Origin of the sequence: Burkholderia sp. Nafp2/4-1b, from assembly GCF_003635165.1 — a bacterium.
Lineage (GTDB): Bacteria > Pseudomonadota > Gammaproteobacteria > Burkholderiales > Burkholderiaceae > Burkholderia.
On record NZ_ML058608.1, the window covers coordinates 226981 to 283203 of the forward strand.

Here is a 56223-nt window from a genome sequence, read left to right on the forward strand (position 1 = left end):
TCGAAACGGCCGGTCACGCGTTCATGATGAACAACGCGAACCCCGACCTGATCGCGCAGCTGCCGCACATCCCGCGGATCGGCAACAACTTCGACGCGGGCGTCGCCCGCCACCTGCGCACGCTGTTCGCACTCGAGGACACCCTCGACGGCGTCGCCGCTTCCTGAGCGGACTCCCGAGCCGACTCTCCAGCCGACTCCTGCCCCGCCAATGAAAAACGGGCGCCAGTGGCGCCCGTCCAAATTACCTGCCTCGATGTTGTTCGACAGCGTGAGGCTCGCTGCTCTGCTCGCGTGACCCCGTAACGTTTTTATTCGATGGTGCGAGCGGATGCGGGCACCAGGCCGACGGCATCGTCGCGCCCGGCGATCAACGGGTAGACGATCCCCGCGATGGCCGCACCGATGATCGGCGCGACCCAGAACAGCCACAGCTGGCCGATCGCTTCGCCGCCCACGAACAGCGCGGGGCCGGTCGAGCGGGCCGGGTTCACCGACGTGTTGGTGACGGGGATCGAGATCAGGTGAATCAACGTCAGGCACAGGCCGATCGCGATCGGCGCGAAGCCGGCCGGCGCGCGCTTGTCGGTGGCGCCGAGAATCACGAACAGGAAGAATCCCGTCATCACGACTTCGCAGATGAACGCCGCGCCGAGCGAGTAATGGCCGGGCGAGCGCTCGCCGAAGCCGTTCGTCGCAAAGCCGCTGCCGACGACGTCGAAGCCCGGCTTGCCCGTGGCGATCAGGTACAGCACGAACGCGCCCAGCGTCGCACCAACGACCTGCGCGACGATGTACGGCGCGAGATCGCGCGCCGGAAAGCGGCCGGCGACCGTGAGGCCCACGCTCACTGCGGGATTCAAATGGCAACCCGAAATATGTCCGATCGCGAATGCCATCGTCAGCACGGTCAGGCCGAAGGCGAGCGCAACACCGGCAAAGCCGATGCCGAGGCCCGGAAAGGCGGCGGCCAGCACGGCGCTTCCGCACCCGCCGAGCACCAGCCAGAACGTGCCGAATGCCTCTGCAGCAAGACGCTGAGAAAGATTCATCTAAGGACCTCGTTCAAGTGGATTGAAGACAGCCGGGTGACCGACCGATTTATTCCGACGTCCGGAATTGGTCTGGATTATAGGAAATGAATCGGGTTGGAGAGGGTCAACGATTGTTAAATTTGAATGGCCGGCAATGGCCTTTATTAGAATAAGTCCGCATTCTCGATATAGCCGAATCGGTTAAAGATGACTGCATTAATTTCGAAGAGCAGGGCGGCAGTGCGGATGACGTAACGGGTGTTGGCGTTCCGGCGGGACTCGCCGGAACCGCATCATGGAAAAAGGGAGCCGAAAAATGTCTCAATACGCGAAACTCAAGGCGCAGATCGCCGATCTGCAGGCTCAGGCGGACGACGTGCGCCGCCAGGAAGTGGCGGCGGTGATTGCCGACGTGCAGCGAATGATTGCCGAATATGGGCTGACGGCCCAGGACCTGGGCTTCGCGGAGCGAGCGCGACGCGGCCGCCCGCCGAAAAAGGCGCCGCTGCCGCCGAAATACCGCGATCCGAAGTCGGGTGCAACCTGGAGCGGGCGCGGCAAACCGCCGAACTGGATCGTCGGGAAAAACCGCGATCGTTTCCTGATCGAATGACGGCCCCAAAAGAAAGAGCCGCATCGACGATGCGGCTCTTTGGTGTCTCGGTTTTATGCGCCGATTTCGGCGCGAATTTCACGGCATATTTCCTGACGAATTTCGCCGTCAGGCGCCGGCGACGCGACGCAAGGTCGGCTGTTTGGCGGCCGCGCAAAGCGATTCGTAAGTTTCGACATAACGCCGCGCCATTGCCTTCGAACTGAAACGCGTATCGAAGCGCGCGCGTATCGTGTCGCGCGACAGGCTGTCGATCCGGTGCAGCGCGCCGACGGCGCCCTGCACATCCTCGACGATGAAGCCGGTCACGCCGTCCTCGATCACTTCCGGCACCGAGCCGCGGTTGAACGCGACGACCGGCGTGCCGCAGGCCATTGCCTCGATCATCACCAGGCCGAACGGCTCCGGCCAGTCGATCGGGAACAGCAGCGCCTTCGCGCCGGACAGGAATGCCGGCTTCTGCGCCTCGTTGATCTCGCCGATGAATTCGACGTGCGCTTCGCCGAGCAGCGGCTCGATCACTTCCTTGAAGTAGTCGGCGTCGGCCTTGTCGACCTTCGCGGCGATCTTCAGCGGCAGCCCGCTTTGCGCGGCGATCCGGATCGCGGTGTCGACCCGCTTTTCGGGACAGATCCGGCCGAGGAACGCGAGGTATTCGGGCTTCACCTCCGGGCGCGGCGTCAGCAGCGTGTCGGGCAGCCCGTGATACACGGTGCCGGCCCACGCGGCTTGCGGCAGCGGCTTGCGCTGGTTGTTCGAGATCGACACGACGGGCGCGTTCGGGAATGCGTCGAACACCGGCTGCAGCTCCGGCAGGTCGAGGCGGCCGTGCAGCGTCGTCACGTAAGGCGTGTCGAGGCGCGACATCAGCGGGAACGGCAGGTAGTCCAGATGGAAGTGCAGTACGTCGAATTCGTGCGCGACCCGCGCGACCTGTTCGATCAGGCGCATATGGGGCGCCATCGAGTCCCGGATCGACGGGTCGAGCCGCAGCGCGCGCGGCCATGCCGCCTCGAGGCGGGCGGACGTGACGGAGTCGCCGCTCGCGAACAGCGTCACATCATGGCCAAGCTCGACGAGCGCCTCGGTGAGGTAGGACACGACACGCTCGGTGCCGCCGTAGAGTTTCGGCGGGACAGCTTCGTAAAGCGGCGCGATCTGGGCAATGCGCATGGGCGTTCTCCAGTGTCGACCAGCGGGGGCGCGAGTGCGTGTGCTGGTCCGATACAAGGTTGCGAAACTTGCCGGCGCCCGCCTTCTGCGGGGCGCGTGGCCGGCCCGGCGGCGCGGTGCGCGGGGCTCGGGCGGCAAGTTGCGGGGCGGGGCGGCGCGGCTCACGCCGCCGCCCATTGGAGTCCATTATCGATATCGCCTTCCGGGGTTCGAGTGTTTTTTCAAACACTTAAGGCTTGTTACACCATGAAATACGCGAAAACCCCGATAAAAAGGGCGGGAAAACGTGAAGCGAGACGGCAACAACTATTGTTGCGCTATCGTGAAAAACCACTATAATTTTTACCGATTCATCCTCCGGCAGCCTTGCCGGACGGCCTCCCGCCGGATTCGTCGCATGCAGGGCCATATCGCAAACGAATTCGCGCCCCTTTTGCCCCCGCCGTTTGGCCCTTTTTGATTCGTCTTGTCGGAAAAATTCCTACACGGTTTACAGACAAATCCTGCATGGCATACGCCACTTCGCTGATACCGGCATAAATGCCGTTTGGCCAAAATTCGCCCTGTAAGACTGATAAACGTGCCGAGGCGGTGTCCACGGGTGCCTGCTCGAGCAAACGTTTTCACAACGAAAGGCCAAAGCAAAGCTCTTAACGGGGGAATCATGAGCGCCACCAGCGAAATGCTCAGTGAGATCAAAGAGGTCAACCTGTCGTACCTCCTCCTCGCGCAACGGCTGCTGCGGGAAGACAAGGCGATGGGCATGTTCCGGATGGGAATTTCCCAGGAACTGGCCGATGTGCTCGCGAACCTCACGCTCGCCCAGACCGTGAAGCTCGCCGCATCGAACCAGATGTTGTGCCGTTTCCGCTTCGACGATCACGCGTTGCTGTCGTCGCTCGCCGACAAAGGTCGCAGCGACGTCGTCACGCACGCGCACTCGGCCATCCTGATGGCCGGCCAGCCGGTCGAAAGCGTCCGCTGATCCTTTACCGCCTTGCGTTCGTCCCGGTTACCAGGCCGGCAGGCGGCGCATTGGCCATTCAACCGAACAATGTCAAGCGGACAGTTATTCACCATGGCAAGCAAAAGCGTCGTGATCGAGGTGAAGGAAATCACCCTCGCCATCGAACTGATCGAACTGGGCGCCCGGCTGCAGTTGCTCGAGGCGGAGACGAGCCTGTCTCGCGACCGCCTGATCAAGCTGTACAAGGAACTGAAGGGCGTGTCGCCGCCGAAGGGGATGCTGCCGTTCTCGACCGACTGGTTCATGACGTGGCAGCCGAACATCCACTCGTCGCTGTTCTACAACATCTACCGGTTCATGCAGGACCACGGCCGCTGCGACCCGATCCAGTCGATCGTGAAGGCGTACCGGCTCTATCTGGAGCACGTGAACCTGTCCGGCGACGAAGCCGCGCTGAGTCTCACGCGCGCATGGACGCTCGTGCGCTTCTTCGACTCGGGGATGCTGCAGATGACCCCGTGCACGCGCTGCGGCGGCCACTTCGTCGCGCATGCGCATGATCCACATCAAGGTTTCGTGTGCGGCCTGTGCCAGCCGCCGTCGCGCGCCGGCAAGACCCGCAAGGCCGCCGCCGCGCGCGCCGAGCTGGCCGCCGCCGCGGCCTGAGCGCCGGGCCGGGCACCGCCGGGCGGGGCGCGAGCCGGAATCCGGGCTGGGGCCGCGCGCCGCCCTAACCGGCCGGGGGCTTGCTGGTAAACACCGCCGCGTCGCAGCGGCGCGACCGCGAAAGTTTTCCTGCCGACTGCCGTAAACCTGATTAACGGCGGTCTCCCCGCCGGTCTTTCGTGAGGGACAGGCAGTGCTGATTATCGTGGGAACACTCGTGACGCTGTTGTCCGTCTTCGGCGGTTATGCGCTGGCAGGCGGGCATCTGGGCGCACTGGTCCAGCCGCTCGAGATCCTGATGATCGTCGGCGCGGGCGTCGGCGCGTTCATCCTCGGCAATGGCATGAAGACCATCAAGGCGACGCTGCGCGTGCTGCCGACGCTCTTCAAGGGCTCGAAGTACACGAAGGACGTCTATATGGAACTGATGGCGCTCCTGTACGTGCTGCTCGCGAAGGCGCGCAAGGAAGGCACGCTGACGCTCGAGGCCGACATCGACGATCCGGACAAGAGCCCGATCTTCACGCAATACCCGAAGATCCTCGCCGATCGCCACATCGTCGAATTCCTGACCGACTACCTGCGGCTGATGGTGGGCGGCAACATGAACGCGTTCGAGATCGAGAGCCTGATGGACGAGGAGATCGAGACGCACCACTCGGAAGGCGAAGGCCCGGCGCACGCGCTGATGCGCGTCGGCGACGCGATGCCGGCGTTCGGGATCGTCGCGGCCGTGATGGGCGTCGTGCACACGATGGCGTCCGCCGACAAGCCGCCCGCGGTGCTCGGCGCGATGATCGCGCAGGCGCTGGTCGGCACGTTCCTCGGGATCCTGCTGTCGTACGGGCTGATCGGGCCGCTCGCGAGCCTCGCGGAGCAGCGCGTCGCCGAGTCGACCAAGATGTTCCAGTGCATCAAGGTGACGATCCTCGCGAGCCTGAACGGCTATGCGCCGGCGATCGCGGTGGAGTTCGGCCGCAAGGTGCTGTTCTCGACCGAGCGTCCGTCGTTCACCGAGCTCGAAGAGCACGTGCGGCGCGTGAAGGCCAAGTGACACGGAGCGGCCGATGAGCAAGAGCAAGGATCGCGCGATCGTCGTGAAACGGGTCGCCCCGGCGAAGAAGGGCCACCACGGCGGCGCATGGAAGCTCGCGTATGCGGACTTCATGACCGCGATGATGGCGTTCTTCCTGTTGATGTGGCTGCTGAGCTCGGTCACGCCGGTGCAGCTGAAGGGGATCGCCGATTACTTCAACACGCCGCTGAAGGCCGCCCTCTTCGGCAGCGGCGATCGCAGCTCGCAGGACTCCAGCATCATCAACGGCGGCGGCCGCGACCTGTCGAGCGCCGACGCCGGCACGCTGCGCCGCACCGACGGCTCGACGAACCTCGCCGACCGTGTCGCGAAGGCCGGCGACGAGAAGACGCGCTCGCAGGCGCAGGGCGCGCAGGACCGGCTCGAGCAGACGCGCCTGCACGACCTGCAGATCAAGCTGATGGCGGCGATCGAGGCGAATCCTACGCTGCGGCAGTTCAAGCAGCAGATCCGCATCGATTCGACGCTGATGGGGCTGCGCATCGAGATCGTCGATTCGCAGAAGCGGCCGATGTTCGCGATGTCGAGCGACCATGTCGAGCCGTACATGCGCGACATCCTGCGCGAGATCGGCAAGACGCTGAACGACGTGCCGAACCGGATCATCGTCCAGGGTCACACCGACGCGGTGCCATATGCGGGCGGCGAGGGCGGCTACAGCAACTGGGAGCTGTCGGCCGACCGCGCGAACGCGTCGCGCCGCGAGCTGATCACGGGCGGCATGGACGAGGCGAAGGTGCTGCGCGTGCTTGGCCTCGCGTCGACGCAGAACCTGAACAAGGCCGATCCGCTCGATCCGGAAAACCGCCGGATCAGCGTGATCGTGCTGAACCGCAAATCCGAAGACGCGCTGACGCGCGACGACGCGACGACCACGACGCTGTCGGCCGACGCGGCGGGCTCGAAGCTGCTGTCCCAGCAGCTCGGCGGCCCGTCGATGGCCGCGCGACCGGTGGTCGCGAGCGCTGTCGCCGTGGCGCCGAAACCCTGACGTATCCCAGATTTCGAGACAGACATGATCCGAACCATTCTCGCCATCGACGACTCCGCGACCATGCGTGCGCTGCTGCAGGCGACGCTTGCACAGGCCGGCTACGACGTGACGGTGGCGCCGGACGGCGAAGCCGGCTTCGACATGGCGGCCACCGTGCCGTACGACCTGGTGCTGACCGACCAGAACATGCCGCGCAAGAACGGCCTCGAGGTGATCGCCGCGCTGCGCAAGCTGAGCGCGTATGCGGACACGCCGATCCTCGTACTGACGACCGAAGGCAGCGATGCCTTCAAGGACGCGGCGCGCGACGCGGGCGCGACCGGCTGGATCGAAAAGCCGATCGACCCGACCGTGCTGGTCGACCTGGTCGGGACGCTGTCCGAGCAGACCGCCTCCTGACATGAACGCGACGAATCCAACCGGTGACCGGGCATGACTCTCGACATCACGCAGTTCTACCAGACCTTTTTCGACGAAGCGGACGAGTTGCTCGCGCAGATGGAGCAGCTGCTGCTGAACCTCGACGTCGGCTCGCCGGACCCCGAAGACCTGGCCGCGATCTTCCGCGCCGCGCATTCGATCAAGGGCGGCGCGGCGACGTTCGGCTTTTCCGCGCTGACCGAGACGACCCACATCCTCGAGTCGCTGCTCGACCGCGCGCGCAACCATGAGCTGACGCTGACCAAGGAAATGGTCGATGCGTTCCTCGAGACCAAGGACGTGCTGTCCGACCAGCTCGTCGACTATCGCGCGAGCGCGGAACCGGACGCGGCGGCTGCCGCGACGATCTGCGCGAAGCTCGAACGCCTGAAGGTCGAGAGCGGCGCGGCTGCGCCCGCGGAAGCCGCGCAGGCCGCGCCTGTGGCGCCGGTCGTGGCGGCCGCACCGGCCCCGGCCGCCGCCGGCAGCGACCACACGCCCGATCACGTGGTCGAACAGGCCGTCGCGGCCGCGCATCCGGCGGCCGACGCCGGCGCGGACGGCCCGCACCTGAAGATCACGCTCGTCGGCGTCGACGCGAAGGACCAGGCGCTGCTCAGCGAGGAACTCGGCAATCTCGGCCGCATCGTCGGCCGCGAGGCAGTGGGCGCGGACCTGACGCTGTGGCTCGAATCGGACGTGTCGTCCGACGACATCGTCGCCGTGTGCTGCTTCGTGATCGACGACAGCCAGATCCGCATCGGGCGCGGCACCGCACCGGCCGCACCGGCAGCGACAGCGGCCGCCGTCGAACCGGCCGCCGCGCCGGAGCCGGCCGCGCGCGTCGAAGTGTTCGCGCAAGCCGCCGGTGCCGCACCGGCCGCCGCCGCGCCGCAGGCACCCGAGCAAGCACAGCAGCAAGCGCCGCAGCAAGCGCAGCCGAGCGCAGCCGCACAACCGGCGCCCCAACCGCACGCCGAACCGGCCGCGCAACCCGCGCAGGCCGCCGCGCACCACGACGACAAGCGTGCGCGCCCGGCCGCCGGTGCAGCGGCGGGCGCCGAAGGCAGCTCGATCCGCGTGGGCGTCGAGAAGGTCGACCAGCTGATCAACCTGGTCGGCGAGCTCGTGATCACGCAGGCGATGCTCGCGGAAACCGCGAGCGCGTTCGATCCGGCGCTGCACGACCGCCTGTTCAACGGGATGGCGCAGCTCGAGCGCAATGCGCGCGACCTGCAGGAAGCGGTGATGTCGATCCGGATGATGCCGATGGACTACGTGTTCAGCCGCTTCCCGCGGCTCGTGCGCGACCTCGCCGGCAAGCTCGGCAAGCAGGTCGAGCTCGTCACGTTCGGCCAGGCGACCGAGCTCGACAAGAGCCTGATCGAGCGGATCATCGACCCGCTCACGCACCTCGTGCGCAACAGCCTCGACCACGGGATCGAAACGGTCGACAAGCGCGTCGCCGCCGGCAAGGACGGCGTCGGCCAGCTGGTGCTGTCGGCCGCGCATCACGGCGGCAACATCGTGATCGAAGTGAGCGACGACGGCGGTGGCCTGAACCGCGAGCGGATCCTCGCGAAGGCCGCGAAGCAGGGTATGCAGATTTCCGAGAACATCAGCGACGACGAAGTCTGGCAGCTGATCTTCGCGCCGGGCTTCTCGACCGCCGAGACCGTGACCGACGTGTCGGGCCGCGGCGTCGGGATGGACGTCGTGAAGCGCAACATCCAGTCGATGGGCGGCCATGTCGAGATCTCGTCGCAGGCCGGCCGCGGCACGACCACGCGGATCGTGCTGCCGCTCACGCTCGCGATTCTCGACGGGATGTCGGTCAAGGTGGGCAGCGAGATCTTCATCCTGCCGCTGAACTTCGTGATGGAGTCGCTGCAGCCGTCGATCGACGACATCTACACGGTCGGCAACGGCGAGCGCGTGGTGCGCGTGCGCGGCGAATACCTGCCGCTCGTCGCGCTGCACGAAGTGTTCTCGGTCGACGATGCGCGCACCGATCCGACCCAGGGGATCGTCACGATCATGGAAACCGAGGGGCGACGCTTCGCGATGCTGATCGACGAGCTCGTCGGCCAGCAGCAGGTGGTCGTGAAGAACCTCGAAACCAATTACCGCAAGGTGCACGGCATCTCGGCGGCGACCATCCTGGGCGACGGCAGCGTCGCACTGATCGTCGACGTCGCGGCGCTTAACCGCGAAACCCGTGCGATGCACGGCGCCCGAGCCGGCGCCGAGCTCGCCATCTTCTGACTCTCGCCATTCAACCGATTGGGGGCACACGTGTCTGCTGAAGTCCAAATGATCAATTCGGCCGCGGCGAACGCGGCTACCAGCCGCCGCGCCGCCGAACACGGCGACGCGACGGGCCAGGAATTTCTCGTCTTCACGCTCGGCGATGAGGAATACGGGATCGACATCCTGAAGGTGCAGGAAATCCGCGGCTACGACAGCGTCACGCGCATCGCGAACGCGCCGGACTTCATCAAGGGCGTGATCAACCTGCGCGGGATCATCGTGCCGATCGTCGACATGCGGATCAAGTTCCATCTCGGCCGCGTCGAGTATGACCACCAGACCGTCGTGATCATCCTGAACGTGTCGAATCGCGTGGTCGGGATGGTGGTCGACGGCGTGTCCGACGTGCTGACGCTGCAGACGGACCACATCATGCCGGCGCCGGAATTCGGCGCGACGCTGACGACCGAGTACCTGACGGGCCTCGGCACGGTCGACGGCCGCATGCTGATCCTGATGGACATCGAGAAGCTGATGTCGAGCCGGGAAATGGCGCTGATCGAGACGCTCGGCGCATAAGCGCGCCGCGCGCGCAGTAACTTCGGGAGAATCTGCAATGTTGCATAACTGGTCGATCCGCACGACGCTCACGGCGGTCGGACTCATCCTCGTGTGCCTGGCCGCCGCGGTCGGCGGGCTCGGCCTCTACGCGCTCAATCACGCGAGCCGCTCGCTCGACGAGATCGCGCACGTCGATCTGCCGGCGATCCACGCGCTGGACGACACGGCCGCGCACCTGCTGCGTTCGCGTATCGCGCTCGATCGCTTCCGTACGCTGACCGAAGCCGGCAATGCGGCCGACGCGACGAAGGTGCTCGACCGCGCGCAGGAGCTGTTCGCGAAGTCGAACCAGAACTGGCAGGCGTTCCAGTCGTTGCCGAAGCTGGGCGTCGAGCAGACGCTCGTCGACGAGCTCGCCGCACGCTACACGACGATCGTGAAGGAAGGCGTCGAGCCCGAATTCGTCGCGGCGCGCGCGGGCGACATGGCGGCGTACCACGCGATTGCCGACACGAAGATCAGCCCGATGTTCGTCGCCTTCGACCAGACGGCGGCGGCCGTGATCGCGTCGCTGCAAAAGCGCGCGGAAGAGCGCCAGGCCGCGACGCAGTCGCAGATCTCGATGATGATCGGCCTGATCGCGGCCGGCATCGCGATCGCGTTCGTCGTCGTGATCGCGATCCGCTTCGCGATGCGCGGACTGATCGTGAAGCCGCTGGAAGACGCGATCGCGCACTTCGAACGCATTGCCGGCGGCGACCTCACGCAACCGGTGAACGTGTTCAGCACCAATGAGATCGGCCGGCTGTTCGGCGGCATCAAGCGGATGCAGGATGCCGTGACGACGATGGTGCAGGCCGTGCATCGCGGCACGGAATCGATCGACGTCGGCGCGCGCGAGATCTCGACCGGTAACACCGATCTGTCGCAGCGCACCGAGCAGCAGGCCGCGTCGCTGCAGGAAACCGCGTCGAGCATGGAGCAGCTGACCGGCACCGTGCGCCAGAACGCGGAAAACGCGCGGCAGGCAAGCCAGCTCGCGGTGAACGCATCGGACATCGCGACGCAGGGCGGCGAAGTGGTCGGCCAGGTCGTGTCGACGATGCAGGACATCGCGACGAGCTCGGGCAAGATCGTCGACATCATCGGCACGATCGAAGGCATCGCGTTCCAGACCAACATCCTCGCGCTGAACGCGGCGGTCGAAGCCGCGCGGGCCGGCGAGCAGGGCCGCGGCTTCGCGGTGGTCGCGGGCGAGGTGCGCTCGCTCGCGCAGCGCAGCGCGAGCGCCGCGAAGGAAATCAAGCAGCTGATCGGCGATTCGGCCGAGAAGGTCGATAGCGGGTCCGCGCTCGTCGCGCGCGCCGGCTCGACGATGGACGAGATCGTGCAGGCCGTGCGCCGCGTGACCGACATCATGGGCGAGATCAGCGCCGCGTCGGAGGAGCAGTCGACCGGCATCGAACAGGTCAATCGCGCGGTCGGCCAGATGGATTCGGTCACGCAGCAGAACGCGGCGCTCGTCGAGGAGGCCGCGGCCGCCGCGGCGTCGCTCGAGGAGCAGACGCGCCAGATGAAGGCGATCGTGTCGGAGTGGCGTGTCGCGGGCGGCATCGCGCTCGCACCGGCGCGCGGCGCCGTGCGCACGGCAGCTCACGCAGCGGCGCCGGCGTTGCCGTCGGAGAGCCGTCACGACACCGCGCCGGCTGCACTGCCGGCACCGCACGCTGCGGCCCAGCCGGCGGCACGCCGCGCCGCGAGTGCATCGCATGCCGCGGCCCCGGTGCCGGGCCACGACACGAAGCGCACGACCGACTCCGCTGCGCGCGCGCCGAAGGAAGCGCCGGCCGCCGGCGGCTACGGCCCGCGTCTCGCGAAGACGGCGGCCGCACCGGCCCACAAGCCTGCCCACAAGGCGGCCGAGAAGCCCGCCGAGAAGCCCGCGCTGGTGCGTCCGGCGCTGAACGGCGAGAAGCCGGCGCTGGCCACGGCCGGCGCATCCGACGACGACTGGGAGACTTTCTGAGCCATGCCGTCCGCGCGCGCACCGTTTCGACCTGATGCACCGGATGCCTCGCCCCGCGCGGGCGAGCCGGGGCGCGACTTCGCGTTCACCGGCGCGGATTTCGCACGCATCCGCGCGCTGATCCATCAACGCGCGGGAATCTCGCTGTCCGAGCACAAGCGCGACATGGCGTACAGCCGGCTTGCACGCCGGCTGCGCGCCCGCGGCCTCGACACGTTCCGCGACTACCTCGACCTGCTCGAGCAGGAAGACGATCCGCTCGAGTGGGAAGCGTTCACCAACTCGCTGACGACCAACCTGACCGCGTTCTTTCGCGAGTCGCATCATTTTCCGATCCTCGCCGACTTCGTGAAGGCGCGGCCGGCACCGGTATCGGTGTGGTGCTCGGCGGCGTCGACCGGCGAGGAGCCTTACTCGATCGCGATCACGCTGATCGAGGCGCTCGGCGATTCGGCCGCGCGCGGCGCATCGATCCTCGCGACCGACCTCGACACGCAGGTGCTCGCGAAGGCCGAGGCCGGCATCTATACCTACGACCAGGTCAAGCACCTGAGCCCGGAGCGGCTCAAGCGCTTCTTCCTGAAAGGCACCGGCGCACAGGCCGGCCGCGTGAAGGTGCGGCCGGAACTGCGCGCGATGATTCGCTTCGAGCAGCTGAACCTGACCGATGCCGATTACGGGATCGGCAAGCCGTTCGACGCGATCTTCTGCCGCAACGTGATGATCTATTTCGACAAGCCGACGCAGGGGCAGGTGCTGTCGCGCTTCGAGCCGCTCGTGAAGCCGGGCGGGCTGCTGTTCGCCGGCCATTCGGAGAACTTCACGTACGTCTCGCAGGCATTCCGGCTGCGCGGGCAGACGGTGTACGAACTGACGCGCGATGCCGCGCAGGGCGCGCGAGCGCGCGGCGCGGCACCGGCCGCGGCGTTGGCGTCGCGTATCCCCGCGCGTGCCGCGGGCGCCGCACCCGCTTACGGAGAACGCGGATGAGCGGCCTGCCGATCGCAACCAATCGCTACTTCGACAACCACTTCGAACGCCCCGGCGTGAAGCTGCTGCCGAACGAGTTCTACACGACGTCCGAGGACATGGTGCTGATGACCGTGCTCGGCTCGTGCGTCGCCGCGTGCCTGCACGACCCGTTCGCGGGCATCGGTGGGATGAATCACTTCATGCTGCCCGACGACGGCGCCGATGCCGGCGCGGCCGCGTCGGATTCGATGCGCTACGGTGCGTACGCGATGGAAGTGCTGATCAACGAATTGATCAAGGCCGGCGGGCGCCGCGAGCGCATCGAGGCCAAGGTATTCGGCGGCGCGGCCGTGCTGGCGGGGATGACGACGATCAACATCGGCGATCGCAATGCCGATTTCGTGCGCCGCTATCTGGCGCTGGAGCGCATCCGCATCACGGCTGAGGATTTACAGGGCGTGCATCCGCGCAAGGTCGCGTTCATGCCGCGCACCGGCCGCGCGATGGTGAAGAAGCTGCGGCTGCAGGTGCCGGGCGTGACCGAGCGCGAAGCCGCGCTGGCCCGCGAGGCCGACCGCGTGCGCGCGTTGCGGCAGCGTGCGCACGTCGAGCTGTTCTCGGCGCAGCGGCCGGCCGCAGCGCCGCCGCCCGCGCGTCCGCGCATCGAGCTGTTCGGTGCGCGCGGCGGCGCCGGCTCGGCGGCGACGAATACGAAGACCGGCAGCGCGTATGCGGCCAACCTTTCGAGAAAGCAGGAGGCATGACCGCAGTGCAGAAGATCAAAGTGTTGTGCGTCGACGATTCGGCGCTGATTCGCAGCCTGATGACGGAGATCATCAACAGCCAGCCCGACATGGAGGTGTGCGCGACCGCACCCGATCCGCTCGTCGCGCGCGAGCTCATCAAGCAGCACAACCCGGACGTCCTGACGCTGGACGTCGAAATGCCGCGCATGGACGGGCTCGACTTCCTCGAGAAGCTGATGCGCCTGCGGCCGATGCCGGTCGTGATGGTGTCGTCGCTGACCGAGCGCGGTTCCGAGATCACGCTGCGCGCGCTCGAGCTCGGCGCGGTGGACTTCGTGACGAAGCCGCGCGTCGGGATTCGCGACGGCATGCTCGATTACGCGGAAAAGCTCGCGGACAAGATCCGCGCGGCATCGCGCGCCCGCGTGCGCCAGGCGCCGCAGCCTCAGGCTGCCGCCGCCCGCGCGGCGAGCGGCCAGCCGGCCGCGCCGATGATCAACAACCCGCTCGTCAGTACCGAGAAGCTGATCATCATCGGCGCATCGACGGGCGGCACCGAGGCGATCCGCGAAGTGCTGACGCCGCTGCCGCCGGATGCGCCAGCGGTGCTGATCGCGCAACACATGCCGCCCGGCTTCACGAAGTCGTTCGCGCAGCGGTTGAACGGCCTGTGCCGGATCGCGGTGAAGGAAGCCGAGCACGGCGAGCGCGTGCTGCCGGGCCATGCGTACATCGCGCCGGGCCATGCCCACCTGTTGCTCGCACGCAGCGGCGCGAACTACATCGCGCAGCTGTCCGACGAGCCGCCGGTGAACCGGCACCGGCCGTCGGTCGACGTGCTGTTCCGCTCGGCGGCGCAGCACGCGGGCAAGAACGCGATCGGCGTGATCCTCACCGGGATGGGGCGCGACGGCGCGGCCGGCCTGCTCGACATGAAGCGCGCGGGCGCCCACACGTTCGCGCAGGACGAGGCGAGCTGCATCGTGTTCGGGATGCCGCGCGAGGCGATCGCGCTCGGCGGCGCGGACGAGATCGCGCCGCTCGCGGAGATGAGCCGGCGCGTGATGGCGCGCCTGGCGACGATGGGCGACCGCGTGCAGCGCGTCTGAATGAAAGGTCACGGGGCACGTGCGATGCGGGCCCCGACGGTAACGAATCTGCAAAGGAACGACGATGGACAAGAGCATGAAAATCCTGGTGGTGGACGATTTCCCGACGATGCGCCGGATCGTCCGCAACCTGCTCAAGGAACTGGGCTACACGAACGTCGACGAAGCCGAGGACGGCGCGGCCGGCCTCGCGCGACTGCGCGGCGGCGGCTTCGATTTCGTGATTTCCGACTGGAACATGCCGAACCTCGACGGCCTCGCGATGCTGAAGGAAATCCGCGCGGACGCGACGCTCACGCATCTGCCGGTGCTGATGGTCACGGCCGAGTCGAAGAAGGAGAACATCATCGCGGCCGCGCAGGCGGGCGCGAGCGGCTATGTCGTGAAGCCGTTCACGGCCGCGACGCTCGATGAGAAGCTGAACAAGATCATCGACAAGATGGTCAAGGCCGGGAGCTGAACGTGAACGAGCCGATCCATGCGGCGCTCACCGGCGCGGCGTTCAGCGCCGACGGCCATGCCGAAGGCGCCGATTACGCGAGCGACCGGATCCTCGCGCGCATTGGCCAGGTCACGCGGGCGCTGCGCGATTCGATGCGCGAACTCGGGCTCGACAAGCACGTCGAGCGGGCGGCGGAAGCCGTGCCCGATGCACGCGACCGGCTGCGTTACGTCGCGACGATGACCGAGCAGGCGGCCGAGCGCGTGCTGAACGCGATCGAGATCGCGAAGCCGGTGCAGGAGCGGATCCAGAACGAGGCCGAGGCGCTCGACGCACGCTGGTCGCAGTGGTACGCGGCGCCGATCGAGCACGCGGAAGTGCGCGAGCTGATGGGCGACACGCGCACGTTCCTGCACGCGCTGCCCGAAGCCACGGCCGCGACCAGCGCGCAGCTGCTCGAGATCATGCTCGCGCAGGATTTCCAGGATCTGACCGGGCAGGTGATCAAGAAGATCATGGACATGGTCTACCTGATCGAGCAGCAACTGCTCACCGTGCTGGTCGAGAACATCGCACCCGAGCGGCGCGAGCAGTTCGCGGCGACTGCCGCCGCGCTCGCGGCCGAGCAGATCAGCGCGACCGGCAGCCCCGAGTCGCTGCTGAACGGGCCGCAGATCGCGCCGGAAGGCAAGTCCGACGTCGTGCAGGATCAGGGGCAGGTCGACGATCTGCTCGCGAGCCTCGGCTTCTGACGCAGGCCGTTTTCTGACCCAGGTCGTGTGCACCGCAGCGTATCGGCGCCGCTCCCCGTAGCGGAGCGGCCCGATGCACATGGCTCGCGCCATGTTTCTCCCCCGCCGCGCCGGCGGCGCGCGGCGCCGCACGCCATGCTGCGTCGCGTCATGCCGTGACGAATTGACACTCCGCCACACTCCGCAGGCATACTACGCGTCAGCAGCAACGAAGCGTCATTCTGAAGACTTTCATTTGTTGACGGGCGGCGCCGGATCTGATGGGAGCCGCGCCTGGCAACGAAGCCAGTCCCTTGGGGGGGAACGTGAAGCTGAAACGCTTGGGCTGGGCCGCCGCGCACGCGACGGCCGCAATGGGTGTGCTGTGGAGCGTCCACGCACACGCCGAACTGGGCGGCGCACCGATGTCGCCGCCTGCGGACGATCACGCCGCCACCGTGCGCGCGATGCAGCGCGCGATGCGCTCGGCCGACGGCGCGCAGGCGAACGCGCAGGCGAACACCGCCGCCTACACCGTCCGCGAGATCACACTCGGGTCGGGCACCGTCATCCACGAATACACGACCGCCTCCGGCACCGTGTTCGGCCTCGCGTGGCGCGGGCCGAGCATGCCGGACCTGGCGTCGCTGCTCGGCAGCTATTTCCCGCAGTACACCGCCGGTGTCCAGGCCGCGCATGCGGCGCGCGGCTGGCGCGCGCCCGTGTCCGTCGATACGACGGGCCTGGTGATCCGCACCGGCGGCCACATGGGCGCGTTCGCGGGGCAGGCATGGCTGCCGGCCGCGCTGCCGGCCGGCGTGACCGGCACCGACATCCAGTGACAGCGGGAGAGCGATCTTGAACATTCCTCGTACCTTCAAGCGCTGGCTCGGCCTGCTGGGCCTGGCGGCTGCCACGGTGCTGCTCGTGACCGCATGCGGCGGCGGCGATGACAATGGCGGCGGCGGCAGCAGCGGCGGCGGCTCCAGCCTGTCGGACGGCAATACCGCGAACACGGCCGTGATCACGGTCGGCACCGGTGTCGCGCACGTGATCAACATCCCGACCGTCAACGTGAAGATCTGCGCGCCCGGCACGTCGAACTGCCAGATCGTCAACAACGTGTTGGTCGACACCGCGTCGTACGGGCTGCGGCTCGTCGGCAGCGCCGTGTCGGGCGTGCTGAACAACCTGCCGCAGGTGACGAGCGGCGGCGCGCCGGTCGCCGAGTGCGGCAAGTTCGTGACGAGCTACACGTGGGGCACGGTGCGCACCGTCGACCTGTCGATCGGCACCGAGCAGGCGAGCGGGCTGCCGGTGCAGATCATCGGCGACCTCGGCACGACCAACGTGCCGAGCTCGTGCACGAACGGCGGCACGTCGGCCAACACGGCGAGTGATCTCGGCGCGAACGGCATCCTCGGCATCGGGCCGGCGCCGGTCGATTGCGGCACGAATTGCGCGACGTTGACGTCGGCGACGTACAACAACTACTACGCGTGCCCGAACGGCAACTCGAGCTGCACGGTGACGCTGGTGCCGGTGGCGCAGCAGGTGGCCAACCCCGTCCACCGCTTCGCGACCGACAACAACGGCGTGATCGTGCAGATGCCGAACATCTCGAACAACGGGCAGGCCAGCGCGACGGGCCTGCTGACGTTCGGGATCGGTACGCAGGGCAACAACGCGCTGGGCGCGTCGACGGTGCTGACGTCGACGACGACGGGCGACGTCAGCGCGACGTTCCTCGGCGGCAACGTGACCGCGTTCTTCGATACCGGCTCGAATGCGTATTTCTTCAACGATTCGTCGCAGAAGATCTGCACGACCAACACGCAGTTCTACTGCCCGGCGTCGTCGACCACCTATACGGCGACGCTGACCGGCCAGAACGGCACGACGGGCGGCGTGTCGATGCCGGTCGTGAACGCCGATGCGGTGTTTGCGAACTCGTCGACGTTCGCGTTCAACGACATCGCCGGTCCATTTGGCGCCGCGGGCTGGCTCGATCTGGGTCTGCCGCACTTCTACGGCAAGACGATCTACTTCGGAATGGACAAGACGTCGAGCGGCGGCGCGAAGCCTTACGTCGCGTTCTGAGCGCGCACCGAAACGGCAGTAGCAGAAGGGGGGCGCCATGAACCAGCGTATCCAACGCATCACGCCGTTTCTGTGGTTCGACCATGACGCGGAGGCGGCCGCCGATTTCTACGTGTCGGTGTTCGACGATTCGCGCATCCTGCACGTCGCCCGCTACGGCAAGTCGGGTGCGCAGGCGTCCGGGCAGGCCGAGGGCGCGGTGATGACCGTATCGTTCGAACTGGACGGGCAGGCGTTTCTCGCGCTGAACGGCGGCCCGGCGTTTCCGCTCACGCCGGCCGTGTCGTTCGTCGTCAATTGCCGCGACCAGCGCGAGATCGACCGCTACTGGGCGGCGCTCGCCGACGGCGGCGACGAACGCGCGCAGCAGTGCGGCTGGCTGCGCGACCGCTTCGGCGTGTCGTGGCAGGTGGTGCCCGTGCAGATGACTGAACTGATGGCGGGCGATCCGGTGCGTGCCGAGCGCGTGATGGCGGAGGTGCTGAAGATGAAGAAGCTCGATCTCGACGCGCTGCAGCACGCGGCGGCCGGCTAGCGCGCTAACCGCGGCCGGGATGCGCGAATTCCGGCGGGCGCTTGTGTTGCCCGATGATATTCCCGGCCGGCCGGTAAATCGGCCGCCGAACCATCGATTCGATTATCGATCGCGACGCGTTTCATGCGCGTGTAATCAATTCGTGATTATCGGCTGTTATTTCTGCCAGCGCGTCGCGAATATAAAAATGACGTGACAGGACCATTACCGATACGGCATTCGCCCGCTGCAGCCTCCCCGGCTCGGCCACGGCGGGCGCGATGGCAACACGCGCGTGAAAAGAGATGCAATGCGCCAAAATTCAAACTTATAATTCCCGCGTTGTTTCCGGGGTCGCCGATTTAAAACAAAGGGTAATAAGATGAATTTCACCGAAGCCGTTCGTTCCGTATTCAACCAGTATGCGAAATTCGACGGCCGCGCGCGCCGCGCCGAATACTGGTATTTCGCGCTGCTCACCGGCATCGTGTCGATCGCATGCCAGGTGCTCGCCGCGATCGGTCGCGATACCGGCGCGATTTCACTGCTGGTGCTGATCGTCGCGATGGTCGCGTCGCTCGCGCTGGTGCTGCCGAGTCTCGCGGTCACCGTCCGTCGCCTGCACGATACGGGCCGCTCGGGCTGGTTCCTGCTGATCGCATTCATTCCGATCGTCGGCGGGATCCTGCTGCTCGTGTGGATGTGCTCGCGCGGCACCGACGGCCCGAACCGTTTCGGCACGGATCCGATTCCGGTCCTCTGAACGCCGCCCGCCCCGACGCGCGACGCCGTCGCGTCGGGGTGGGCCGACGGTCGCTTCACGGCTGCCTTGCTTCGCCGCTTTCCCGCTCCCGCTCCCGCCGCCGCTCCCGAACGCGATTTCCATCGTCTCCCCGCGCGCCGCACGCGCTCGCCGCACCCGCTCGCCCGATTCCCCGAAATACCCCCCTTTCCCGGCTTTTCTCGACCGATCGCCGTTTGACCTGCGCATGAATAATCGGTGTCACTGGAAAGCGGCATTTCGCCGTACCCGACTGGAGGCCCCGTGGCAGACGAGAGCGATCTCGACAGAACCGAAGCCGCCACTCCGAGGCGCCGCGAGAAGGCGCGCGAGGAGGGGCAGGTCGCGCGGTCGCGCGAGCTGGCTTCGTTCGCGCTGCTCGCGGCCGGGTTCTACGGCGCGTGGCTGCTCGCGGGTCCGTCGGGTGCCCATCTGCAGGCGATGCTGCGCGGCGCGTTCGCGTTCGACCGCGCGACCGCGTTCGACACACACCGGATGCTGTCGGCGGCCGGCAGCGCGAGCCTCGAAGGCTTCGCCGCGCTGCTGCCGATCCTCGCGCTCACCGGGCTGGCCGCGCTGCTCGCGCCGATGGCGCTCGGCGGCTGGCTGATCTCGCAGAAGACCTTCGAACTCAAGTTCGACCGCCTGAACCCGATCTCGGGCCTCGGCCGCATCTTCTCGATCCAGGGACCGATCCAGCTCGGCATGTCGCTCGCGAAGACGCTGGTCGTCGGCGGGATCGGCGGCATCGCGATCTGGCGCAGCAAGGACGAACTGCTCGGTCTCGCGACCCAGCCGCTCGGCTCCGCGCTCGCGGACGCGCTGCACCTGGTCGCCGTGTGCTGCGGCACGACGGTCGCCGGGATGCTGGTGGTCGCCGCGCTCGACGTGCCTTACCAAATCTGGCAGTACAACAAGAAGTTGCGCATGACGAAGGAAGAAGTGAAGCGCGAGCATCGCGAGAACGAAGGCGATCCGCACGTGAAGGGCCGCATCCGCCAGCAGCAGCGCGCGATCGCGCGGCGCCGGATGATGGCCGCCGTGCCGAAGGCCGACGTGGTCGTCACGAACCCGACCCACTTCGCCGTCGCGCTGCAGTACACGGACGGCGAGATGCGCGCGCCGAAGGTCGTCGCGAAGGGCGTGAACCTCGTCGCCGCACGCATCCGCGAACTCGCGGCCGAGCACAACGTGCCGCTGCTCGAAGCGCCGCCGCTCGCGCGGGCGCTGTATCACAACGTCGAAATCGAACGCGAGATCCCGGGCTCGCTGTACTCGGCCGTCGCCGAAGTGCTCGCGTGGGTCTACCAGCTGCGGCGCTTCCGCGCCGAAGGCGGCGCGTTCCCGGCCGCGCCGGTCGATCTCGCCGTGCCGGCCGAACTCGACAAGGGGGCGTCGGTCCCCGCCGACGACGAGCGTGAAGAAGCCGAAGACACGCTCGGCAAGCAAGGAAACGCAGCATGAGCACCCCGACCACCGGCCTGTTCGCGAAGCGCGCGAACCCGTTCGCGGGCACCAACCTGCGCGCGCTCGCGGGCCCGATCCTCATCTGCATGATCCTGGGGATGATGATCCTGCCGCTGCCGCCGCTGCTGCTGGATCTGCTGTTCACGTTCAACATCGCGCTGTCGGTGATGGTGCTGCTCGTCAGCATGTACACGATGAAGCCGCTCGACTTCGCGGCGTTCCCGAGCGTGCTGCTGTTCTCGACGCTGCTGCGCCTGTCGCTGAACGTCGCGTCGACGCGCGTCGTGCTGCTCGAAGGCCACACCGGCCCCGACGCGGCCGGCCAGGTGATCGAGGCGTTCGGCCACTTCCTCGTCGGCGGCAACTTCGCGGTCGGCATCATCGTGTTCGTGATCCTGATGATCATCAACTTCATGGTGATCACGAAGGGCGCGGGGCGGATCGCCGAAGTGTCCGCGCGCTTCACGCTCGACGCGATGCCCGGCAAGCAGATGGCGATCGACGCCGACCTGAACGCCGGCCTCATCAACGAAGAGCAGGCCCGCAAGCGGCGCCTGGCCGTATCGCAGGAAGCCGAGTTCTACGGGTCGATGGACGGCGCGTCGAAGTTCGTGCGCGGCGACGCGATCGCGGGCCTGATCATCATGGCGATCAACGTGATCGGCGGGCTGATCGTCGGGATGGTCCAGCACGACATGAGCTTCGCCGCGGCCGGCACCAACTACACGCTGCTGACGATCGGCGACGGCCTCGTCGCGCAGATCCCGTCGCTGGTGATCTCGACCGCGGCCGGCGTGATCGTGTCGCGCGTCGCGACCGACGAGGACATCGGCACGCAGATCACCGGCCAGCTGTTCACGAACCCGCGCGTGCTGACGATTACCGGCGCGATCATCGTGCTGATGGGGCTGATCCCGGGCATGCCGCACTTCGCGTTCCTCGCGCTTGGCGGCGGCGCGATCTGGCTGGCCCGCACGCAGACGCGCCGCGCGGCCGCCCGCGTGGCAGCCGGCGACGTGACCGAGATCGCGCCGCCCGCCGCATTGCCGGGTGACAGCCACGAGGCGACCTGGGACGACGTGCAGCTGATCGACCCGCTCGGCCTCGAGGTCGGCTACCGGCTGATTCCGCTCGTCGACAAGAACAGCGACGGCGAGCTGCTCAAGCGCATCAAGAGCATCCGCAAGAAATTCGCGCAGGAAATCGGCTTCCTGCCGCCGGTGATCCACATCCGCGACAACCTCGAGCTGCGGCCGAACGCGTACCGGATCGCGCTGAAGGGCGTCGAGATCGGCGCGGGCGAAGTGTTCCCGGGCCAGTGGCTCGCGATCAACCCGGGCCAGGTGACGGCCGCGCTGCCGGGCGCCGCGACGCAGGATCCCGCGTTCGGGCTGCCGGCCGTATGGATCGACGTCGCGATGCGCGAGCAGGCGCAGGTGTACGGCTACACGGTCGTCGATGCGAGCACGGTCGTCGCGACGCACCTGAACCATCTGGTCGTCCAGCACGCGGCCGAACTGCTCGGCCGCCAGGAAGTGCAGTCGCTCGTCGAGCGCACCGGCAAGGATGCGCCGTCGCTCGTCGAGGACCTCGTGCCGAAGACGATCTCGCTGACCACGCTGCAGAAAGTGCTGCAGAACCTGCTCGAGGAAGGCGTGCCGATCCGCGACATGCGCACGATCCTCGAGGCCGTGTCCGAACACGCGGGCCGCGGCGACGCGTACGAGATCACCGCCGCGGTGCGGCTGTCGCTCGGCCGCGCGATCACGCAGCAGTGGTATCCGGGCGCGGGCGAGATGCAGGTGATGGGTCTCGATTCGAATCTCGAGCGCGTGCTGTCGCAGGCGCTCGCCACCGGCGCGAACCCGGGCCTCGAGCCCGGCCTCGCGCACAACCTTCTGACCGGCACGCAACAGGCGATGCTGCGTCAACAGAATCTCGGGCTGCCGCCCGTGCTGCTGGTGCAGCACGCGCTGCGCGCGATGCTCGCGCGTTTCCTGCGCCGCAGCCTGCCGCAACTGAAAGTGCTGTCGTATGCCGAAGTGCCGGACACACGCACGATCAAAGTCGTTAACGTCATCGGGGGTTCCGCTTGAACATTCGCAAATTCACCGGCGCGACGAGCCGCGACGCGCTTCGTCTCGTGCGCGAGGCACTGGGCGCCGACGCCGTCGTGCTGTCGAACCGCACGCTCGATGACGGCAGCGTCGAAATCGTCGCACTCGCCGATTCGGATCTCGCCGCGGTCGCGCCGCCGGCCGCCGCGCGTCCGCGCAGCTTCGCGTCGCGCGCAGGGGAATCCGTGCCGGCCGCCGCCGTCCCCGGCATCGTGTCGCGTCCGGGCGCCGCGCCCGCGCGCCCGGCCGTCAATCCGTATGCAGCGGGCGACGGCGGGTTGCCGGACGTGTTCTCGTCGGTGTTCGGCGCGAGCGCCGACACGGCAGCGCCGGCTGCGGAACCGGCCGGCTTCGACGCCGACGCGCACGCCATCGACGCGGCAGCGCCGTCGCCGGTTGCGTCCGCCGCTGCTTCGGCCCCTGTCTCCGCTATCGACGCAGCGGCGCCCGGCGCGCCGGCTGCGTCGTCCGAACCCGCGCCGTGGCTCGTCGAGCACGCGAAGCGCCTCACGCAGCAGCGCGAAGCGCTGCTCGCCCGCGCGCAGGCAACGCCGGCCGCCCCGCAGGCGCCGGCCCGCCCGCAGCACGACGCCGCGGCCGCGACGCCGGCCGGCTGGGCGCGCGACATCATGCGCGATGCCGAGCGCCGGATGCCGTCCGCCGCCGCGATGCGCGCCAGCGAAACGAGCGCTGCTGCAAAACCGGCCGAACGCACGCGCTTGTCCTCCGAGGCTGCCGCCGCGGTGGCCGATGCGGTGAAAGCGCGCATCGAGGGCATCGTCAACGACACGGTGATGCATGAGCTCGGCGCAATGCGCGGGATGATGGAAGAGCAGTTCGACAGCCTGATGTGGCACGACCGCCAGCGTCGCAGCCCGGTGCACGGCGCGCTGACCAAGCACCTGTTCTCGGCCGGTTTCTCCGCGCAGCTGGTGCGCATGCTGGTCGACAACCTGCCGTCCGGCGACGATGCGCAGACCTTCGAACAGGCTGCCGACTGGGCGCAGTCGGTGCTCGCGGCGAACCTGCCGGTGCTGGAGAACGAGGACGCGCTGATGGAGCGCGGCGGCGTGTTCGCGCTGATGGGGCCGACCGGGGTCGGCAAGACGACGACCACCGCGAAGCTCGCCGCGCGCTGCGTGATGCGCTTCGGCGCGAGCAAGGTCGCGCTGCTGACCACCGACAGCTACCGGATCGGCGGCCACGAGCAGCTGCGCATCTTCGGCAAGATCCTCGGCGTGCCGGTGCACGCGGTGAAGGACGCCGGCGACCTCGAGCTCGCGCTGTCCGAGCTGCGCAACAAGCATATCGTGCTGATCGACACGATCGGCATGAGCCAGCGCGACCGCGCGCTGTCCGACCAGATCGCGATGCTGCATGGCGCGAACGCGCCGGTGCAGCGCCTGCTGCTGCTCAACGCGACGAGCCACGGCGACACGCTCAACGAGGTCGTCCAGGCGTACCGCAGCGCGGCCGAGTATCCCGATCTGGCCGGCTGCATCCTGACCAAGCTCGACGAGGCGACCCACCTCGGCGGCGTGCTCGACACCGTGATCCGCTACAAGCTGCCGGTGCACTACGTGTCGACCGGCCAGAAGGTGCCGGAGAACCTGTATGTCGCGTCGACCCGATTCCTGCTGAAAAGCGCGTTCTGTGTGCCGCGCGACGGTTCGCCCTTCGTGCCGCAAGACGAGGACATGCCGACGCTGCTTTCCGCACTGACCGCACGTTCCACCGCCGAGCTGCACGAGGTGCGATTTGGATAAACGGATCATCGATCAGGCCGAAGGGCTGCGGCGCCTGCTCGCCGGGCGTGCGTCGCGCATCGTCGCGGTGACGGGCGGGCCGGCGGGTGTCGGCTGCACGACGACCGTCGTCAACGTCGCGGCCGCGCTGGCCGCGCTCGGCAAGGACGTGCTCGTCGTCGACGAGCGCGCCGACGTGCAGTCGGCCGCGGCGACCCTCGCCGGCGCGTGGCTGCGCGACGGCGAGCGCACGCGGGTGGCCGCCGGCTTCGGCCTGTGCGCGGCCGCGCAGCTCGCGCGCGACGGCTACAGCGACACGCAGCTGAGCGACTTCATCGACGGCCAGGCCGACATCGTGCTGGTCGACGCGCAGCTCGGCGCGGACGGGACCTTCTCCGCGCTCGCGCGCGAGGCGCACGACGTGCTGATCGTCACGCGGGTCGCCGCGCAGGCGATCACCGAGGCGTACGCGTGCATGAAGCGCCTGCATTTCGCGCACGCGGTCGCGCAGTTCCGCGTGCTGACCAACCACGTCGGCAGTCATGCCGACGCCAGAACCGCATTCGACAACCTCGCGGGCGTCGCGAGCCGCTACCTGGCGGTGTCGATCGCCGACGCCGGCTGCGTGAGCGCCGATCCGCTCGTCGAGCATGCGCGCGACCTGATGCATACCGCGGTCGACGCGTTCCCGTCGTCGGCTGCCGCGCGCGATTACCGGCAGATTGCCGCCGACCTGCTGTACTGGCCGATGCGTCCGAGCACGGGCGCCGGGCGGGCCGTGCATGCGGGCGGCAAACCGTCGTACGAGGCGGGTGCGGCGCACGCCGCGTGAGCGCCACCGGAAGGAGAGAGCCATGATGTACAACGCTCAAGGAAAGATGACCCAGGCCGACGTGCTCGCGCAATATGCGCCGCTCGTGCGGCGCCTGGGGCTGCAGCTCGTCGCGAAGATGCCGGCGAGCGTCGACCTCGACGACCTGATCCAGGCCGGCATGATCGGCCTGATGGACGCGGCCGGGCGCTACAAGGAAGACCAGGGCGCGCAGTTCGAGACCTACGCGACGCAGCGCATCCGCGGCGCGATGCTCGACGAGCTGCGCAGCAACGACTGGCTGCCGCGCAGCCTGCGCAAGACGTCGCGCGAGGTCGAGCACGCGGTGCACCAGGTCGAGCAGAACCTGGGCCGTTCGGCGAGCGAGACCGAGATCGCCGAGCACCTGAAGATGCCGCTCGACGAATATCAGGGAATGCTGCAGGACCTGCACGGCAGCCAGCTGATCTACTACGAGGATTTCGACCGCGCGGCCGACGACGAGCCGTTCCTCGACCGCTATCGCGTCGATCACTCCGATCCGCTGTCGGCGCTGCTCGACGACCACCTGCGCGAGGCGCTCGTCGACGCGATCGACCGGTTGCCCGAGCGCGAGAAGCTGCTGATGTCGCTGTACTACGAGCGCGGGCTGAACCTGCGCGAGATCGGCGCGGTGCTCGAGGTCAGCGAGTCGCGCGTGTGCCAGCTGCACAGCCAGGCCGTCGCGCGCCTGCGTGCGCGGCTGCGCGAACAGGCGTGGGTCGGCGCGGAGAACTGACCCTTACATCGCACCCACGCGCCGACGCCGCGCGTGGCGCGCGCGGCGCACAATTCCCGCGCCGATTTGCTACAATCCCTCCCGTTTTCCGAGGAGCGTTGCGACGGACCATCCTGCGTCCGCCAGGCTCGGAGAGCTTCACCAAGCAGCCGTGCGGCGAGTTTCGCGCCGGCCCCGCTTCCTGAACGGCGCTCACGTCACCAATTTCTAGAACTTTTTTAGAAAGGAGGGCGTGATGAACGCCATTATCGATTCCAAGGCTTCCAACGATTACGTCGTCGCCGACATGGCACTTGCCGGCTGGGGCCGCAAGGAACTGAACATCGCCGAGACCGAAATGCCGGGCCTCGTGCAGATCCGCGACGAATACAAGGCGCAGCAGCCGCTGAAGGGCGCGCGCATCGCCGGTTCGCTGCACATGACGATCCAGACGGGCGTGCTGATCGAGACGCTGAAGGCACTCGGCGCCGACGTGCGCTGGGCGTCGTGCAACATCTTCTCGACGCAGGATCACGCCGCGGCCGCGATCGTCGAAGCCGGCACGCCGGTGTTCGCGTTCAAGGGCGAGTCGCTCGACGAGTACTGGGAGTTCTCGCACCGCATCTTCGAATGGCCGAACGGCGAATTCGCGAACATGATCCTGGACGACGGCGGCGACGCAACGCTGCTGCTGATCCTCGGCTCGAAGGCCGAGAAGGATCGTTCGGTGATCGCGAAGCCGACCAACGAGGAAGAAGTCGCGCTGTACAAGTCGATCGCGAAGCACCTCGACGCCGATCCGACCTGGTACTCGACGCGCCTCGCGCACATCAAGGGCGTGACCGAAGAAACCACGACCGGCGTGCACCGCCTGTACCAGATGGAAAAGGACGGCCGCCTGCCGTTCCCGGCGTTCAACGTGAACGACTCGGTCACGAAATCGAAGTTCGACAACCTGTACGGCTGCCGTGAGTCGCTCGTCGACGGCATCAAGCGCGCGACCGACGTGATGATCGCGGGCAAGGTCGCGGTCGTCGCGGGCTACGGCGACGTGGGCAAGGGCTGCGCGCAGTCGCTGCGCGGCCTCGGCGCGACCGTGTGGGTCACCGAAATCGACCCGATCTGCGCGCTGCAGGCGGCGATGGAAGGCTACCGCGTCGTGACGATGGAATACGCGGCCGACAAGGCCGACATCTTCGTGACGGCGACCGGCAACTACCACGTGATCAACCACGATCACATGAAGGCGATGCGCCACAACGCGATCGTCTGCAACATCGGCCACTTCGACTCGGAAATCGACGTCGCGTCGACCCGCCAGTACCAGTGGGAAAACATCAAGCCGCAGGTCGACCACATCATCTTCCCGGATGGCAAGCGCGTGATCCTGCTGGCCGAAGGCCGCCTGGTGAACCTCGGCTGCGCGACCGGCCACCCGTCGTTCGTGATGTCGAACTCGTTCGCGAACCAGACGCTCGCGCAGATCGAGCTGTTCGTGCGCGGCGCCGAGTACGAAAACAAGGTGTACGTGCTGCCGAAGCATCTCGATGAGAAGGTCGCGCGCCTGCACCTCGCGCGCATCGGCGCGAACCTGTCCGTGCTGTCGGACGAGCAGGCGTCGTACATCGGCGTGCAGAAGGACGGCCCGTTCAAGCCGAACCACTACCGCTATTGATGTGCCGCCGCCGCGCCGCGCATGCCCGAAACCGGCGTGCGCGGTGCGGCGGCACGGTGCCGGATCGCCGGCCGTCGCATCGTGCCCGCGGGCACGCGCGGCGGCCGGCGGCGGTTACCGCGCGCATTGATCGACCAGATCGACAACCGAACCGGAGCCCTCCATGAGCGTCATCCTCACCTGGGTCATCAACGCCCTCGCGCTGCTGATCATCACGTACCTCGTGCCGTCGATCCACATCAAGAGCTTCGGCACGGCGCTGATCATCGCGGTCGTGCTCGGCCTGATCAACACGGTGATCCGTCCGGTGCTGATCCTGCTGACGCTGCCCGTCACGATCGTCACGCTCGGGGTGTTCATCCTCGTCGTGAACGCGCTGTGCTTCTGGTTCGCGTCGTCGCTGCTGAAGGGCTTCGAGGTGTCGGGTTTCTGGTCCGCGTTCTTCGGTTCGATCCTGTACAGCATCGTGTCGTGGCTGCTGTCCGCGCTGATCTTCGGGCAGCGCGACATCGGCTGACGGCCGGGCCCACTCTTGCGAATCATGAAATCGTTCGAACTTTCGTTTGAATTCTTCCCGCCCAAGACGGCGGACGGCGTCGAGAAGCTGCGCGCGACACGTGCGCAGCTGATGCCGCTGAAGCCGAAATTCGTCTCCGTGACGTTCGGCGCCGGCGGTTCGACGCAGCAGGGCACGCTCGATACCGTGCTCGACATGCAGAAGGACGGCCTCGAGGCCGCGCCGCACCTGTCGTGCATCGGCTCGTCGCGCGACAGCCTGCGCGCGATTCTCGACCAGTACCGCTCGCACGGCATCCGGCATATCGTCGCGCTGCGCGGCGACCTGCCGTCGGGGATGGGCGAGGTCGGCGAGCTGCGCTATGCGTCGGAGCTCGTCAGCTTCATCCGCGCCGAGCATGGCGACTGGTTCCACATCGAAGTCGCCGGCTATCCGGAGTACCACCCGCAATCGCGCTCGCCGAAGGCCGATCTCGAGAACTTCGCGCGCAAGGTGAAAGCCGGCGCGAATTCCGCGATCACGCAGTACTTCTTCAACGCCGACGCGTATTTCCGCTTCGTCGACGATGCGCGCAAGCTGGGTGTGGACGTGCCGATCGTGCCGGGCATCATGCCGATCACGAACTTCTCGCAGCTGATGCGCTTCTCGGACATGTGCGGCGCGGAAGTGCCGCGCTGGGTCGCGCGCCGGCTCGAGAGCTTCGGCGACGATCGCGACGCGATCCGCGCGTTCGGCGCGGACGTCGTCACCGATCTGTGCCGACGCCTGATCGACGCGGGCGTGCCGGGTCTGCATTTCTACACGCTGAACGCGGCGTCCGCCACGCGGACCATCTGCGAACGGCTCGCCGGTTAAGCGCCGCACGGCGCCTGCCAGCAAAAAGCCCCGCCGGTTTTGTGCCGGCGGGGCTTTTTTTCGACGCGATGCGGTGCTGCGCGATGCGATGCAATGCGGCGGCGCTCAGCGCTGCGCCTGCATCAGCGGCGGCCGTCGATCGAACCACGGCCGCGCCTGTTCGAGCTGGCGCGCGAGTTTCAGCAGCAACGCATCGTCGGCGTGGCGCGCGACGAACTGCACGCCGATCGGCAGTCCGCGCGCGTTCCAGTAAAGCGGCACCGACATCGCCGGCTGGCCCGTCAGGTTGAACAGCTCGGTGCAGCCGGCCCACGCGAACGCCTTCTCGGACGCCTTCGCGAGCATTTCCCGCAGCAGCGGCTTCACCGGCAGCGCGCCAAGCAGCTTCATCTGCGCGGCTTCGAGCGGCGTCGGCTGCAACTCGCCGATCTTCACCGGCGGCCCCGCGAGCGTCGCGCACAGGATCGCGTCGTAGCGCGACACGAGGCCCGCGACCTGCACGGTGAGCTGGCGCTGCCATTCGAGCACGTCCGGCAGGCGGGCGCGGGCGACCCGCTTGCCGACCACCGCCATCGCCCACGTCGCCGGCTCGAATTCCGCACGTTTCGGTGTGCGCCCGGTCAGCGCGCGCGCGCCGAGCACCATCTCCTCGGCGATCGTCGCCCACAGCGTGAGAAAGGTTTCGGCCGCGCGCGCGTAGTCGATGTGCAGCGTCGCCGGTTCGACGTGATGACCGAGCGATTCGAGGAGCGCGGCCGCGTCGTCGAGCGCCGCGCGCGTGTCGTCGTCGAGCGCCGGTGCGAGCATCGGGTCGACGACGAGGCCGATCCGCAGCGGGCCCGGCGGCGCGTCGAGTTCGCCGAGAAAGGTGCCGGGCGCGCCTGGCGGCAGCGTCTGGCCGGTCGTCACGTCGAGCAGCAGCGCGCTGTCGCGCACGCTGCGCGACACCGCATGCTGGACCACCAGCTCGCCGTTCGACGGCAGGTCGACCAGCAGCGGGTTGCGGCTCGGCTTCAGCCCGAACAGCCCGCAGCACGACGCCGGGATCCGGATCGAGCCGCCGCCGTCGGACGCATGCGCGAGCGGCACGATGCCGGCGGCGACGGCCGCGGCCGCACCGCCGCTCGAACCGCCGGGCGTGTGATCGAGATTCCACGGATTGCGGCACGCGCCGAACAACTCGGGTTCGGTGTACGGCATCTGGCCGATTTCCGACGTGTTGGTCTTGCCGAACACGTTGAGCCCGGCTGCACGGCTGCGCGCGATCACCGGCGAATCGTCGGCGGGAACGAAGTAGCGGTAGTGGCGGCTGCCCATCGACAGCGGCAGCCCGGCGACCGCCGCGCCGAGATCCTTGACGAGATACGGGACGCCGGCGAACGGCGCGTCGGTGGCGGTGTCGCCAGCGGACTCCGTGCGCTTGCGCGCGGCATCGTAGTCCTGCAGCACGATCGCGTTGATCGCGCCGTTCACCGCTTCGGCCTGGCCGATCGCGGCGTCGAGCAGTTCGCGCGGGCTGACCTTGCGTTCGCGCACGAGCGTGGCGAGGCCGAGCGCGTCATGCGCGAGATAGTCCGAGTGCATCGCTGTCACCCCCGTTGTGACCTGTGGCGATGAAGGGAGAATAACGCGGGCCCGGCGCGCCGGGCCCGCCACGGGCTGTATTTAGAGGTGCTCGGCGAGGAACGTCAGCGTGCGGCCGTGCGCGAGCGCCGCCGCGCGCTGGTGATACGACGCGCGGTCCGTGCAGTTGAAGCCGTGCTCGGCGCCCGGGTACACATGGAACGACGCGTTGTCGCGGCCCGCGAACGCGGCCTTCACCTGCTCGACGGCGTCGGGCGGAATGCCGTGGTCGTTCTCAGCGTAGTGGAACAGGATCGGCTGCGTGACCTTGCCGGCGATATCGAGCGCATTCTGGATGCCGCCGCCGTAATAGGCGACCGCCGCATCGATCTTGCCGGCCGCGGCCGCGCGGTAGGCGAGCTGGCCGCCGAAGCAGTAGCCGATCGCGGCGAGCTTGCCGGCGACTTCGGGGCGGGCGCGCAGCGCATCGGCGGCCGCGCCGATGTCCGCGACCGCGAGGCCGATGTCGGTCTTCTTCATCAGCTCGATGCCCTTGTCGCGATCGGCGCCTTCGTAGGTCAGCTCGACGCGCGGCTGCGTGCGCCAGAACACGTCCGGCGCGAGCGCGACGAAGCCGTCGGCCGCGTACTGGTCGGCAACCGCGCGGATGTGCGAGTTCACGCCGAAGATTTCCTGGATGATGATGACGGCAGGGCCCTTGCCGCGCTTGGGCAGCGCGAGATAGCCGCCGAAGCTGTCGTTACCGGTCGGGATGTCGATCCATTGGGCAGTCACGTTGGAACTCCTGGCGAACGGGCGCGCGACACGCGCCGCGAGTGGAAAAAGGGGCGGCCTAGTGTGCCACCAATCCCGTGGGGCTGCAGCGGGCGCGGGGCGGCGTCCGCGGTGCGCGGAGGCGCGCAGTTGCGGGGAACCCGCGTGCCGCGCCTGCTTCTCGCGCAGCGATCGTTTTGATCTCGATTATTCATTTTTCGGCGGCGTGCCGCTTCGATAGAGTCGATGTGTCGGCCTTTACAAAGCGCTTTCGCGCATCGTCACCGAAGGATTCGCCATGTCCGCCCGTGCCTTTTCCACTCCGTTTTCCGAACGCTTCGGCCTGCGCCTGCCGCTCGTGCAGGCGCCGATGGTCGGGGCGACCACGGCCGCGATGGTCGCCGCCGCGTCCAATGCCGGCGCGCTCGGCAGCCTCGGCGCCGGCGCGTTCGCGCCGGATCGCATCGCAACCGAAGTCGCCGCGATTCGCGCGGCAACCGAGCGCCCGTTTGCCGTGAACCTGTTCGTGCTGCCCGATGAAGCCGCGCCCGACGCGGCGACCGTCGCGCGCGCGCTCGCCGCGATCGATCCGTTGAACGCGGCGCTCGGGCTGCCGCCCGGCACCGCGCCCGCGCGCTATGCGCCCGACTTCCGCGCGCAGCTCGATGCGCTCGTCGCGCTGCGCGTGCCGGTCGCGAGCTTCACGTTCGGCGTGCTCGACGCGGCCGACGTCGCGCGCCTGCATGCCGCCGGTACCTATGTGATCGGCACCGCGACGCACGTCGCCGAAGGGCTCGCGTGGCAGGCGGCAGGCGCCGACGCGATTTCCGCACAAGGCGCCGAAGCCGGCGGCCATCGCGGCACCTTCATCGGCTCGGCCGACGACGCGCTGGTCGGCACGCTCGCGCTGGTGCCGCAGCTCGTCGACGCGACCGGGCTGCCCGTGCTCGCCGCGGGCGGCATCATGGACGGCCGCGGGATCGCCGCCGCGCTGGCGCTTGGCGCGCAGGGCGCACAACTCGGCACCGCGTTCCTGACCTGCGCGGAAAGCGGGATCGCGGCGGACTGGAAGGCGCGGCTCTTCGCGAGCACTGATACGTCGACACAGGTGACGCGTGCAATCACCGGGCGCCATGCGCGCGGGTTGCGCAACACGTTGATGGCGCGGCTCGGCGAGCGCGTGGCCGATGCCGCGCCGTATCCGGTGCAGAACGCGCTGACCCAGCCGCTGCGCCAGGCGGCCGCGCGCGCGAACGACGGCGACTACCTGTCGCTGTGGGCAGGGCAGGGCGCGCCGCTCGCGCGCCGGCGCGACGCCGCGCTGACGACATCGCAACTCGTCGACGCGCTCGACGCCGAATGGCGCGCCGCGGCCGCGTGACCGCTTCGTGGCGGAGCGGGAAACGCGCGTGTTGTCACGCGCGTTTCATTGTTTCATTCAATGATCACGCGCACAAAATACCGAATCGAAATGACGCGGGAATGCTTTAAATCAACCTTCCACGCAGGCTTCCGTGGTTAGCGGAAACCCTTATTCGGCGGGCCTCGCAGCGATATTCGAGGCGTCTTTCCAACGCACCGGTATCGGTAGTGTTACCACTACCCCAAAAAAGTCCCACAAATTAATTTGATCACCTACACTTGCGCGCAAGTACGGGCGGGCGGCTGCTAAAAGCGGTCGTTTCCCCACGTGCTTGAGGCCAAGTGCATGAACGATGCATCCGGCGAATCGTCCAGTGAATGCAAACACAGGGATGGCAGCGGGGCACCGGGCGATGGCGTTTTATTGGGACCGAAACTGGAGACTTACATGAATATCAAGATGCAAAAGCTGTTGCCGATCACCGCCGCGGCGATGCTGTGCGTTGCAGCTGCAAGCAACGCGGCCGCCGATCAAGTCGTCAAGATCGGCCACGTCGCGCCCTTGACGGGCGGCATTGCACACCTGGGCAAGGACAACGAAAACGGCGCGCGTCTCGCGGTCGAAGAGATCAACGCCAAGGGTCTCACGGTCGGCGGGCAGAAAATCACGCTGCAACTGGACCCGCAGGATGACGCGGCCGACCCCCGTCAGGCCACGCAAGTCGCGCAGAAGCTCGTCGACGACAAGGTCGTCGCAGTGGTCGGCCACCTGAACTCGGGCACGTCGATCCCGGCATCGAAGATCTACAGCGATTCGGGCATCGTGCAGATCTCGCCGTCGGCGACCAACCCGGCTTACACGCAGCAGGGCTTCAAGACCACGTACCGCGTGGTCGCGACCGATGCGCAGCAGGGCCCGGCACTCGCCGACTACGCGCATTCGAAGGGCATCAAGAGCGTCGCGGTGGTCGACGATTCGACCGCTTACGGCCAGGGTCTCGCGAACGAGTTCGAGAAGAAGGCGAAGGCGCTCGGCCTGAAGGTGGTCTCGCACGACGCGACCAACGACAAGGCGGTCGACTTCCGCGCGATTCTGACCAAGATCAAGGGCGAGAACCCGGACGCGATCATGTACGGCGGCATGGACGCCACCGGCGGCCCGTTCGCGAAACAGGCGAAGCAGCTCGGCCTGCGCGCGAAGATCCTCGCGGGCGACGGCGTGTGCACGGAGAAGCTGGCTGACCTGGCCGGCGACGCGACCGACAACGTCGTGTGCTCGGAAGCCGGCGCTTCGCTCGAGAAGATGCCGGGCGGCGCAGCATTCAAGGCGAAGTACGAGAAGCGCTTCGGCCAGCCGATCCAGATCTACGCACCGTTCACGTATGACGCCGTGTACATCATCGCCGACGCGATGAAGCGCTCGAACTCGACGGACCCGGCGAAGATCCTCTCGGCGATGCCGGCGACGAAGTACACGGGCGTGATCGGCACGACGACCTTCGACTCGAAGGGCGACCTGCAGCACGGCGTGATCTCGCTGTACAACTACAAGAGCGGCAAGAAGACGCTGCTCGACGAAGTGAAGATGTAAGCTGACAAGCGGTCGACAGAGGGGTGAAAGCGCGCCTGCGGCAACGCAGGCGCGCTTTCTTTTTGGCCGTCGTGCAGCGGCGGCGTACCCGCCGCGCGGTCAGATCTTCAGGCGCGTGAGCACCTTCGGCGCGACGACGGCGACGAGCGCCGCGCACAGCGCGACGACCGACAGGCCGACCGTCAGGTTCGCGGTCTGCGCCACGGCGCCGATCACGACCGGACCGAACAGCAGTCCGAAATACGCGAGCCCGGCCACGTGCGCGAGCCCTTCGGCCGCGTGGATGCCTTTCACGCGCGCGGCCGCCGCGAACAGCACCGGCATCATGTTCGCGAGGCCGAGGCCCATCAGCGTGAAGCCGGTCAGCACCGCGATCGCGTTCGGCAACAGCAGCGCGCCGATCATCCCGGCGCACGCAAGCGACGCGCTCGCGAACACGAGCTGCGGCGCGCCGAAGCGCGCGCGCACCGCGTCGCCCGCGAAACGCGCGATCGCCATCCCGCCGGAGAACGCCGCGTACGCGGCGCTCGCGAGCGCGGGGCTCGCCGCGACGACGTCGCGCATGTAGACCGTCGCCCAGTCGTACATCGCGCCTTCGGCGATCAGCGCGATCAACGCGATGCCGCCGAGCATCCACAGCGCGGCCGAGCGCCAGCGATTGCCGCCGCCGTGCGCGTGTTCGTGATGCGGGACGTGCGGCAGCACGGCCGGGCTCGCGACCAGCAGCACCACCGCGTTGATGGCCGCCGCGAGCGCGAGGTGCACGGCCGGCGCCATGCCGGCCGACAGCAGCGCACCGCCGACCGCCGCGCCCGCCATCCCGCCGATGCTGAACATCCCGTGCAGCGACGACATGATCGGCTTGCCGAGCGCAAGCTCGACCGCGCTCGCCTCGGCATTCATCGCGACGTCGAGCGTGGCCATCGAGAAGCCGAACAGCGCGAGCACGACGAGCAGCATCCAGTAGTCGGGCACGACGAGGATCAGCGCCGCGCACGCGGACATCGTGAGCCCGCCGGCGAGGCATGCGGTGCGCGAGCCGACGCGCGCGATCCAGCGCGCGATCGTCAGCATCGCGGCGATCGAGCCGCCGGCGACCGCGAACAGCGCGATCGACAGCAGCCCCGGGCTCAGCGCGAACTTGTCGCGCACGGTCGGTACATGCACACCCCACGACGCGTACATCATGCCGGCGACGAAGAACAGCGCCATCGTCGCCGTGCGGGCGCGCTGGCGGACCGGCAACGCGAGCACGCGATGCGCGTCGGGCGGTGCGGCGAAGTCGGATGAAGATCGGGCTGAAGATTCGGACACGGAATGCTCTTGAATGGACGATGCGCGGGCGCGTCGCGCCTGCTGGATTTGTCTGATTCTATCGAACCGCTTTCGGTCTTGTCGGCACGCCGGCCGTTCGGCCGACCGCGGGCGTCGGGCACGGCGCGGGCTGCGTCGGCCATCCGGCCGATGCGCGGCGGACCGCCGCCGCGGGTAACATCGATGCGCAGGCGGCATACCCGGTGCGCCTTCATGATGCGCACCGTCGCCGTTGTTGGCGATGTTGGCGTTGTTGCCGCTGTTGCCGCCCAGGCCTTCCGACCGCAGGAGTCTCCGTGAACATCGAACCCGCCGTTGCCCTTCATCTGCTGCACCGTTGCGCGCTCGGCACGCTCGCGACCCACGCGCGCGAGCCGCAAGGTTTTCCGTATCCGACCGTCGTGCCGTTTGCGCCGGATGCGAACCATCGGCCCGTGATTCTCGTGAGCGGCCTCGCCGAGCACACGCGCAACCTCGTTGCCGATCCGCGCGCGGGCTTCCTCGTCGTCGATGCGCCCGATGGCGACGTGCTGAACGCCGAGCGCGCGACGCTGCTCGGACGCTTCGTGCCGCTCGGCGACGATCCGCATGTCGCCGCGCGCTACACGCGCTATGAACCGGACGCCGCGCGCTATCTCGCGCTCGGCGATTTCACGTTCTGGGCGCTCGAGATCGAACGGTTGCGCTATATCGGCGGATTCGGCCGCATGGGCTGGGTGGATGGCAGCGGGCTCGCCGCGCTGCCGCCGCTCGGCTTCGACGACGAACGGGCGTTGTGGGCCGCGTACGACACGAGCGCCGCGCGCCGGGCCGGGCTCGACCTCCTGGGCGTCGACCGCCACGGCGCCGACTGGCGCTGCGACGGCCGCCGCGTGCGCACGCCGTTCGACCCGATTCCGGGCGACGCCCGCGCGCTGCGCGACCGGTTGCTGGCATGCGCGCGGGATGTGGCGTGACGTCGCGGATATTGCGTTGTCTGTTTAGCCGCCATCGGCATGCGATATTCACAAACCTGTCGCCTGATGAAAGCTTCGATTTTTTCGCATGCAGGGTAATTGCGTATATTGATAGACCTATTACCGGATCGGTAATGTCCTAATCTCTATGCAAGCACGTAAAAATTTGAGAAAAGGCCGCGGCCGGTCAAAATGACGGGTATGAATTACGATTGGTCTCGGGATTTTCGTGAATCGCACTTGTATCAAATCTTTTTTGTGCTAATCTCTGCCTTCGAAAATCCGAGGCACAAAAATTCCATGAATGGTGAGCCGGCTCCAGATCGGCCCCATTGGTCATATAGAAAGGGAAACTATGTCTTCTTACAAGGACCTGCTGGCCCAGCGGGAGAAGCTGGAGAAGCAAATCGAAGAAGCGAAGTCGCGCGAATACGCCGAAGTGCTGAATGACGTGAAGCAGAAAATTTCCGACTACGGTTTTTCGCTCGCCGAACTCGGTCTCAGCCGCGCGAAGGCAGGCAAGGTTGGCCGCCCGCGCGCAGGCGTGGCAGCCAAGTATCGCGATCCGGAAACGGGCGCGACGTGGTCGGGCCGCGGCAAGCCGCCGCGCTGGATCGCGGGCAAGGACCGCGAACAGTTTGCGATTTAAACGATTGTTTAAGTCGTTGTCTCAAAAAGAGCCGCGTATCCGTAGAGAGCGCGGCTTTTTTGTATTTGGGCATCGGAATGTATGCTCGTTGTCATGAAAATGTCAGGAACGGGTGTGAATGGTAATGCAACCCGTTCGCATAAGCGGTTGATTTAAAGGGAAAATTTGGGGTTATCGGAATGCCCTGCGGGCATCGTTTGGTAGAATTCCGTATCCCAACCGATATCTCGTATTTCATGTCCACGTTTTCCGGCGACGCGCAAAGCGCGGATAAGCACGCGGTCGCGCGCAAGAGCACCCTGGTCAGTATTGTGCTGAATGTCGTGCTTGCGACGTTTCAGATCGCAGTGGGCGTCGTTGCGCATTCTCAGGCATTGATTGCCGACGGCGTCCATTCGATTTCCGATTTGATCTCGGATTTTGTCGTACTGGTTGCGAATCGCCATAGTGGTGCGTCGCCGGACGCCGATCACAATTACGGACACAGTCGCTACGAGACCGTCGCGTCGCTGTTTCTCGGCGCGATCCTGATCGCGGTCGGCATCGGGATGCTCTGGCGCGCCGGCAACCGTCTCGTGAACCTCGAGAACATCCCGGCCATCCATTTTTCCGCGCTGATCGTCGCGCTGACCGTGCTCGTGTCGAAGGAGGCGCTGTTCCGCTACATGCTGCGCGAGGCGCGGCGCGTGCGTTCGGCGATGCTCGTGGCGAACGCATGGCATGCGCGCTCGGACGCCGCATCGTCGCTCGTCGTCGCGATCGGCATCGTCGGCAGTCTCGCCGGCGTGCGGCTGCTCGACCCGATCGCCGCCGCGATCGTCGGGTTCATGGTCGCGCGCATGGGCTGGACGTTCGGCTATGACGCGCTGCAGGATCTGTCGGACCGCGCGCTCGACACCACCGCGTCGGCCGAGATCCGCGCGCTGCTCGCGGCGACGCCGGGCGTGCGCGACGTGCACGACCTGCGTACCCGCAAGATGGGCGACGCGGCGCTCGTCGACGCGCACATCATCGTCGACCCGATGATCTCCGTGTCCGAAGGGCACTACATCGCGGAAACCGCGCGGGCGAGCGTGCTGCGCGACCCGCGCGTGCTCGACGCGCTGATCCACGTCGATCCGGAGAACGACGCGGCGCGCCGTCCGGCGCTGGCGCTGCCGCCGCGTGCCGAGATCGAAACGCGGCTCGAGGCCGCGCTCGCGCAGCGCGGGCTGCATCCGGCCGCGATCAACCTGCACTACCTGAGCACGGGGCTCGAGATCGACGTGACGCTTGACGCCGGCGCGGGTGAACCCGACGCGGCGCTGGCCGGCCGGCTCGATGTCGATGCGCTGAAGCGGCAGTTCGGCGCGCGTAGGATCGGCTTCACGCGCGGGCTGCCCGCGCAGGCGTGACCACGCAGGCGCAAGCGCGCGGCGGACGAACGCGGCGCGCGCGTCAGGCGGACGAACGCAGCGCGCGCGTTACAACGGCAGCTGCGTGTCGAACTTGATTTCGCGCAGCACGACGCTCGTGCGCACCTGCGACACGGCCGGGATCTTGAAGATCCGTTCATGCAGGAACACGTCGTAGGCCTTGATGTCGGGTGCGACGATCTTGAGGATGTAATCGGCTTCGCCCGTCGTGCTGTAGCACTCGGTGACTTCCGGGCAGGTCGAGATCTCGCGCTCGAACTGTTCGACGCCGCCTTCGTTGTGGCGGGTCAGGTGCACGTGCGCGAGCGCGCACACGTGCAGGCCGAGCTTCTCGCGATCGAGCAGCGCGGTGTAGCGCTGGATCACGCCGGACTGTTCCATGTCCTTGATGCGGCGCCAGCACGGCGTGCTCGACAGGCCGACCTGGTCGGAAATTTCCTGTACGGAACGGCGCGCGTCGAGCTGCAACAGGCGAAGGATTTTTTGCGAAAAGGAATCGAGCGTCACCTGCGCCTCCATGCGGCAGCTACAACACGCTGAATGTTAGAGTGCCGGGAAAGGAAAGGCAATCTGGCAGCGTTCCGGTGAGCGAGATTCGCTAATTTGCGCGCGGATCCGTGGGGTTTTGTCCCGCCCCTGCCTGTTCCGACCGGTCGGTGTCGGCCACCGCGAGGCCCGCGAGCGCCGCTTGCTGACGACGCAGGTCGGCGAGCATGTTGCAGAACAGCGCGCCTTGCTCGATCGCGTCGTCGAGCGCGACGTGGGTGTGCGGATGGTCGTCGAACCAGTGCTTCGGAAAGCGCGGCTTGATCGCCTTGCGGTACGGCAGGCCCGTCATCGCGAACGCGAGCGTCTTGATGTCGAGCGCCGACCACGAGAACGGGCAGCGGCCCGCGAAGCGCATCATGTACCAGAACATGAACGTGAAATCGAAGCCGGCCGGCATCGCGACGAACACCGGCTTGCCGGGCAGCGCCTCGACCCATTCGACGTACGCGACGAGCGCGGCCTCGGGCGCCTGCAGATCGCGCCGGCACGCGGCCCATGCTGCCGGCTCGGTTTTCCACCACGCTTCCTGCACCGGGTGCGCGTGGGCGCCGGGCAGCGTCTCGAGGTTCGCCGAGAACGTCGCGATCAGTTGCTTGTCCTCGGTGTAGGCGGCCGACGCGAAGCTCAGCATCGAGTGCGGGCCGGGGATCGGGCCGTCGGCCTCGACGTCGGTGCTGACGTAGATTTCCGGGATAGCGGTCTGGTTCATCCGAACACCTTGTCGCTCACGAACGGGTTCGTGCGGCGCTCGTCGCCGAAGGTCGACACCGGGCCGTGGCCCGGCACGAACGTCACGTCGTCGCCGAGCGGCCACAGCTTTTCCTTGATCGAACGCACGAGGTCCGCATGGTTGCCGCGCGGGAAATCGGTGCGGCCGATCGAGCCGGCGAACAGCACGTCGCCGACGATCGCGACGCGATGCGCGCGGCTGAAGAACACCACGTGGCCGGGCGTGTGGCCCGGGCAGTGATAGACCTCGAGCGTCTCGTCGCCGAACTGCACGGTGTCGCCGTCGTTCAGCCAGTGGTCCGGCTCGAACGTTTCGGCGGCCGGGAAGCCGAAGCGCTGGCTCTGCATCGGCAACTGCTCGATCCAGAAGCGCTCGTCTTCCTGCGGCCCGACGATCGGTACGCCGTAGTGCGTCGCGAGCGCCTTCGCACCCGCGCAGTGGTCGACGTGTCCGTGCGTGAGCAGCACCTTCTCGACCTGCACGTTCTGCCGCGCGATCTCCTGTTCGATCCGTTCGATGTCGCCGCCCGGATCGACGACGGCGGCGCGGCCGGTCTTTTCGCAGACGAGCAGCGAGCAGTTCTGCTGGAACGGCGTGACCGGAATGAGCGTGACTTTCATGGAGGCACCGGCGGCTAAAAGGAGCGATTGTACCGGTCGCGCGCGCTGCCTGCCGGCCCTGCGACGCAGCGCCGGGCGTGCGCGTGCGGGCAATCCCGGAGCATCCCGATTGTTACCGCCATAGAGAGAATCAATGGTCCGCCGGGGGCGCTTTTCGAGACAACGTTTTGATTTATGTATAATGCGCCCCATTGCGCGTGAATTTCACGCAATTCGCTGGTGTTTCGGCCCCGTTAAATGAGGGCTCGGAATCACCGTCAAGCATCGACCGCCGGGGAGTCCGGCGGTGTATCCAAGCACCGAACATTCGGTGCTCACGTCTTGTCCGGCCGGGTGCTGCGCGCCCGTCTGCGGCCCTGCTGCCGCGCCGCCGGATGAGGCCTGTGCCGCCGTTCCTGTGCGTTGGCTGTACGCGACGCGCGCGAACGTGATTGCCATGTTCGATGGCGGCACGAGGGGTCTGGTCAGGCTGCCGGGGACAGGTTGCGCCAGACGTGAAAACTAATCAGGACGGTTGCGGCACAGACGAAAGCCGCGCCCATGCTAGCCGCCTGCTCGCGCTCCGAGCGGGGCGTGCACGCATTTGCCGTCCGGGCCGCATATCTGCGTTGTTGTGCAGCGTTGTATCGGTGCGGCCCGAACCAGAAGGCGACACGTCGATGAACTTTCGATTTCCGACTCGATTCGGGACCATTGCATTATTTTTTGCGCTGACGGGCTGTGCGGTGCCATCCAGCCAGACCACCAGCAGCGCCAACCAGAAGAACGCGGTCAACAAGACGGCCGCGGCCGCGAAAGCGGATGACGACAAGCAGCAACTGAATTTCGATTCCGCGCTGGCATCGATGCCGGCTGCCGACAGCAAGGACGCGAAGCAGTCGTCGCTGGCGGACGCCGAGCCGATCGACGGCAAGGACGTGTCCGACTTCCGTCAGACGGGCCGCGCATCGTGGTACGGCAAAGGCTTCCACGGCCACCGCACCGCGAACGGCGAGCGCTTCAACATGAACGCGCTCACCGCCGCGCATCGCACGCTGCCGCTGTCGTCGTACATCAAGGTGACGAATCCGTCGACCGGCAAGTGGGTCGTCGTGAAGGTCAACGATCGCGGGCCGTACAAGCGCGGCCGCGTGCTCGACCTGTCGTATGCGGCGGCGAAGATCATCGGCCTCGTGCATGCCGGCACGGGCCGCGTGAAGATCGAAGGGCTGACGCCGCAGGAAGCGCGCGACGCACGCGACGAGATGCTCGCGTCGCTGTCGTCGAAGTAACGCAGTAACGTAGTAGCGGAGCAACGCGGCGGTTCGTCCGCGCGATGCAAAAAAGGGCTGCCTTCCGGCAGCCCTTTTCGTTTCTACCGATCGGCCGGGCAGTGCGTGCCGCCCGCGCCGCTCGTCAGCCTTCCTTCAACGCAAGCGCGCGCGCATACAGCGTGTTGCGCGACGCGCCCGTCAGCGCGGCCGCGAGCTTCGCCGCGCTTTTCACCGGTACTTCTTCCAGCAGCAGCTTGAGCAGCGCGTCGTGCGCGGTGTCATCGGCTTCGCCGCCGTCGGCCGGCGCGCCTTCGACGACCAGCACGAACTCGCCGCGCTGCCGGTTCGCATCGCCGTCGAGCCAGCTCTGTCCTTCGGCCAGGGTGCCTTGGAACAACTGCTCGTGTAGCTTGGTGAGCTCGCGCGCGATCAGCAGCCGGCGCGCGGGGCCGAATGCGTCGGCAAGCGCGGCGACGGTGTCGACGATCCGGTGCGGCGCTTCATAGAACACCAGCGCGTACGGATGCTGCGCGAGCGCCTGTAGCGCGCTCGCGCGCTGTTTCGGTTTTGGCGGCAGGAAGCCCGCGAACGTGAACGTGCCGGCCCAGTCGCCCGCCACGCTCAGCGCGGTCACGGCCGCGCTCGCGCCCGGCAGCGGTATCACCGCGAAGCCGGCTGCGCGCACCGCGTCGACGAGCCGCGCGCCCGGGTCCGAAATGCCCGGCGTGCCGGCGTCCGACACATACGCGACGCGTTCGCCGGCGCGCAGCAGCTCGATCACGCGCAGCGCGGCTTCGCGTTCGTTGTGCTCGTGCACGGCGACGAGCGGTTTCGAGATCCCGTAGCGGGCCAGCAGCTGGCCGGTGTTGCGGGTGTCTTCGGCCGCGATGCGGTCGGCGAGGCCAAGCACGTGCAGCGCGCGCAGCGTGATGTCGGCGGTGTTGCCGATCGGCGTTGCGACCACGTAGAGCGCGGCGTCCGGGTAGTGCTGCGTTTGCGCGAGTTCGAGGAGGGCAGTCATGGCAGGCAATGCGCGCAATCGCGGCGCAAGCGGAACAAGGTCGGCATTGTGCCACGCGGCGCCGGCCGTGCCGGGCGATGCGCGCACTTCGTCGCGCGGCGGCGGCAACTTTTCCGGCACCGCGCGATCCAGATCCGTGGGCGCGACGTTCGAGCAGCGCGCGCGGCAGTTCCTCGAACGTGCCGGTCTCGCGTTCGTCGCGGCGAACGTCACGATGCGCGGCGGCGAACTCGACCTCGTGATGCGCACGCCCGATGGCACGCTCGTGTTCGTCGAGGTGCGCGCGCGGCGCAGCACCCGGCACGGCGGCGCGGCCGCGAGCGTGGGCTGGCGCAAGCGGCGGCGTGTGATCGCGGCCGCGCTGCAGTTCTGGGTACGGCACGGCGCGGGCGCCGCGTGCCGTTTCGACGTCGTCGCGTTCGAGGCCGGCCGGCTCGAATGGCTGCGCGATGCATTTCGTGCCGACGATGCGTAGCCGCGAGCTGTGACGAGATGTAAAGAGTTCTTGTCATACCCCCGGAGAGGGTGCCGGAGTGCGGTAAACTCGCCGCACCCATGACGTTGCGCGCGGTGTGCCCACGCGCCCAGTTCACCAGGAATCGATGTCAGTCGAACGTATTCAGCAACATTTCCGCGATAGCGCCGCGCTCCACGCCGAAGCGGCCGACGCGCTGGCGCTGCCGATCGCGGCCGCGGTCGACGCGATGTTCGCCGCGCTGGCGAACGGCAACAAGATCGTCGCATGCGGCGACGGCCCGTCGGCCGCCGCTGCGCACTACCTCGCCGTGTCGCTCGTCGGCGGCTTCGAGCGCGAGCGCCCGGGCCTGCCCGCGATCGCGCTGGCCACCGATGCGTCGCAGGGCGGCCTCACGGGCGCTGCCGCCGCCGATCAGCTGTTCGCGCAGCAGGTGCGCGTGCTCGGGCAGACCGGCGACATCCTGCTGGTGCTCGACGCGAGCGGCGCGTCGCCGCGGGTGCTGGCCGCGATCGACGAGGCGCACGAGCGCGAGATGACCGTCGTCGCGCTCACCGGCGGCGACGGCCACGCCGTCGCCGCCGCGTTGTCCGACACCGATATTCCGATCAGCGTGCCCGCCTCGCGCGCGGCGCGCGTCCATGAAGTCCATCTGCTGACCATCCACTGCCTGTGCGACGGCATCGACGCGATGCTGCTGGGTGAGGATTGAACGAAGGAGAGCCGTCGATGAATCAAAGCCGCGTCAAACAGACGCTCGTCAGAACCACGCTGCTCGCCGCGCTGACGGCGGGCCTCGCGATGTCGCTGCAGGGTTGCGTGCTCGGCGTGCTCGGTGCGGCGGCCGGTGGCGGCGCGCTGATCGCGACCGATCGCCGTACGCTCGGCGCGCAGACCGAGGATCGCGAGATCCAGGTCAAGTCGCTGACCCAGATCAACAACGGGCTGCCGGACCAGTCGCACGTGAACGTGACGGTGTTCAACCGCCGCGTGCTGTTGACGGGCGAAGTGCCGAACGATGCGTCGAAGCAGCGCGCCGAGGAAATCGTGCGCGGCATCAACAACGTGAACGCGATCGTCAACGAGTTGTCGGTCGAGCCGGCATCGTCGCTGTCGTCGCGCGCGAACGACTCGTACCTCGAAGGGCGCGTGAAGTCCGAGTTCATCGCGACGAAGGGGCTGTCGGCGAACTACTACAAGGTCGTCAGCGAGCGCGGCAACATCTACCTGTTGGGCCTCGTGACCGTTGACGAAGGCAATCGCGGCGCGGATGCCGCGAGCCAGGTGCCAGGCGTCGAGAAGGTCGTGAAGGTGTTCCAGTACATCCAGCCGCAGGACGCGCAGGCGTTGCAGGCCGCATCGCCCAGCAGCGCGTCCGGTGCGCAGGCCGCCGCCGTGCCGGCCGATGCCGCGACCGTCGGCGCGGTGCCCGATGCGTCGGTCCAGTCGGCGCCGTTGCAACCGCCCGCGCCGATCTCGAATTCGTCGAGCGTGCACCCGGGCAACCCGAAGGCCAAGCCGCAATGAAGTCGATGCAGATGAAGTTCAAGCAATGGACGGTGCAGGGCGCCACGGCCGCGGCGCTCGCGGCCTGTGCGCTCGGCACGGCGCACGCGGATGCCGGCGATGGCCTGAAGGTCGCGCGCAGCAATGCGTGCATGGGCTGCCACGCGGTGGACCGCAAGCTCGTCGGCCCGTCGTTCAAGGACATCGCCGCGCGCTACAAGTCCGATCCGGATGCCGTCGCGAAGCTGTCGAAGAAGGTGAAGGACGGCGGCTCGGGCGTCTGGGGCGCGATTCCGATGCCCGCGCATCCGCGCATGAGCGACGCGGATGCGCGTTCCGTGGTCGAATGGGTGCTGGCCGGCGCGCCGTCGAAGTGACGCGCTCGGGGTGACGGAACCCCTATTGCCAAGCGCGGAAATGCCTGTGTATGATGGTCGACTGTTGGGGCGGTAGCTCAGCTGGGAGAGCGTCGCGTTCGCAATGCGAAGGTCGGGAGTTCGATCCTCCTCCGCTCCACCAACGGAATCCGAAGGGCTCGGTCGCAAGACCGAGCCCTCTTTGTTTTCCGCGTGCCCGCCGCCCTCACCTCCGCCCGAAACTCGGCCGCTTCGGATCGTACGTCCACCCCGGCACCAGATACCGCATCGCCATCGCATCGTCGCGCGCCGTGCCGCCGACCTCCCGGTACAGCGCATGCGCGGCCTCGACCTGCACCATGTCGAGCTCGATCCCGAGCCCCGGCCGTTCGGGCACGGCCACCTGGCCGCCGACGATCTCGAGCGGCTCGCGCGTGAGCCGCGCGTCACCTTCCTGCCAGATCCAGTGCGTGTCGATCGCGGTGATCGTGCCGGGCGCCGCCGCGGCCGCATGCGTGAACATCGCGAGCGACACGTCGAAGTGATTGTTCGAGTGCGAGCCCCACGTGAGCCCCCAGTCGCGGCACAGCTGCGCGAGCCGCACCGACCCCTGCATCGTCCAGAAGTGCGGATCGGCGAGCGGAATGTCGACGGCTTGCAGCCGCACCGCATGATCCATCTGCCGCCAGTCGGTCGCGATCATGTTCGTCGCGGTCGGGATGCCGGTCGCCCGCCGGAACTCCGCCATCACCTCGCGGCCCGAGTAACCGGCTTCCGGCCCGCACGGATCTTCCGCGTACGCGAGCAGGTGACCTTGTCCGCGGCACAGCGCGATCGCCTCGTCCAGCGACCACGCACCGTTCGGGTCGAGCGTCGCACGCGCGTCGGGAAAGCGCGCCTTGATCGCCGCGATTGCCTCCATCTCGTCCGCGCCGGCCATCACGCCGCCCTTCAGCTTGAAATCGACGAAGCCGTAGCGCTCGACCGCGGCCTCGGCCTGCCGTGCGATCGCGGCCGGCGTGAGCGCGGCTTCGTTGCGCAGCCGGAACCACGGATCGCTCGCCTGCGTCTCGTCGCGATAAGGCAAGTCGGTCTGGCGCCGTTCGCCGATATAGAACAGGTATGCGAGCATCGGCACCGCGTCGCGCTGCTGGCCTTCGCCGAGCAGCGCCGCGACCGGCACGTCGAGATGCTGGCCAAGCAGGTCGAGCAGCGCGGCCTCGATCGCGGTGATCACGTTGTCGAGCCGCAGGTTGATCTCGTGCGGCTGGCGCAGCACGGCCGCCTCGCCGGCCGACGTCACTTCGTGCTGGATCGTGCGGCCGGCGCCCGCGCCGTGGCCGGACAGCGCCGCGCGCACCGCGTTCAGCGTCGCCTGGTAGCGCCCGATCGACTGGCCGACCACGAGCCCGGTCATCCGTTCGAGCGCCTGGCGGATGCCTTCGCCGCCGGGCACTTCGCCGACACCCGTGTGGCCGCTGCTGTCGTCGAGGATCACGAGGTTGCGCGTGAAGTACGGCGCGTGCGCGCCGCACAGGTTCAGCAGCATGCTGTCGCGGCCGGCGACGGGGATCACCTGCATGCGCGTGATGCGCGGCGTGCCGGCGCGGCTGGATTCGGACATCGGTTCGCTCCTGGTTCCGTTGGTCTGCGGTGACCGGGCGCCGCGCGCGCCGGCGCGGCCCGCAGCGTTCAGTTCAGCTCGACGCGGCGGATCTCGCCGACGACGAACAGGTAGCAGATCACGGCGACGAGCGCGTGCGCGACCACGTACACCAGCGCGCCGTTGAACGAGCCGCTGCGGTCGACGATATAGCCGATCGCGATCGGCGTCGTGATGCTGGAAAGATTGCCGCACGTGTTGAGCAGCGCGCCGCTCAGGCCGGCGATCTGGCGCGGCGCGGTGTCGGCGTTGACGGCCCAGCCGAGCGCGCCGAGCCCCTTGCCGAAGAACGACAGCGCCATGAACAGCACGACGAGCACGTGCGAGTCGGTGTAGTTGCAGACGATCATCGACATCGACAGCAGCATGCCGATCACGATCGGCACCTTGCGCGCCACCGACAGCGACTGGCCCTGCTTGAGCAGCGCGTCGGACACGATGCCGCCGAGAATCCCGCCGAGGAACCCGCACACGGCCGGAATCGACGCGACGAGCCCCGCGTTGAGGATCGACATCCCGCGCGCCTGCACAAGATAGACGGGGAACCACGTGATGAAGAAGTACGTGAGCGCGTTGATGCAGTACTGCGCGACGTACACGCCGACCAGCATCCGGTTTCTCAGCAGCGCCTTCACGTGCCGCATCGACGGGCCGCCGTCGCGTGCGCCGGTCGCCTGGTCGATGTTGACGAGCGCGCCGCCTTCACTGAGATAGTCGAGCTCCGCGCGATTGATGCGCGGATGCCCCTTCGGGTCGTATATCGTGCGGTTCCACACCAGCACGAACGCGAAGCCGAGCACGCCCATCACCGCGAACACCGACTGCCAGCCGTACGCGTGCACGAGCCAGCCCATCAGCGGCGCGAACACGACGGTCGCCGCGTATTGCGCGGCGTTGAAGATCGCCGACGCGGTGCCGCGCTCCGCGGCCGGGAACCAGGTCGACACGATCCGGCTGTTGGCCGGGAACGACGGCGCCTCGGCCGCGCCGACCAGGAAGCGCAGCCCGAACAGCAGCGCGAACGCCGTCGCTCCGGTGAAGAAGCCGATGCCGCCTTGCAGCAGCGTGAACAGCGACCAGAAGAAGATGCTGAACGCATAGACGATGCGCGACCCGAAGCGGTCGAGCAGCCAGCCGCCCGGCAGTTGCGCGACCACGTACGACCAGCCGAACGCCGAGAAGATGAAGCCCATCTGCACATGGGTCAGGTGCATCGAGCGCGCCAGCGCCGGGCCGGCGATCGCGATCGCGGCGCGGTCCGCGTAGTTGATCGTCGTGACCGCGAACAGCACGGTCAGCACGAGCCAGCGCACGCGGGTGCGCCGGGCCGTTGCCGACGCGGATGCCGGCAATGCGTGAAGCGGATTCATGACTTGTCTCCTCCGAAGGGCGGAAGGTGCCGTCGTGCGGCTGCGCGTCGGTGCGCGCGTTTTCTGTGGTGATGTCGCGGGCCGGAGGCCGGACGCCGATGCACGGTGCGGGGCGTCCGGGTCATTCTGTCATGGCGAAAGTTGCGCTTTCATGCCAATTACTGACTTGATCGATTCAGGATTTGAATCGATGGGCGAAGAGCGCGGCGAGTGGCGCGGCGCCGAAGGATTCGTTCACGCGCGCACGCCGTCCGGGCCGGTGCCGTGATGAGCCGCCACGTGTTGCGCGAGAAACTCCACGGCGGCGCGCACGCCGGGCAACTGGCCGCGTCGGTGCGGCATCAGCAGCGTCGTCGTCACGGTGCCGGCCCGCCAGCCGGGCAGCACGCGCACGAGCGCGCTCGACGCGAGCGCGGCGCCGGCGATCCAGTCGGGCAGGCATGTGATTCCGAGCCCGGCCGTCGCGGCCTGCAGCAACAGCGTCGATTCATCGGCCTGCAGCCGGATGCGCGGCGCGACGTCGACGGTTTCGCCGTCGCGCTGCAGCCGCCACGGCTGCTGGCCCGGATGAAGTCCGTCGTGCTGCGCGAGGTCGGCCGGCGCGTCCGGCGTGCCGGCACGCGCGAGATAGGCCGGCGACGCGACGGCGACGATCGGCGACGTGGCCAGCGGCCGTTGCACGAGTGCCGAATCGGGGAGCGGCGCGAAATGGCTGCGCACCGCGATGTCGAAGCCTTCCTGCGCGATGTCGACGAGCCGGTCGCTCGCATGAATCTGCAGCAGCAGCTTCGGATGGGCGATCGCCAGCGCCGGCAGGCACGGCGCGAGGATGTGCTGCGCGACGGGCACCGAGCTCGTGATCCGCACGACGCCGGCCGGTTCGGCCGCCTGCCGCAGCACCGCGTCGCGTGCGCTTTCGGCCTCGATCACCGCCGCGCGCGCATGCTCGAAGAACTCGGTGCCGACCGGCGTCAGCCGGAAGCTGCGCGACGTGCGATGCACGAGCCGCGCGCCGAGCGTGCGCTCGAGCTCGGCCACGCGCTTGCTGACCGTCGATTTCGGCAGGTCGAGGCGGCGCGCGGCCGCCGACATGCTGCCCGCGTCGACCGCCTGCACGAAGAGGTAGAGATCGTTCAAGTTCACTGCCAGCGTCCACGAGAAGAAACGACGGGTTTCGATTCTAGCGGCTACTGCGTCATCGTTCATCGTGGGAGCATGATCGCTCGATCAACTTCAGCGAAACCATCATGTCCCCGATCCTTCTTTACGGTATTCCGGCCGGCTGCTCGTTCGGCTCGATCGTCGCGCTCGAATGGGCCGACCAGCCGTACCGGCTGTCGCGCATCACGATGCCCGGCCTCGTGACGAGCGACGCGTTCGTCGCGCTGAACCCGGCCGCCGAGACGCCGGCGTTCGTGACGGCTAACGGCGACGTGCTGACCGAAAGCGTCGCGATCCTGGGTCATATCGGCGCACATGCCGTTGACCGCGGCCTCGCGTTCCGGCAGGGCTGCGCGGATTTCGATCAGCTGAACCGAATGCTCGCGTGGCTGAACACGACGTTCTTCAGTGCGTTCGGCGCGCTCTGGTACGTGTACGAGCACGACACCGAAGGCGCGGAGAAGGGCGCGCTGCAGGCATACGGTCGCGGCAAGGTGCTGAAGGCGCATCGCCACCTCGAAGCGTTGCTCGCGCGCGGCGACGGTCCGTGGCTGCTCGGTGCGCGGCGTACGCTCGCCGACGCATATTTCGCTGGGATCGCCCGGTGGGCCGACTATCACGCGGTGTTCGAGCGCGATGCGTTTCCGCGCATTGCCGCGCTGCGCGCGCGGCTCGCGGACGACGCCGGCGTGCAGTTCGCGCATGCGATCGAGGAAAACCTGCCGCTGCCGGCATCGCGGGTGTTCGAAGGGCATGTATCGCTCGACGACGCGCTCGCCAGCGCACGCGTGACGGCGATTCGGGCCTGAACCAGGCGCGGACGACCGAGCGACCGGGCGGCGCGATCGTCCGCGCAGGGCGTACAGAATTGCGCGATATTTTACCCGGGTGATATTGACAACCAATTTATACCCGGATAAAAATAGCGTCATTCTGATTCCTGCCCACGGGCGGCCACGATGACGCTTTCCACCTTGCTCCCTTCCTACACGGCATTCGACGGCCACCGGCGCGTCGCGTCGGGCCCGCTCGCGGCGGTCGCGCTGGCCGTCCGACATGCGGCTGGCGACACGATGTCCGGCACGATCGTTATCTTCGACGACGCGACTGGCCGCGCGATCGACCTCGACCTGCGCGGCACGGAAAACGACATCCGTGCGCGCTACGCGGCGGCGCCGCCCGCCGATGCGGCCACGCAGGCCAGCGCACCGACCAGCGAGCCGCCCAGCCCCGGCGAACAACGCGGCCGCGGCCGCCCGAAACTCGGCGTCGTGTCGCGCGAAGTCACGCTGCTGCCGCGTCACTGGGACTGGCTCGCCGCCCAGCCGGGCGGCGCCTCCGTTGCGCTGCGCAAGCTCGTCGAGGACGCGCGGCGCACGCACGCGGCGGCCGACCGGCACCGCGACGCGCAGACGCGTGCGTACCACTTCATGTCGGCGCTCGCGGGCGACCTGCCGAATTTCGAGGAAGCCGCGCGTGCGCTGTACGCGAACGACCTCGCGCGGATGGCCGAGCTGATCGCCGGCTGGCCGGACGACGTGCGCGACCACGCGCTCGCGCTGGCGCGCGGCAATCTGCCGCCGTCGACCGACGACTGCTGACGGGGCACGCGACGCGATGACCGTATTCGACCTGAACCGCGGCGCGCTTGCGCCGGTCGCCGACGAAGCCGATCTCGTCGAGCTGCGCGTGACCGGCACGATCCCGCCCGAGCTCGACGGCACGCTGCTGCGCAACGGCCCCAATCCGCCGGGCGGCCGTTTCGAAGGGAACGACGTGCTGTCGTGGTGGCCGGAAGCCGCGATGCTGCATGCGATCGCGTTCCAACACGGCCGCGTGGCCGGCTACCGGAACCGCTGGGCGCGCACGCGGCGCTGGGCCGCCGTGCATGCGCCCGAGCAGGTGCCGCATCTGCCCGACACGAATCCGAACGTGAGCGTGCTCCAGCATGCGGGCGAATTGCTCGCGCTGGCCGAAGGCGGCGCGCCGCTCGCGATCACGGCCGCGCTGGATTCGCCGAGCGCACCCGCCCGGCATGCGGGCCTCGGCGGCGCGATGACCCGCGCATCCGAAGGTCGACCCGGTGACGGGCGAGCTGATCCTGTTTCGCGCGGACTGGCGCGAACCCTGGCTGCGCTACGGCGTCGCCGACGCGCACGGCGTGCCGCGCGTCGACGTCACCATCGACGTGCTGGCGCCGTCGATGATGCATGACATCGCGATCACCGAGACCCGCAGCCTGCTGCTCGATTTGAACGTCGGCTACGACTTCGCGATGCTGAAGCACGGCCACCGGATGCCGCTGCGCTGGCACGACGACCGCGACGCGCGGATCGGCGTGCTGCCGCGCCACGGCGGCGACGTGCGCTGGTTCGGCATCGAGCCGTGCTTCATCCAGCACGTCGTGAACGCGTACGACTGCGACGAATCGTGCATCGTGCTCGATGCGGTGCGTTATCCGTGGTTCCTGCGGCTCGACGCGCGCACCGGCCGCTTTGCCGACAACCCGCTCGGCGAGCTGTGGCGCTACGTGATCGATACCGCGAACGGGCTGGTCGACGAAGGTCCGCTCGCCAACGGCGGCATCGAGTTGCCGCGCATCAACGAAAGCCGGACCGGGCGCCGCTACCGTTACCTGTATGCGGTCGAGCAGCCGAACCCCACGGAAATGCGCGGCGTGATGCGCTTCGATCACGTGCGCGGCACGACCATGCGTTACGCGGTGCCGTCCGGCGACCAGAACGGCGAGCCGGTGTTCGTGCCACGCCCGGGCGCCACCGACGAGGACGACGGCTGGCTGCTGGTGGTGGTCTACCGCGCGGCGACGGATACGAGCGACGTCGTGATCCTCGATGCGCGTGCGATCGATGCGGCGCCGGTCGCGACCGTGCATCTGCCGCGTCGCGTGCCGGCCGGGTTCCACGGCGCGTGGGTGCCGCGCGAACGTTGAACGTCAAGCGTTGAGCGTTGAGCGTTCAGCGTTCAGCGCGCAGCAGCGCCGTGCGTCACTGCGCGCGCAGCGCGTCGACGATGTTCAGCCGCGCGGCGCGCATCGCCGGCAGGAACCCGCCCACGAGCCCCATCACCAGCGAGAACAGCAGCGTCTTCACGACGATCGCGGGCGTCAGCACGAAACGGAACGACAGGTCGGCGAAAGTCTGGAAGTTGGTCGTCGAGAACGACGCGAAGCCCATCAGCGACGCACACGCGAGCCCCATCACGCCGCCGACGAAGCCGAGCAGCAGCGCTTCCAGCAGGAACGCGGCGAGCACGTTCATGCGCTTGAAGCCGAGCGCGCGCAGCGTGCCGATCTCGGCGGTGCGGTTCGCGACCGACGCGTACATCGTGATCATCGCGCCGATCATCGCGGCGATCGAGAAGATCGTCGACAGCGTGATGCCGAGGATGTTGATGAAGGTCGACAGCGCCCTCGACTGGTCGCCGTAGAACGTCTGCTCGCGCTTCGCCTCGTCGGTGAGGCGCGGGTCGACGTCGATGTCGGCCTTGAAGCGCGCGAAGCCGTCCGCACTGGGGATGCGCAGCACCATCGACGAATAGCTGGTGCGCCGGAACGACTGCATCAGCTGGTCGACGTCGCCCCAGATCTCGGAATCGAAGCCGCTGCCGCCCGCGTCGAACACGCCGACCACCGTCCAGTCGCGCTGCGCGAAATGCAGCCGGTCGCCGAGCCGCGTGCCGCTGAAGCCTTTCGCGATCGCGCTGCCGACGACGATCTCCGACGAACCGGGCACAAACGGGCGGCCGGCCACGAGCTTCACGCGCGGCCGCAGCGCGAGGCCGGCCGGCGACACGCCGCGGATCACGACGTTCGACGGCTTGCCACTGGACGTCTTCACGAGCGAGATCAGCACGACGGCTTCCTTCGACACGAGCGGCCGTCCGTCGGGGCCGAGCGCGACGGCCGGATGCATCTCGAGCGCGTTGGCCTGCTGGTGATCGATCGCGCTCTGGATCTCGGTTTCCGCACCCTTGCGGATCACGACCGCGTTGTCCGCTTCGCCGGTCGACACGAGCGTCTGCGTGAGCCCCGCATCGAGCATCTGCACCGTCGCGAACACGAAGATCACGAGCGCCATCCCGCCCGCGGTGAGCGCGGTGGTGAGCCGCCGGGTCCACAGGTTGCGTGCGATGTAGGTGAGCGGAATTGCCATGCGTGTCCTTAACCGATCGCCCGCAGCCCTTCGACCACGCGTACGCGGGCCGCCTGCCACGCCGGCACGAGCGCGGCCGCGACGCCGACCGCGACCGAGCATGCGGCCTGCAGCGCCATCGTTTCGGTCGACACCTTGAATACCGGGAAGATGCCGCCCGCCGCCTGCTTGAAGACGCTCGCGGCCGGCGGCGTCGCGAGGATCCCGAGCCCGCCGCCGGCCACCGCGATCACGATCGATTCGCCGAACACGATCAGCGCGAGAAAACCGGGGCCGAAGCCGAGCGCCTTCAGCGTCGCGTATTCGGCGGTGCGCTCGCGCGCGCTCATCGCCATCGCGTTCGCCATCACGGCCATGATGATCAGGATCACCACGTACGACACGACGCGGATCGCCGCGATGATCTGGTTCGACATCGCGACGAAACCGAGCTGGAACGCCTGCTCGGTCTCGGTCAGCGTTTCGGCGAGCGAGTTCTTGAACACCGCGTCGACGTTGCGCGCGATCGCGGCGCCGTCGTCCGGATTCGCGACGCCGAGCACGAACACGCCGACCTGGTCGGCCTGCTTCGGCGTGCGCTTGCGCACCGTCTCGTTCAGGTAGTCCCAGTGGAACACCAGCTGGCGCGTGATCGTCGAGTCGTCGCGGCCATCGAGAATGCCGCGCACGACGAAGTCCCACGTGCCCGGATAGATCGTGCCCTTCAGCGGGATCACGTCGCCGATCTTGAAGCCGAACTGCGTCGCGAGCTGGCGCCCGACCAGGCAGCCGCGCCGGTCGCGGTCGTAGTCGGCGCGCTGCTGCGCCGGCAGGATGAATTCCGGATACAGGTCGAGGTAGTTCTCCGACACCGCGAAGCTCGCGAAGAAGTTCTTCGGGTCGCGATAGATGCCGCCGAACCAGTTCGAGCGGACCACGGCCGTCACGCCGTCGACGCCGCGAATCCGGTTCTCGTAGCTGACTGGCAGCGGGAACACGAGCGAGATCGCGTTGCGCGTGACGAGCCGGCCGCTCGAGGCGGCGGCCGCGCCCGCGTACCACGCGTCGACCACCGTATGCAGCAGCCCGAACGCGAGCACCGCGATGGTCAGGCCGAGCACGGTCAACAGCGTACGCAGCCGGTGGCGCAGCGCATTGCGCGCGATCAGCTTCAGCACCATCATCGCGCGCGCTCCCGTCGGTCAGACGGCGTGCCCATCGATCAGCTCCCCTTTTTCCAGATGCACGAGCGAGCGCGCGGCGCCGGCCGCGTGCGCGTCGTGGGTCACCATGATGATCGTCTTGCCGAGCTCGGCGTTCATCCGCTGCAGCATCGCGAGCACGTCGGTGGCCGACGCGCGGTCGAGGTCGCCGGTCGGCTCGTCCGCGACGATCAGCACCGGATCGGTGATCAGTGCGCGCGCGATCGCGACGCGCTGCTGCTGGCCGCCCGACAGCTCGGACGGATAGTGGCTCGTGCGGTCGCCGAGGTTCACCATGTCGAGCACCAGCTCGACGCGCTCGCGCCGTTCGCGGCGCGACAGGTTCGTGAGCATCAGCGGCAGCTCGACGTTCTCGAACGCGGTGAGCACCGGCATCAGGTTGTAGAACTGGAAGATGAAGCCCACGTTCGCCGCGCGCCATTCGGCCAGTTGCGCTTCCGCGAGCCGCGAGATGTCGAGGCCGCCCACGCGCAGCTCGCCGCTGTCGGGCCGGTCGATGCCGGCCACCAGGTTGAGCAGCGTGCTCTTGCCGGAACCGGACGGCCCCATCAGCGCGACGAAGTCGCCTTCGCCGATGTCGAGCGTGATGTCGGTCAGCACCGGCACGACCTGGTTGCCGCGCCGGTACGACTTCGCGACGTGGCTGAGCTCGACGAGCGGCGGCGCGGCGTCGTTCACGCGCGCCACGCTACTTCTTCGCGACGGTCACTTTCGCGCCGTCCTTCAGCTTCGCGTCCGGCGCGAGCACGACCGTGTCGCCGGGCTTCACGCCGCGGATCGCGACCAGCTCGCCGATGCGCGTGCCCTTCGTCACCGCCGTCGCATGCACGGTGTCGTCCTTCACGACGAACACGACCGGCCGGCCGTCGCGCTCGACCACGGCGCTTGCCTGCACGGCCGTCACCGGCTGCCGGTCCTGCGCCGTCGCGGGTTTCGACAGGAACGCGATCTTCGCGCTCATGTCGGGCAGCACGCGCTCGTCGCGGTCGACGAAGCGCACCTTCACGAGCACGGTCGCCTTCGAGCGGTCGACGGTCGGCACGATGCGCGACACGCGGCCCGCGAAACGCATGTCGGGCAGCGCGTCGAGCTGGATCTCGCACGGCTGCTCGGCGCGGATCTTCGCGATGTTCGATTCGGCGACGTCGGCCTCGACCTCGAGCGTGTCCATGTCGGCGATCGTCACGACCGCGCCCTTGCTGTCCGACGCGGACGAGAACGGCGTGATGTTGTCGCCGACGTTCGCGTGCTTCGCGAGCACGATGCCGTCGAACGGCGCGCGGATCACCGTCTGGTCGACCGCGACCTGCGCGGCCTGCGCGTTTGCTTCGGCGGACGCGATCGCGGCCCGGTCGCTGTTGAGCGTCGCGCGCGCCTTGTTCA

The 56223-nt window shown here is 67.8% G+C and carries 55 protein-coding genes, 1 tRNA gene, 1 pseudogene and 1 riboswitch (2 of these 58 cut by a window edge); of the genes and pseudogenes, 41 read left to right on the forward strand and 16 right to left on the reverse strand.

Annotated elements, in window-relative coordinates; all coding sequences use genetic code 11:
* Positions 1–167, forward strand: the end of a protein-coding gene (locus tag C7H84_RS19320) for a Cof-type HAD-IIB family hydrolase (protein WP_121860284.1). The gene continues 667 nt to the left of window position 1, outside the view; only the last 167 of its 834 coding nucleotides appear in the window; the start codon falls outside the window, past its left edge; it ends in the stop codon at positions 165–167.
* Between the two features lie 143 nt (positions 168–310).
* Here C7H84_RS19320 and aqpZ read toward each other — a convergent pair whose 3' ends face one another.
* Positions 311–1051 (reverse strand): aquaporin Z, encoded by a 741-nt coding sequence (gene aqpZ / locus C7H84_RS19325; protein ID WP_121860285.1) that lies wholly within the window; start codon positions 1049–1051, stop codon positions 311–313.
* 298 nt (positions 1052–1349) lie between these two features.
* Here aqpZ and C7H84_RS19330 point away from each other — a divergent pair, with 298 nt between their 5' ends.
* Positions 1350–1646: an H-NS histone family protein gene (locus C7H84_RS19330; protein WP_006489320.1), complete on the forward strand. Its 297-nt coding sequence runs from the start codon at positions 1350–1352 to the stop codon at positions 1644–1646.
* Positions 1647–1754: 108 nt separating this feature from the next.
* Here the strand turns inward: C7H84_RS19330 and C7H84_RS19335 are convergent, their stop codons facing one another.
* Positions 1755–2819 (reverse strand): glycosyltransferase family 4 protein, encoded by a 1065-nt coding sequence (locus tag C7H84_RS19335; protein ID WP_121860286.1) that lies wholly within the window; start codon positions 2817–2819, stop codon positions 1755–1757.
* Positions 2820–3483: 664 nt separating this feature from the next.
* On the opposite strand from C7H84_RS19335, the gene flhD reads away from it, so the two are divergent.
* The 25 genes from flhD to metF all read left to right on the forward strand — a co-directional run bounded on the left by flhD (position 3484) and on the right by metF (position 29138).
* On the forward strand, positions 3484–3804 hold the full coding sequence (flhD, locus tag C7H84_RS19340) for a flagellar transcriptional regulator FlhD (RefSeq protein ID WP_121860287.1): 321 nt from the start codon (positions 3484–3486) through the stop codon (positions 3802–3804).
* A gap of 93 nt (positions 3805–3897) precedes the next feature.
* Positions 3898–4452, forward strand: coding sequence for a flagellar transcriptional regulator FlhC (gene flhC, locus C7H84_RS19345; RefSeq protein WP_043185235.1), 555 nt, complete (start codon positions 3898–3900; stop codon positions 4450–4452).
* Positions 4453–4645: 193 nt separating this feature from the next.
* Positions 4646–5506, forward strand: coding sequence for a flagellar motor stator protein MotA (motA, locus tag C7H84_RS19350; protein WP_121860288.1), 861 nt, complete (start codon positions 4646–4648; stop codon positions 5504–5506).
* A 13-nt stretch (positions 5507–5519) separates the two neighbouring features.
* Positions 5520–6539 carry a flagellar motor protein MotB gene (gene motB, locus C7H84_RS19355; protein ID WP_121860289.1) on the forward strand — a complete coding sequence of 340 codons (1020 nt, stop codon included), beginning with the start codon at positions 5520–5522 and terminating at the stop codon, positions 6537–6539.
* A gap of 24 nt (positions 6540–6563) precedes the next feature.
* On the forward strand, positions 6564–6941 hold the full coding sequence (locus C7H84_RS19360; protein WP_121860290.1) for a response regulator: 378 nt from the start codon (positions 6564–6566) through the stop codon (positions 6939–6941).
* 33 nt (positions 6942–6974) lie between these two features.
* Entirely contained in the window at positions 6975–9227 is a 2253-nt protein-coding gene (cheA, locus tag C7H84_RS19365) for a chemotaxis protein CheA (RefSeq protein ID WP_121860291.1), read from the forward strand.
* A gap of 48 nt (positions 9228–9275) precedes the next feature.
* A complete protein-coding gene (cheW, locus tag C7H84_RS19370; RefSeq protein ID WP_121860292.1) occupies positions 9276–9791 on the forward strand; it encodes a chemotaxis protein CheW in 516 nt (171 codons plus the stop codon).
* Positions 9792–9828: 37 nt separating this feature from the next.
* Entirely contained in the window at positions 9829–11799 is a 1971-nt protein-coding gene (locus C7H84_RS19375; RefSeq protein WP_121860293.1) for a methyl-accepting chemotaxis protein, read from the forward strand.
* A gap of 3 nt (positions 11800–11802) precedes the next feature.
* A complete protein-coding gene (locus tag C7H84_RS19380; protein ID WP_121860294.1) occupies positions 11803–12789 on the forward strand; it encodes a CheR family methyltransferase in 987 nt (328 codons plus the stop codon).
* Positions 12786–13535, forward strand: a complete 750-nt coding sequence (cheD, locus tag C7H84_RS19385) for a chemoreceptor glutamine deamidase CheD (protein WP_121860295.1) — start codon at positions 12786–12788, stop codon at positions 13533–13535. Before C7H84_RS19380 ends, cheD begins: the two co-directional genes overlap by 4 nt.
* Positions 13532–14626, forward strand: coding sequence for a chemotaxis response regulator protein-glutamate methylesterase (locus tag C7H84_RS19390; protein ID WP_121860296.1), 1095 nt, complete (start codon positions 13532–13534; stop codon positions 14624–14626). The genes cheD and C7H84_RS19390 overlap by 4 nt, the downstream gene beginning before the upstream one ends.
* A gap of 64 nt (positions 14627–14690) precedes the next feature.
* Complete coding sequence (gene cheY / locus C7H84_RS19395) at positions 14691–15086, forward strand: chemotaxis response regulator CheY (protein ID WP_121860297.1); 396 nt, start codon at positions 14691–14693, stop codon at positions 15084–15086.
* A 2-nt stretch (positions 15087–15088) separates the two neighbouring features.
* Entirely contained in the window at positions 15089–15820 is a 732-nt protein-coding gene (gene cheZ, locus C7H84_RS19400) for a protein phosphatase CheZ (protein ID WP_121860298.1), read from the forward strand.
* Positions 15821–16125: 305 nt separating this feature from the next.
* A complete protein-coding gene (locus C7H84_RS19405; protein ID WP_121860373.1) occupies positions 16126–16641 on the forward strand; it encodes a DUF2844 domain-containing protein in 516 nt (171 codons plus the stop codon).
* A 16-nt stretch (positions 16642–16657) separates the two neighbouring features.
* Entirely contained in the window at positions 16658–17899 is a 1242-nt protein-coding gene (locus C7H84_RS19410; protein ID WP_121860299.1) for a DUF3443 domain-containing protein, read from the forward strand.
* A gap of 37 nt (positions 17900–17936) precedes the next feature.
* Positions 17937–18434, forward strand: a complete 498-nt coding sequence (locus C7H84_RS19415; protein ID WP_121860300.1) for a VOC family protein — start codon at positions 17937–17939, stop codon at positions 18432–18434.
* 361 nt (positions 18435–18795) lie between these two features.
* A complete protein-coding gene (locus C7H84_RS19420) occupies positions 18796–19176 on the forward strand; it encodes a DUF805 domain-containing protein (protein ID WP_121860301.1) in 381 nt (126 codons plus the stop codon).
* A 282-nt stretch (positions 19177–19458) separates the two neighbouring features.
* Positions 19459–20658: a flagellar biosynthesis protein FlhB gene (gene flhB, locus C7H84_RS19425; RefSeq protein ID WP_121860302.1), complete on the forward strand. Its 1200-nt coding sequence runs from the start codon at positions 19459–19461 to the stop codon at positions 20656–20658.
* Entirely contained in the window at positions 20655–22757 is a 2103-nt protein-coding gene (gene flhA, locus C7H84_RS19430; RefSeq protein ID WP_121860303.1) for a flagellar biosynthesis protein FlhA, read from the forward strand. The genes flhB and flhA overlap by 4 nt, the downstream gene beginning before the upstream one ends.
* The gene (flhF, locus tag C7H84_RS19435) at positions 22754–24544 is read left to right on the forward strand and encodes a flagellar biosynthesis protein FlhF (RefSeq protein WP_121860304.1); all 1791 of its coding nucleotides are present in this window, start codon (positions 22754–22756) and stop codon (positions 24542–24544) included. Before flhA ends, flhF begins: the two co-directional genes overlap by 4 nt.
* Positions 24537–25355, forward strand: coding sequence for an AAA family ATPase (locus tag C7H84_RS19440; protein ID WP_121860305.1), 819 nt, complete (start codon positions 24537–24539; stop codon positions 25353–25355). The genes flhF and C7H84_RS19440 overlap by 8 nt, the downstream gene beginning before the upstream one ends.
* A 22-nt stretch (positions 25356–25377) precedes the next feature.
* Positions 25378–26112 (forward strand): RNA polymerase sigma factor FliA, encoded by a 735-nt coding sequence (locus tag C7H84_RS19445; RefSeq protein WP_121860306.1) that lies wholly within the window; start codon positions 25378–25380, stop codon positions 26110–26112.
* An 84-nt stretch (positions 26113–26196) separates the two neighbouring features.
* Positions 26197–26313: riboswitch (S-adenosyl-L-homocysteine riboswitch) on the forward strand.
* Between the two features lie 34 nt (positions 26314–26347).
* The gene (gene ahcY, locus C7H84_RS19450; protein WP_121860307.1) at positions 26348–27766 is read left to right on the forward strand and encodes an adenosylhomocysteinase; all 1419 of its coding nucleotides are present in this window, start codon (positions 26348–26350) and stop codon (positions 27764–27766) included.
* A 163-nt stretch (positions 27767–27929) separates the two neighbouring features.
* Entirely contained in the window at positions 27930–28283 is a 354-nt protein-coding gene (locus tag C7H84_RS19455; RefSeq protein ID WP_006477367.1) for a phage holin family protein, read from the forward strand.
* Between the two features lie 24 nt (positions 28284–28307).
* A complete protein-coding gene (metF, locus tag C7H84_RS19460) occupies positions 28308–29138 on the forward strand; it encodes a methylenetetrahydrofolate reductase [NAD(P)H] (protein ID WP_121860308.1) in 831 nt (276 codons plus the stop codon).
* Between the two features lie 105 nt (positions 29139–29243).
* Here metF and C7H84_RS19465 read toward each other — a convergent pair whose 3' ends face one another.
* Entirely contained in the window at positions 29244–30722 is a 1479-nt protein-coding gene (locus tag C7H84_RS19465; RefSeq protein WP_121860309.1) for an amidase family protein, read from the reverse strand.
* Positions 30723–30803: 81 nt separating this feature from the next.
* The gene (locus C7H84_RS19470; RefSeq protein ID WP_121860310.1) at positions 30804–31496 is read right to left on the reverse strand and encodes a dienelactone hydrolase family protein; all 693 of its coding nucleotides are present in this window, start codon (positions 31494–31496) and stop codon (positions 30804–30806) included.
* A 277-nt stretch (positions 31497–31773) separates the two neighbouring features.
* Between C7H84_RS19470 and C7H84_RS19475 the strand changes: the two genes are divergently transcribed.
* Together C7H84_RS19475 and C7H84_RS19480 are read left to right on the forward strand one after the other, a co-directional pair.
* Positions 31774–32856, forward strand: coding sequence for a nitronate monooxygenase (locus tag C7H84_RS19475; RefSeq protein ID WP_121860311.1), 1083 nt, complete (start codon positions 31774–31776; stop codon positions 32854–32856).
* Between the two features lie 429 nt (positions 32857–33285).
* Positions 33286–34428 carry a branched-chain amino acid ABC transporter substrate-binding protein gene (locus C7H84_RS19480; RefSeq protein ID WP_121860312.1) on the forward strand — a complete coding sequence of 381 codons (1143 nt, stop codon included), beginning with the start codon at positions 33286–33288 and terminating at the stop codon, positions 34426–34428.
* Between the two features lie 99 nt (positions 34429–34527).
* On the opposite strand, the gene C7H84_RS19485 is transcribed toward C7H84_RS19480, so the two are convergent.
* The gene (locus tag C7H84_RS19485; RefSeq protein WP_121860313.1) at positions 34528–35742 is read right to left on the reverse strand and encodes an MFS transporter; all 1215 of its coding nucleotides are present in this window, start codon (positions 35740–35742) and stop codon (positions 34528–34530) included.
* Positions 35743–36038: 296 nt separating this feature from the next.
* On the opposite strand from C7H84_RS19485, the gene C7H84_RS19490 reads away from it, so the two are divergent.
* From C7H84_RS19490 to C7H84_RS19500, 3 genes are all read left to right on the forward strand, one after another.
* Entirely contained in the window at positions 36039–36698 is a 660-nt protein-coding gene (locus C7H84_RS19490) for a pyridoxamine 5'-phosphate oxidase family protein (protein ID WP_121860314.1), read from the forward strand.
* A 355-nt stretch (positions 36699–37053) separates the two neighbouring features.
* On the forward strand, positions 37054–37347 hold the full coding sequence (locus tag C7H84_RS19495) for an H-NS histone family protein (RefSeq protein WP_121860315.1): 294 nt from the start codon (positions 37054–37056) through the stop codon (positions 37345–37347).
* A 236-nt stretch (positions 37348–37583) separates the two neighbouring features.
* A complete protein-coding gene (locus C7H84_RS19500) occupies positions 37584–38741 on the forward strand; it encodes a cation diffusion facilitator family transporter (protein ID WP_121860316.1) in 1158 nt (385 codons plus the stop codon).
* A 69-nt stretch (positions 38742–38810) separates the two neighbouring features.
* Here C7H84_RS19500 and C7H84_RS19505 read toward each other — a convergent pair whose 3' ends face one another.
* From C7H84_RS19505 to C7H84_RS19515, 3 genes are all read right to left on the reverse strand, one after another.
* Positions 38811–39281 carry an Lrp/AsnC family transcriptional regulator gene (locus C7H84_RS19505; RefSeq protein WP_011882933.1) on the reverse strand — a complete coding sequence of 157 codons (471 nt, stop codon included), beginning with the start codon at positions 39279–39281 and terminating at the stop codon, positions 38811–38813.
* Between the two features lie 79 nt (positions 39282–39360).
* Entirely contained in the window at positions 39361–40020 is a 660-nt protein-coding gene (locus C7H84_RS19510; RefSeq protein ID WP_121860317.1) for an exonuclease, read from the reverse strand.
* Positions 40017–40661, reverse strand: a complete 645-nt coding sequence (locus C7H84_RS19515; RefSeq protein ID WP_121860318.1) for an MBL fold metallo-hydrolase — start codon at positions 40659–40661, stop codon at positions 40017–40019. Before C7H84_RS19515 ends, C7H84_RS19510 begins: the two co-directional genes overlap by 4 nt.
* 659 nt (positions 40662–41320) lie before the next feature.
* Between C7H84_RS19515 and C7H84_RS19525 the strand changes: the two genes are divergently transcribed.
* The gene (locus tag C7H84_RS19525) at positions 41321–41932 is read left to right on the forward strand and encodes a septal ring lytic transglycosylase RlpA family protein (protein WP_121860320.1); all 612 of its coding nucleotides are present in this window, start codon (positions 41321–41323) and stop codon (positions 41930–41932) included.
* A gap of 124 nt (positions 41933–42056) precedes the next feature.
* Here the strand turns inward: C7H84_RS19525 and rsmI are convergent, their stop codons facing one another.
* Positions 42057–42935, reverse strand: coding sequence for a 16S rRNA (cytidine(1402)-2'-O)-methyltransferase (gene rsmI, locus C7H84_RS19530; protein ID WP_121860321.1), 879 nt, complete (start codon positions 42933–42935; stop codon positions 42057–42059).
* Between the two features lie 46 nt (positions 42936–42981).
* Here rsmI and C7H84_RS19535 point away from each other — a divergent pair, with 46 nt between their 5' ends.
* From C7H84_RS19535 to C7H84_RS19555, 5 genes are all read left to right on the forward strand, one after another.
* Positions 42982–43410: a YraN family protein gene (locus C7H84_RS19535; RefSeq protein WP_205611442.1), complete on the forward strand. Its 429-nt coding sequence runs from the start codon at positions 42982–42984 to the stop codon at positions 43408–43410.
* A 127-nt stretch (positions 43411–43537) separates the two neighbouring features.
* Positions 43538–44122 carry an SIS domain-containing protein gene (locus tag C7H84_RS19540; RefSeq protein WP_121860323.1) on the forward strand — a complete coding sequence of 195 codons (585 nt, stop codon included), beginning with the start codon at positions 43538–43540 and terminating at the stop codon, positions 44120–44122.
* A gap of 17 nt (positions 44123–44139) precedes the next feature.
* On the forward strand, positions 44140–44937 hold the full coding sequence (locus C7H84_RS19545) for a BON domain-containing protein (protein WP_121860324.1): 798 nt from the start codon (positions 44140–44142) through the stop codon (positions 44935–44937).
* Positions 44934–45293, forward strand: coding sequence for a c-type cytochrome (locus C7H84_RS19550; RefSeq protein WP_121860325.1), 360 nt, complete (start codon positions 44934–44936; stop codon positions 45291–45293). Before C7H84_RS19545 ends, C7H84_RS19550 begins: the two co-directional genes overlap by 4 nt.
* Before the next feature lie 66 nt (positions 45294–45359).
* A tRNA-Ala gene (locus C7H84_RS19555) sits at positions 45360–45435 on the forward strand.
* A 63-nt stretch (positions 45436–45498) separates the two neighbouring features.
* Here the strand turns inward: C7H84_RS19555 and C7H84_RS19560 are convergent.
* From C7H84_RS19560 to C7H84_RS19570, 3 genes are all read right to left on the reverse strand, one after another.
* Positions 45499–46896 carry an enolase C-terminal domain-like protein gene (locus tag C7H84_RS19560; protein ID WP_121860326.1) on the reverse strand — a complete coding sequence of 466 codons (1398 nt, stop codon included), beginning with the start codon at positions 46894–46896 and terminating at the stop codon, positions 45499–45501.
* 68 nt (positions 46897–46964) lie between these two features.
* Complete coding sequence (locus tag C7H84_RS19565; protein WP_121860327.1) at positions 46965–48305, reverse strand: MFS transporter; 1341 nt, start codon at positions 48303–48305, stop codon at positions 46965–46967.
* 234 nt (positions 48306–48539) lie between these two features.
* Positions 48540–49511: a LysR family transcriptional regulator gene (locus C7H84_RS19570; protein ID WP_121860328.1), complete on the reverse strand. Its 972-nt coding sequence runs from the start codon at positions 49509–49511 to the stop codon at positions 48540–48542.
* A gap of 41 nt (positions 49512–49552) precedes the next feature.
* Here C7H84_RS19570 and C7H84_RS19575 point away from each other — a divergent pair, with 41 nt between their 5' ends.
* From C7H84_RS19575 to C7H84_RS19585, 3 genes and pseudogenes are all read left to right on the forward strand, one after another.
* On the forward strand, positions 49553–50275 hold the full coding sequence (locus tag C7H84_RS19575) for a glutathione S-transferase (RefSeq protein ID WP_121860329.1): 723 nt from the start codon (positions 49553–49555) through the stop codon (positions 50273–50275).
* Between the two features lie 150 nt (positions 50276–50425).
* Positions 50426–51067 carry a DUF2239 family protein gene (locus C7H84_RS19580; RefSeq protein WP_121860330.1) on the forward strand — a complete coding sequence of 214 codons (642 nt, stop codon included), beginning with the start codon at positions 50426–50428 and terminating at the stop codon, positions 51065–51067.
* A gap of 16 nt (positions 51068–51083) precedes the next feature.
* Positions 51084–52416: pseudogene (locus C7H84_RS19585) on the forward strand (carotenoid oxygenase family protein).
* 55 nt (positions 52417–52471) lie between these two features.
* Here the strand turns inward: C7H84_RS19585 and C7H84_RS19590 are convergent.
* The 4 genes in view from C7H84_RS19590 to C7H84_RS19605 are tightly spaced (at most 18 nt apart) and all read right to left on the reverse strand, a layout consistent with a single transcriptional unit that may run on beyond the window.
* On the reverse strand, positions 52472–53638 hold the full coding sequence (locus C7H84_RS19590; RefSeq protein ID WP_121860331.1) for an ABC transporter permease: 1167 nt from the start codon (positions 53636–53638) through the stop codon (positions 52472–52474).
* 8 nt (positions 53639–53646) lie between these two features.
* Positions 53647–54801, reverse strand: coding sequence for an ABC transporter permease (locus tag C7H84_RS19595; protein ID WP_121860332.1), 1155 nt, complete (start codon positions 54799–54801; stop codon positions 53647–53649).
* Positions 54802–54819: 18 nt separating this feature from the next.
* Positions 54820–55518, reverse strand: coding sequence for an ABC transporter ATP-binding protein (locus C7H84_RS19600; RefSeq protein ID WP_121860374.1), 699 nt, complete (start codon positions 55516–55518; stop codon positions 54820–54822).
* Between the two features lie 10 nt (positions 55519–55528).
* Positions 55529–56223, reverse strand: the 3' portion of a protein-coding gene (locus C7H84_RS19605; protein WP_121860333.1) for an efflux RND transporter periplasmic adaptor subunit. 511 nt of this gene lie beyond the right edge of the window; 695 of the gene's 1206 nt are visible here — the last part of the coding sequence; its start codon lies off the right edge, out of view; it ends in the stop codon at positions 55529–55531.

What these genes read in the sequence shown, in the direction of transcription:
- aqpZ (WP_121860285.1), bottom strand. Translation starts at nt 1,051, where the DNA reads ATGAATCTTTCTCAGCGTCTTGCTGCAGAGGCATTCGGCACGTTCTGG.
- C7H84_RS19330 (WP_006489320.1), top strand. Translation starts at nt 1,350, where the DNA reads ATGTCTCAATACGCGAAACTCAAGGCGCAGATCGCCGATCTGCAGGCT.
- C7H84_RS19335 (WP_121860286.1), bottom strand. Translation starts at nt 2,819, where the DNA reads ATGCGCATTGCCCAGATCGCGCCGCTTTACGAAGCTGTCCCGCCGAAA.
- flhD (WP_121860287.1), top strand. Translation starts at nt 3,484, where the DNA reads ATGAGCGCCACCAGCGAAATGCTCAGTGAGATCAAAGAGGTCAACCTG.
- flhC (WP_043185235.1), top strand. Translation starts at nt 3,898, where the DNA reads ATGGCAAGCAAAAGCGTCGTGATCGAGGTGAAGGAAATCACCCTCGCC.
- motB (WP_121860289.1), top strand. Translation starts at nt 5,520, where the DNA reads ATGAGCAAGAGCAAGGATCGCGCGATCGTCGTGAAACGGGTCGCCCCG.
- C7H84_RS19360 (WP_121860290.1), top strand. Translation starts at nt 6,564, where the DNA reads ATGATCCGAACCATTCTCGCCATCGACGACTCCGCGACCATGCGTGCG.
- cheA (WP_121860291.1), top strand. Translation starts at nt 6,975, where the DNA reads ATGACTCTCGACATCACGCAGTTCTACCAGACCTTTTTCGACGAAGCG.
- cheW (WP_121860292.1), top strand. Translation starts at nt 9,276, where the DNA reads ATGATCAATTCGGCCGCGGCGAACGCGGCTACCAGCCGCCGCGCCGCC.
- C7H84_RS19375 (WP_121860293.1), top strand. Translation starts at nt 9,829, where the DNA reads ATGTTGCATAACTGGTCGATCCGCACGACGCTCACGGCGGTCGGACTC.
- C7H84_RS19380 (WP_121860294.1), top strand. Translation starts at nt 11,803, where the DNA reads ATGCCGTCCGCGCGCGCACCGTTTCGACCTGATGCACCGGATGCCTCG.
- cheD (WP_121860295.1), top strand. Translation starts at nt 12,786, where the DNA reads ATGAGCGGCCTGCCGATCGCAACCAATCGCTACTTCGACAACCACTTC.
- C7H84_RS19390 (WP_121860296.1), top strand. Translation starts at nt 13,532, where the DNA reads ATGACCGCAGTGCAGAAGATCAAAGTGTTGTGCGTCGACGATTCGGCG.
- cheY (WP_121860297.1), top strand. Translation starts at nt 14,691, where the DNA reads ATGGACAAGAGCATGAAAATCCTGGTGGTGGACGATTTCCCGACGATG.
- C7H84_RS19415 (WP_121860300.1), top strand. Translation starts at nt 17,937, where the DNA reads ATGAACCAGCGTATCCAACGCATCACGCCGTTTCTGTGGTTCGACCAT.
- C7H84_RS19420 (WP_121860301.1), top strand. Translation starts at nt 18,796, where the DNA reads ATGAATTTCACCGAAGCCGTTCGTTCCGTATTCAACCAGTATGCGAAA.
- flhA (WP_121860303.1), top strand. Translation starts at nt 20,655, where the DNA reads ATGAGCACCCCGACCACCGGCCTGTTCGCGAAGCGCGCGAACCCGTTC.
- C7H84_RS19445 (WP_121860306.1), top strand. Translation starts at nt 25,378, where the DNA reads ATGATGTACAACGCTCAAGGAAAGATGACCCAGGCCGACGTGCTCGCG.
- ahcY (WP_121860307.1), top strand. Translation starts at nt 26,348, where the DNA reads ATGAACGCCATTATCGATTCCAAGGCTTCCAACGATTACGTCGTCGCC.
- C7H84_RS19455 (WP_006477367.1), top strand. Translation starts at nt 27,930, where the DNA reads ATGAGCGTCATCCTCACCTGGGTCATCAACGCCCTCGCGCTGCTGATC.
- metF (WP_121860308.1), top strand. Translation starts at nt 28,308, where the DNA reads ATGAAATCGTTCGAACTTTCGTTTGAATTCTTCCCGCCCAAGACGGCG.
- C7H84_RS19465 (WP_121860309.1), bottom strand. Translation starts at nt 30,722, where the DNA reads ATGCACTCGGACTATCTCGCGCATGACGCGCTCGGCCTCGCCACGCTC.
- C7H84_RS19475 (WP_121860311.1), top strand. Translation starts at nt 31,774, where the DNA reads ATGTCCGCCCGTGCCTTTTCCACTCCGTTTTCCGAACGCTTCGGCCTG.
- C7H84_RS19480 (WP_121860312.1), top strand. Translation starts at nt 33,286, where the DNA reads ATGAATATCAAGATGCAAAAGCTGTTGCCGATCACCGCCGCGGCGATG.
- C7H84_RS19495 (WP_121860315.1), top strand. Translation starts at nt 37,054, where the DNA reads ATGTCTTCTTACAAGGACCTGCTGGCCCAGCGGGAGAAGCTGGAGAAG.
- C7H84_RS19500 (WP_121860316.1), top strand. Translation starts at nt 37,584, where the DNA reads ATGTCCACGTTTTCCGGCGACGCGCAAAGCGCGGATAAGCACGCGGTC.
- C7H84_RS19505 (WP_011882933.1), bottom strand. Translation starts at nt 39,281, where the DNA reads ATGGAGGCGCAGGTGACGCTCGATTCCTTTTCGCAAAAAATCCTTCGC.
- C7H84_RS19510 (WP_121860317.1), bottom strand. Translation starts at nt 40,020, where the DNA reads ATGAACCAGACCGCTATCCCGGAAATCTACGTCAGCACCGACGTCGAG.
- C7H84_RS19515 (WP_121860318.1), bottom strand. Translation starts at nt 40,661, where the DNA reads ATGAAAGTCACGCTCATTCCGGTCACGCCGTTCCAGCAGAACTGCTCG.
- C7H84_RS19525 (WP_121860320.1), top strand. Translation starts at nt 41,321, where the DNA reads ATGAACTTTCGATTTCCGACTCGATTCGGGACCATTGCATTATTTTTT.
- rsmI (WP_121860321.1), bottom strand. Translation starts at nt 42,935, where the DNA reads ATGACTGCCCTCCTCGAACTCGCGCAAACGCAGCACTACCCGGACGCC.
- C7H84_RS19540 (WP_121860323.1), top strand. Translation starts at nt 43,538, where the DNA reads ATGTCAGTCGAACGTATTCAGCAACATTTCCGCGATAGCGCCGCGCTC.
- C7H84_RS19545 (WP_121860324.1), top strand. Translation starts at nt 44,140, where the DNA reads ATGAATCAAAGCCGCGTCAAACAGACGCTCGTCAGAACCACGCTGCTC.
- C7H84_RS19550 (WP_121860325.1), top strand. Translation starts at nt 44,934, where the DNA reads ATGAAGTCGATGCAGATGAAGTTCAAGCAATGGACGGTGCAGGGCGCC.
- C7H84_RS19560 (WP_121860326.1), bottom strand. Translation starts at nt 46,896, where the DNA reads ATGTCCGAATCCAGCCGCGCCGGCACGCCGCGCATCACGCGCATGCAG.
- C7H84_RS19565 (WP_121860327.1), bottom strand. Translation starts at nt 48,305, where the DNA reads ATGAATCCGCTTCACGCATTGCCGGCATCCGCGTCGGCAACGGCCCGG.
- C7H84_RS19570 (WP_121860328.1), bottom strand. Translation starts at nt 49,511, where the DNA reads ATGAACGATGACGCAGTAGCCGCTAGAATCGAAACCCGTCGTTTCTTC.
- C7H84_RS19575 (WP_121860329.1), top strand. Translation starts at nt 49,553, where the DNA reads ATGTCCCCGATCCTTCTTTACGGTATTCCGGCCGGCTGCTCGTTCGGC.
- C7H84_RS19580 (WP_121860330.1), top strand. Translation starts at nt 50,426, where the DNA reads ATGACGCTTTCCACCTTGCTCCCTTCCTACACGGCATTCGACGGCCAC.
- C7H84_RS19590 (WP_121860331.1), bottom strand. Translation starts at nt 53,638, where the DNA reads ATGGCAATTCCGCTCACCTACATCGCACGCAACCTGTGGACCCGGCGG.
- C7H84_RS19595 (WP_121860332.1), bottom strand. Translation starts at nt 54,801, where the DNA reads ATGATGGTGCTGAAGCTGATCGCGCGCAATGCGCTGCGCCACCGGCTG.